The 57,671-nt window shown below is 66.8% G+C and carries 41 protein-coding genes and 4 pseudogenes; 19 read left to right on the plus strand and 26 right to left on the minus strand.

The features are described from left to right. Positions 1 to 218: 218 nt before the first annotated feature. The gene (locus OG509_RS39875) at positions 219 to 593 is read right to left on the minus strand and encodes an ankyrin repeat domain-containing protein (protein WP_331741575.1); all 375 of its coding nucleotides are present in this window, start codon (positions 591 to 593) and stop codon (positions 219 to 221) included. Positions 594 to 720: 127 nt separating this feature from the next. Here OG509_RS39875 and OG509_RS39880 point away from each other — a divergent pair, with 127 nt between their 5' ends. The 4 genes from OG509_RS39880 (at position 721) to tpg (ending at position 6,185) form a co-directional block, all read left to right on the plus strand. Beyond that, positions 721 to 1,284 (plus strand): hypothetical protein, encoded by a 564-nt coding sequence (locus OG509_RS39880; protein ID WP_331741578.1) that lies wholly within the window; start codon positions 721 to 723, stop codon positions 1,282 to 1,284. Then, positions 1,281 to 3,950, plus strand: a complete 2,670-nt coding sequence (locus OG509_RS39885) for a Helicase associated domain protein (protein WP_331741581.1) — start codon at positions 1,281 to 1,283, stop codon at positions 3,948 to 3,950. The genes OG509_RS39880 and OG509_RS39885 overlap by 4 nt, the downstream gene beginning before the upstream one ends. Positions 3,951 to 4,306: 356 nt before the next feature. Further along, entirely contained in the window at positions 4,307 to 5,497 is a 1,191-nt protein-coding gene (locus OG509_RS39890) for an ATP-binding protein (RefSeq protein WP_331741584.1), read from the plus strand. Between the two features lie 130 nt (positions 5,498 to 5,627). Beyond that, positions 5,628 to 6,185, plus strand: a complete 558-nt coding sequence (tpg, locus tag OG509_RS39895; protein WP_406179002.1) for a telomere-protecting terminal protein Tpg — start codon at positions 5,628 to 5,630, stop codon at positions 6,183 to 6,185. A gap of 590 nt (positions 6,186 to 6,775) precedes the next feature. On the opposite strand, the gene OG509_RS39900 is transcribed toward tpg, so the two are convergent. The 3 genes and pseudogenes from OG509_RS39900 to OG509_RS39910 form a co-directional block, all read right to left on the minus strand. Continuing rightward, positions 6,776 to 7,882 (minus strand): hypothetical protein, encoded by a 1,107-nt coding sequence (locus tag OG509_RS39900; protein WP_331741590.1) that lies wholly within the window; start codon positions 7,880 to 7,882, stop codon positions 6,776 to 6,778. Further along, on the minus strand, positions 7,879 to 8,628 hold the full coding sequence (locus tag OG509_RS39905; protein WP_331741595.1) for an ATP-binding protein: 750 nt from the start codon (positions 8,626 to 8,628) through the stop codon (positions 7,879 to 7,881). The genes OG509_RS39900 and OG509_RS39905 overlap by 4 nt, the downstream gene beginning before the upstream one ends. 92 nt (positions 8,629 to 8,720) lie before the next feature. Beyond that, positions 8,721 to 10,225 (minus strand): annotated as a pseudogene (locus tag OG509_RS39910) (Mu transposase C-terminal domain-containing protein); the annotation flags it as partial. Positions 10,226 to 10,581: 356 nt separating this feature from the next. Between OG509_RS39910 and OG509_RS39915 the strand changes: the two are divergent. From OG509_RS39915 to OG509_RS39930, 4 genes are all read left to right on the plus strand, one after another. Then, positions 10,582 to 10,971 carry a helicase associated domain-containing protein gene (locus OG509_RS39915; protein ID WP_331741601.1) on the plus strand — a complete coding sequence of 130 codons (390 nt, stop codon included), beginning with the start codon at positions 10,582 to 10,584 and terminating at the stop codon, positions 10,969 to 10,971. A gap of 312 nt (positions 10,972 to 11,283) precedes the next feature. Then, the gene (locus OG509_RS39920; protein ID WP_331741604.1) at positions 11,284 to 11,907 is read left to right on the plus strand and encodes a histidine phosphatase family protein; all 624 of its coding nucleotides are present in this window, start codon (positions 11,284 to 11,286) and stop codon (positions 11,905 to 11,907) included. Positions 11,908 to 12,098: 191 nt separating this feature from the next. Beyond that, complete coding sequence (locus tag OG509_RS39925) at positions 12,099 to 12,674, plus strand: YidB family protein (RefSeq protein ID WP_331741606.1); 576 nt, start codon at positions 12,099 to 12,101, stop codon at positions 12,672 to 12,674. 43 nt (positions 12,675 to 12,717) lie between these two features. Beyond that, on the plus strand, positions 12,718 to 13,485 hold the full coding sequence (locus OG509_RS39930; RefSeq protein WP_331741609.1) for a transposase: 768 nt from the start codon (positions 12,718 to 12,720) through the stop codon (positions 13,483 to 13,485). 52 nt (positions 13,486 to 13,537) lie between these two features. Here the strand turns inward: OG509_RS39930 and OG509_RS39935 are convergent, their stop codons facing one another. The 4 genes from OG509_RS39935 to OG509_RS39950 form a co-directional block, all read right to left on the minus strand. Next, positions 13,538 to 13,786 (minus strand): hypothetical protein, encoded by a 249-nt coding sequence (locus OG509_RS39935; protein WP_406187873.1) that lies wholly within the window; start codon positions 13,784 to 13,786, stop codon positions 13,538 to 13,540. Positions 13,787 to 14,229: 443 nt separating this feature from the next. Then, on the minus strand, positions 14,230 to 14,580 hold the full coding sequence (locus OG509_RS39940; RefSeq protein WP_331741615.1) for a hypothetical protein: 351 nt from the start codon (positions 14,578 to 14,580) through the stop codon (positions 14,230 to 14,232). Further along, positions 14,577 to 15,914 carry a hypothetical protein gene (locus OG509_RS39945; RefSeq protein ID WP_331741617.1) on the minus strand — a complete coding sequence of 446 codons (1,338 nt, stop codon included), beginning with the start codon at positions 15,912 to 15,914 and terminating at the stop codon, positions 14,577 to 14,579. Before OG509_RS39945 ends, OG509_RS39940 begins: the two co-directional genes overlap by 4 nt. Positions 15,915 to 15,920: 6 nt before the next feature. Further along, positions 15,921 to 16,385 carry a hypothetical protein gene (locus OG509_RS39950; protein ID WP_331741619.1) on the minus strand — a complete coding sequence of 155 codons (465 nt, stop codon included), beginning with the start codon at positions 16,383 to 16,385 and terminating at the stop codon, positions 15,921 to 15,923. A gap of 472 nt (positions 16,386 to 16,857) precedes the next feature. Between OG509_RS39950 and OG509_RS39955 the strand changes: the two genes are divergently transcribed. From OG509_RS39955 to OG509_RS39975, 5 genes and pseudogenes are all read left to right on the plus strand, one after another. Then, positions 16,858 to 17,199 carry a hypothetical protein gene (locus OG509_RS39955; protein WP_331741622.1) on the plus strand — a complete coding sequence of 114 codons (342 nt, stop codon included), beginning with the start codon at positions 16,858 to 16,860 and terminating at the stop codon, positions 17,197 to 17,199. Between the two features lie 404 nt (positions 17,200 to 17,603). Beyond that, a complete protein-coding gene (locus OG509_RS39960; RefSeq protein WP_331741625.1) occupies positions 17,604 to 18,059 on the plus strand; it encodes a hypothetical protein in 456 nt (151 codons plus the stop codon). A 169-nt stretch (positions 18,060 to 18,228) separates the two neighbouring features. Further along, positions 18,229 to 18,651 (plus strand): hypothetical protein, encoded by a 423-nt coding sequence (locus OG509_RS39965; protein ID WP_406187874.1) that lies wholly within the window; start codon positions 18,229 to 18,231, stop codon positions 18,649 to 18,651. Beyond that, a complete protein-coding gene (gene istA / locus OG509_RS39970; protein ID WP_331742741.1) occupies positions 18,597 to 20,228 on the plus strand; it encodes an IS21 family transposase in 1,632 nt (543 codons plus the stop codon). Before OG509_RS39965 ends, istA begins: the two co-directional genes overlap by 55 nt. Further along, positions 20,225 to 20,320: pseudogene (locus OG509_RS39975) on the plus strand (AAA family ATPase); the annotation flags it as partial. The gene istA and the pseudogene OG509_RS39975, both read left to right, overlap by 4 nt. 60 nt (positions 20,321 to 20,380) lie before the next feature. Here OG509_RS39975 and OG509_RS39980 read toward each other — a convergent pair. The 9 genes from OG509_RS39980 to OG509_RS40020 all read right to left on the minus strand — a co-directional run bounded on the left by OG509_RS39980 (position 20,381) and on the right by OG509_RS40020 (position 32,939). Further along, positions 20,381 to 21,094, minus strand: a complete 714-nt coding sequence (locus tag OG509_RS39980) for a hypothetical protein (protein ID WP_331741628.1) — start codon at positions 21,092 to 21,094, stop codon at positions 20,381 to 20,383. Between the two features lie 45 nt (positions 21,095 to 21,139). Next, entirely contained in the window at positions 21,140 to 21,649 is a 510-nt protein-coding gene (locus OG509_RS39985; RefSeq protein ID WP_331741631.1) for a hypothetical protein, read from the minus strand. Next, entirely contained in the window at positions 21,646 to 23,784 is a 2,139-nt protein-coding gene (locus tag OG509_RS39990; protein ID WP_331741634.1) for a hypothetical protein, read from the minus strand. Before OG509_RS39990 ends, OG509_RS39985 begins: the two co-directional genes overlap by 4 nt. Then, entirely contained in the window at positions 23,781 to 25,613 is a 1,833-nt protein-coding gene (locus OG509_RS39995) for a hypothetical protein (protein ID WP_406187875.1), read from the minus strand. Before OG509_RS39995 ends, OG509_RS39990 begins: the two co-directional genes overlap by 4 nt. Positions 25,614 to 25,702: 89 nt before the next feature. Beyond that, positions 25,703 to 27,160: a hypothetical protein gene (locus tag OG509_RS40000; protein ID WP_331741640.1), complete on the minus strand. Its 1,458-nt coding sequence runs from the start codon at positions 27,158 to 27,160 to the stop codon at positions 25,703 to 25,705. Between the two features lie 300 nt (positions 27,161 to 27,460). Next, entirely contained in the window at positions 27,461 to 27,838 is a 378-nt protein-coding gene (locus tag OG509_RS40005) for a hypothetical protein (RefSeq protein ID WP_331741643.1), read from the minus strand. After that, entirely contained in the window at positions 27,822 to 29,105 is a 1,284-nt protein-coding gene (locus OG509_RS40010; protein ID WP_331741646.1) for a CHAT domain-containing protein, read from the minus strand. Before OG509_RS40010 ends, OG509_RS40005 begins: the two co-directional genes overlap by 17 nt. Continuing rightward, positions 29,102 to 31,618 carry a hypothetical protein gene (locus OG509_RS40015; RefSeq protein ID WP_331741649.1) on the minus strand — a complete coding sequence of 839 codons (2,517 nt, stop codon included), beginning with the start codon at positions 31,616 to 31,618 and terminating at the stop codon, positions 29,102 to 29,104. The genes OG509_RS40010 and OG509_RS40015 overlap by 4 nt, the downstream gene beginning before the upstream one ends. A gap of 158 nt (positions 31,619 to 31,776) precedes the next feature. After that, a protein-coding gene (locus tag OG509_RS40020; protein ID WP_331741652.1) for an IS3 family transposase occupies positions 31,777 to 32,939 on the minus strand; the annotation gives its coding sequence in 2 pieces (ribosomal slippage) (positions 31,777 to 32,652 and positions 32,655 to 32,939; 1,161 coding nt in all). Between the two features lie 68 nt (positions 32,940 to 33,007). Between OG509_RS40020 and OG509_RS40025 the strand changes: the two are divergent. Continuing rightward, positions 33,008 to 33,292: pseudogene (locus tag OG509_RS40025) on the plus strand (transposase family protein); the annotation flags it as partial. Positions 33,293 to 33,318: 26 nt separating this feature from the next. On the opposite strand, the gene OG509_RS40030 reads toward OG509_RS40025, so the two are convergent. Beyond that, entirely contained in the window at positions 33,319 to 34,758 is a 1,440-nt protein-coding gene (locus OG509_RS40030; protein WP_331741655.1) for an NF041680 family putative transposase, read from the minus strand. A 1,349-nt stretch (positions 34,759 to 36,107) separates the two neighbouring features. On the opposite strand from OG509_RS40030, the gene OG509_RS40035 reads away from it, so the two are divergent. The 4 genes and pseudogenes from OG509_RS40035 to OG509_RS40050 form a co-directional block, all read left to right on the plus strand. Then, the gene (locus OG509_RS40035; RefSeq protein ID WP_331741658.1) at positions 36,108 to 39,680 is read left to right on the plus strand and encodes a LamG domain-containing protein; all 3,573 of its coding nucleotides are present in this window, start codon (positions 36,108 to 36,110) and stop codon (positions 39,678 to 39,680) included. Between the two features lie 184 nt (positions 39,681 to 39,864). Next, entirely contained in the window at positions 39,865 to 46,329 is a 6,465-nt protein-coding gene (locus OG509_RS40040; protein WP_331741661.1) for an RHS repeat-associated core domain-containing protein, read from the plus strand. A 13-nt stretch (positions 46,330 to 46,342) separates the two neighbouring features. Then, complete coding sequence (locus tag OG509_RS40045) at positions 46,343 to 47,002, plus strand: hypothetical protein (RefSeq protein ID WP_331741664.1); 660 nt, start codon at positions 46,343 to 46,345, stop codon at positions 47,000 to 47,002. Positions 47,003 to 47,355: 353 nt separating this feature from the next. Beyond that, positions 47,356 to 47,661: pseudogene (locus tag OG509_RS40050) on the plus strand (transposase); the annotation flags it as partial. 82 nt (positions 47,662 to 47,743) lie between these two features. Here OG509_RS40050 and OG509_RS40055 read toward each other — a convergent pair. From OG509_RS40055 to OG509_RS40080, 6 genes are all read right to left on the minus strand, one after another. Beyond that, positions 47,744 to 48,595: a sugar nucleotide-binding protein gene (locus tag OG509_RS40055; RefSeq protein WP_331741668.1), complete on the minus strand. Its 852-nt coding sequence runs from the start codon at positions 48,593 to 48,595 to the stop codon at positions 47,744 to 47,746. Between the two features lie 223 nt (positions 48,596 to 48,818). After that, on the minus strand, positions 48,819 to 49,511 hold the full coding sequence (locus OG509_RS40060) for an IS3 family transposase (RefSeq protein WP_331741671.1): 693 nt from the start codon (positions 49,509 to 49,511) through the stop codon (positions 48,819 to 48,821). Further along, entirely contained in the window at positions 49,508 to 49,816 is a 309-nt protein-coding gene (locus OG509_RS40065) for a transposase (protein WP_331741676.1), read from the minus strand. Before OG509_RS40065 ends, OG509_RS40060 begins: the two co-directional genes overlap by 4 nt. An 8-nt stretch (positions 49,817 to 49,824) precedes the next feature. Beyond that, entirely contained in the window at positions 49,825 to 50,628 is an 804-nt protein-coding gene (locus OG509_RS40070; protein ID WP_331741679.1) for a hypothetical protein, read from the minus strand. 157 nt (positions 50,629 to 50,785) lie between these two features. Continuing rightward, the gene (locus OG509_RS40075) at positions 50,786 to 51,553 is read right to left on the minus strand and encodes a transposase (RefSeq protein WP_331741681.1); all 768 of its coding nucleotides are present in this window, start codon (positions 51,551 to 51,553) and stop codon (positions 50,786 to 50,788) included. Positions 51,554 to 52,275: 722 nt separating this feature from the next. Beyond that, positions 52,276 to 53,001: a peptidylprolyl isomerase gene (locus tag OG509_RS40080; RefSeq protein ID WP_331742743.1), complete on the minus strand. Its 726-nt coding sequence runs from the start codon at positions 52,999 to 53,001 to the stop codon at positions 52,276 to 52,278. Positions 53,002 to 53,104: 103 nt separating this feature from the next. Here OG509_RS40080 and OG509_RS40085 point away from each other — a divergent pair, with 103 nt between their 5' ends. Continuing rightward, complete coding sequence (locus OG509_RS40085; protein ID WP_331741684.1) at positions 53,105 to 54,289, plus strand: IS701 family transposase; 1,185 nt, start codon at positions 53,105 to 53,107, stop codon at positions 54,287 to 54,289. Positions 54,290 to 55,007: 718 nt separating this feature from the next. On the opposite strand, the gene OG509_RS40090 is transcribed toward OG509_RS40085, so the two are convergent. Then, on the minus strand, positions 55,008 to 56,432 hold the full coding sequence (locus OG509_RS40090; RefSeq protein ID WP_406187876.1) for a PKD domain-containing protein: 1,425 nt from the start codon (positions 56,430 to 56,432) through the stop codon (positions 55,008 to 55,010). Between the two features lie 793 nt (positions 56,433 to 57,225). Continuing rightward, complete coding sequence (locus OG509_RS40095; RefSeq protein ID WP_331741690.1) at positions 57,226 to 57,615, minus strand: DUF4258 domain-containing protein; 390 nt, start codon at positions 57,613 to 57,615, stop codon at positions 57,226 to 57,228. Positions 57,616 to 57,671 lie beyond the last annotated feature (56 nt).

A 57,671-nucleotide genomic window follows, 5' to 3' on the forward strand; every position in this document is an offset into this window, starting at 1 on the left:
GCGCTGCGCGCTTGGGAAGGGAACCGCTTCGCTGCGCTCAGCGGGCCCGGCTTCGCTGGCCAGTGCCGGCCCATCGGGCCGGAGTCCTGCGCTTCGCCCGGACGGTTCGGGTCTCCGCTTCGCTCCGTCCCGAACGGCCCGCCGCGCGGGCCTAGGTGACCCCGTTTCACGGGGTCGGGGCCTTCGGCCCGTTGGGCGTCCGCTTCGCTCCCGCCTGTTCAGTCCTTCCGGCTTCGCCTCCAGGACCACAGCCCGCTTCGCGGGCGGCTGGCAGCAGCTGAGGTGATCCGGTCTATCAGGCGGTGGGCGATGTCGTGACCGTAGAAGTCGGCCAGGTCCACCGCGCTCATCCGCCCCGGGGGTTGCGGTCTCGGATCGGCCCCGTAGGCCAGCAGTATCGCCGTGAGCCGACTATCGATGGGGGTCCCCGACTGGAGTGCCGAGTCACCCTCCAGGTCAATGGCATGCTCCAGCAGGGTCATCCCCCAGCACACCTCGTTGACGTCCGCGCCTTCATCGAGGAGGCGGGTCAGCTCGGCATAGTCGCTGGACTCGACCGCCTGATGGGCGGGCGTCCAAGGATTCTCGACCACTGACGTCCTCCTTCGCTTCCCGCTGCTCGTCAGTCATGTGCTCGGACGCCGGCCATAGCATGATGCAGCATGTACCATTGGAGAAATAGCACCACACTCTCCAGGTGCATCGAGTGAGGTTTCGCGGATGCCTGTCTACGAATACTATCCGGATGAATTGGCGCGGATCTCTGTGGTCAGACAGGCCCACGGACTCGTCCTGGGCGAGGTGAAGGAACAGTGGCAGGCTGCCTGCGACCGCGAGGAACGCGCACTCGCCGGACCCCAGGAGCCACGCAAGCCGACCGCGCTGGACATTGCCTCGTGCCAGCGCATCGAATGGGCTCGCATCGTAGAGGTCATGGCGGAGCAGCAGATGTCCGTGTACTCCCCAGACCAGGACCGGCGAGTGGCCCGCCGGGAAGAACAGCGAGTACAGCGTATGGCTACAGAGGCGGCCTGGGCCGAACAGTCCGGTGGCGGCCTGCCGGTCGAGGTGCTGCGCCACCGCGTCTACCGGATCACAGCCCGACCCACTGCCGCTTCGGCAGGTGAACAGCCTCTGGTCCGGCACGTCTTCGCCGCCTCAGGCGGTGCGGCGGTCGAATACGCCCAGGCCATGTTCAGCTGGCCCGGCAGCACATACCAGGACGCCGAATACCGGATCACTTCCATCGAACAGGTCCTTCCCACACCGGGAGAATTCCTTTGATCCAGCTCCGCGAACACCAGGTCGACCAGAAGTCGAGTTTCCGCCAGTGGGTGGGATTCCCTGCAAGGTCATCTGTGCCCCCACAGGGGGCCCGGGGCACCATCGTGTCAGCGACCGGCTCGGGCAAGACGATCACGGCCGCCGCGAGCGCGATGGAGTGCTTCCCCGGCGGCCGGATCCTCGTCACGGTCCCCACCTTGGACCTGCTCGCCCAAACCGCCCAGGCATGGCGCCTGGTCGGCCACCGGGCCCCGATGGTCTCGGTGTGCTCGCTGGAGAACGACCCGGTGCTGAACAAACTCGGGGTCCGCACCACCACCAACCCCATCCAGCTCGCCCTGTGGGCCGGGGCCGGACCGGTGGTCGTGTTCGCCACGTACGCCTCCCTGGTGGACCGCGAGGACATCGACGCACCTAAGGGACAGCGGAAAGTCCGCGGGCCGCTGGAGGCCGCCCTGGCAGGTGGAGAGAGGCTGTACGGGCAGCAGATGACGGGCTTCGACCTCGCCATCGTCGACGAGGCCCACGGAACCGCCGGCGACCTCGGACGCCCCTGGGCCGCCATCCACGACAACACCCGGATCCCTGCAGACTTCCGGCTGTACTTGACCGCGACGCCGCGCATCCTGGCCGCGGCCGCGCCTCAGAAGGGCGCGGCCGGGCAGGAGGCGGAGATCGCGAGCATGGCCGATGACCCAGACGGAACGTACGGCGCCTGGCTGGCTGAGCTGGGCCTGTCGGAGGCGATCGAGCGGGGGATCCTCGCCGGATTCGAAATCGACGTCCTGGAGATCCGCGACCCCTCCCCCGTCCTCGGCGAGTCCGAGGAGGCACGGCGGGGCCGGCGCCTGGCGCTCCTGCAGGCCGCACTCCTGGAGCACGCCGCGGCCTACAACCTGCGCACCGTCATGACGTTCCACCAGAAGGTGGAGGAGGCGGCCGCGTTCGCGGACAAGCTGCCGCAGACGGCAGCCGAGCTGTACGTCACCGACGCCTCCGACACCGACCTGGCGGCCGCGGAGCAGCTGCCGAAGTCATCGATCGACGCGGAGTTCTACGAGCTGGACGCAGGCCGCCACGTACCGCCGGACCGGGTCTGGTCGGCGTGGCTGTGCGGCGACCACCTCGTCACCGAGCGCCGCGAGGTCCTGCGGCAGTTCGCCAACGGCATCGACGCGAACAACCGGCGCGTACACCGCGCGTTCCTCGCATCCGTCCGTGTCCTGGGGGAGGGCGTCGACATCACCGGCGAGCGCGGCGTCGAAGCGATCTGCTTCGCCGACACCCGCGGCTCGCAAGTCGAGATCGTCCAGAACATCGGCCGGGCCCTGCGGCTCAATAAGGACGGCTCCACCAAGGTCGCGCGGATCATCGTGCCCGTCTTCCTGGAGCCGAACGAGGACCCGACCGACATGGTGGCCTCCGCGAGCTTCCGCCCTCTTGTAGCGGTCCTCCAGGGCCTGCGCTGTCATGACGACCGCCTCGTCGAGCAGCTCGCCTCCAGCGCCCTCACGAGCGGGAAGCGCAAGCTGCACGTCCGGCGCGACGAGGACGGGCGGGGCATCGGGGCCGGCGGCGAAGGTGACGGCGAGGACCAGGAGGACGGCACCGACGCGGCGGCCGAGTCGGCGCTGCTGCACTTCTCCTCGCCCCGGGACGCCGCCACGATCGCCGCGTTCCTGCGCACCCGCGTCTACCGGCCCGAGTCGCTGGTGTGGCTGGAGGGCTACCAGGCACTGATCCGATGGCGGGCCGAGAACGAGATCGTCGGCCTGCACGCCGTCCCGTACGACGTCGAGGTCGAGGTCGGCGTCACCAAGGCGTTCCCGCTGGGGCGGTGGGTGCACCAGCAGCGCAAGGCCCTGCGCACCGGGGAACTCGAAGACCGGCGCAAGAAGCTGCTGGACGCGCCGGAGGCGGGGATGGTCTGGGAGCCCGGTGAGGAGGCCTGGGAGGCCAAGCTCGCCGTGCTCCGGTCCTACCGGCGAGCCACAGGGCACCTGGCGCCTCGGCAGGACGCGGTGTGGGGCGAGGACGACGAGATGGTTCCCATCGGCCAGTACATGGCCAACCTCCGGCGCAAGGGAGTCAAGAGCGGGCTCGGGAAGGACGAGGACACCGCGGCGACCCGGGGCGCGCAGCTCGCCGCGGTCGACAAGGACTGGAACTGCCCCTGGCCACTGGACTGGCAGCGCCACCACCGCGTCCTGGCCGACTTGGTCGACGCCGACGGACAGCTGCCCGACATCGCGCCCGGCGTGCTCATGGACGGCGACGACATCGGCCGGTGGCTTCAGCAGCAGAAGCAGCCGGCCACCTGGGCGCGGCTCCTGCCCGAGCAGCAGGAGCGGCTGATCGCACTGGGCGTAGAACCCGCCCAGGCGCCGCCTCCGGCCCCGGCGGCCAGCCGCACGTCGAAGGGGCCGAGCAAGGCGCAGCAGGCGTTCCAACGGGGCCTGGCAGCCCTCGCGCAGTGGATCGAGCGGGAAGGCGCCCACCGGCCGGTGCCCCGTGCCCACGGCGAGGAGATCGCCGTCCAGGGCGAGGCGGAACCGGTGACCGTGAAGCTCGGCGTATGGATCACCAACACCAAAACCCGACGCGACAAACTCACCGCCGACCAACTCGCCGCCCTCGCGCAGCTGGGCCTGGACTGGGCGCGGTAGCGGTTGTGGCAGAGCTCCAGGGGCCGACCTCTCGACGTGGTCTCTCCAGGGCAGGCGAGTCACACGCTGCCGGGAATTCGCGAGGAAAGACCCCCCGGCTCCAGCCTAGAACGCCCCCTGCACGCCTGTGGCGGGGTCTTCGTGTTGCCCTGCTCCCGGTGGCGGCACTCCAGAACGATGCTGTCGGCAAAGTCGTGGACGCAGCCACCTGCGACCTCAGCACATGCGCTCTGACCTGCACGTTTTCCTCCGGATACCTAGGATAGACGTGCACGGGCGACAGCGTAAAAGCGGTGTTGTCCGCGCTTTGGTGACCTGCGCTCACCATGCTCAGGACGTCCCAGGGAGGGTGCTTCATGACCGAATCCGGCAACCCCAGTCAGCCCGTAAACGTGAACGAGTACGACGCCAGTCACATCCAGGTACTCGAGGGCCTCGAGGCGGTACGCAGGCGGCCCGGCATGTACATCGGCTCGACCGGCGAGCGCGGCCTGCACCAGATGGTCTACGAGGTCGTCTCGTACGCCGTCGACGAGCACCTGGCCGACCACGCCGACGCCATCGACGTCACGATCACCGCAGACGGCGGCATTCGCGTCACGGACAACGGGCGCGGCCTGCCCGTCGAGGTACGGGAGTCCACCGGCAAGTCCGCCGTCGAACGCCAGCTGACGGAGCTGTCCTTCGTTCCCAAGCCCCGCACCGGCTACTGGGTGTCCGGCGGCATCAACGGCCTGGGCCTGTGCGTGGTCAACGCACTGTCGAGCCGTCTCACGGTCGAGGTCCACCGGGACGGCCACCGTTGGACCCAGGAGTACGAGAAGGGCATCCCGATCAGTGCCTTGACGAGGCACGAAGAGAGCAGCGGACACGGCACCGCGATTGTGTTCCTGCCAGACGCCGACATCTTCGAGACCACCTTGTGGTCGTTCGCCACGCTGTCGCAGCGCCTCCAGGAACTGGCCTTCCTCAACGGGGGCCTGGCCATATCACTCACCGACGAGCGTCCGGAGCGACCGGTCCGCCACCACCACCTTGACGGCCTTCGCGCCTACGTCGCCCACCTCAACCCCTACCCCTCGAGTCTCGTCCACTCCCCCGCCATCGGCTTCACGTCGGAGAACGAGGAGCAGACGATCTTCGTCCAGGTCGCCATGCAGTGGAACACCTGGTCCCCGGGAGAGTTCCGCTCCTTCGCGAACAGCACCCGCACTCATGAAGGCGGCGCCCACGAAGTGGGCTTCCGTACCGCGCTCACGTCTGTCGTCAACGAGCACGCGCGCCGTCAACGGCAGATATCCGCAGAGGACGAGGACCTCACGGCCGAGGCCGTCCACGAGGGCCTGACCGCGGTCGTGTCCGTAAAGCTCGCCCATCCCGTCTTCGAGGGATCCACCAGAACCAGGCTCAGCAATCCCGAAGCGGACACCTACGTCCAAGAGGTCATCCGCCAACACCTCGCCGACTGGCTGGACCGCAACCCGAACGAAGCCGCAGCCATCATCCGCCACATCGTCAATGCCTCTACCGGACGCGGGAAGTGGTGACGGAGGCTCTTTAGCGCAAGGGAGAGCCCGGCGTCAGTGCTATGCCGGATACAAGCCCGCCGCCACCCGATCGGGGGAATGGTGGACCCGCTGGGACTCGGGATGCTGTGCCGAAGGGGCTGGTGGGGTCGTGCGGGCGATAGGTGATGGGCTGGAGCGGCTCCTGTACACGCGGCCGGTACCGGTGACGACGGCGGATCAGCTGAAGGCGTTGCTGCGGTGGGAGCGGGGCTCCACCCGGCAGGTCGCCGCTGTCCCGGGCGTGTCCCAGCGGACCGTCCAGCGCTGGGTGACCCCCAAGCCGGTAAGCCAAGGACGCCCGAACCCCGGCCACGAGCAGAAGACCGCGGAACTCGTGCGGGCCCGCTGGCAGCCGCTGATCCGTGCGCGCCGGCGGGCCGCGGCGGAGGCCGGTGGTGTAGTCGTCCATACCCGGGCCCGGTTCGGGTTCAAAGCCGGTGGCGGCAGCTCGGACGATCCGCAGTTGCGGCGTGTCACCGGGCGTCTGAACGGGGCGGTGACACAGCAGATCTTCGCCGCCTTGGACGCAGGTGTCAGCGAGGAGCAGCACAAGCTGATCCTCGGCCGTGCGCTGGGACACCTCTACTTCCGCGAGGCCGGTCACCGTGCCCACGGTCTCCACGTAACCCTCGATGACATCGACTTCATCGAGTTCGCCCTTCAGTGACGTGTAGAGGCCGGGTCTGCGGCAGGTCGTCAGTGAGCCGAAGCACGAGAGTTGACACTAAGGCCGGTGTGTTGTCACTCGGGGACGTCTGCTGGCGATGGCAGCGGGTTGGGCCGGCGCCCGCCTGCGCAGGCCAGGACTTCTGTCACCGACGAGTTCAGAAAGATCGTGAACACGGACGACCTGTCCGCAGAGTCAATGACACCGGTACGGACAAGCTCTTCCCCAGCCTGCCGCAGGATGTCGACCGAGGCGGCAAGACCCTCGATCGTGTGGCCGCGCCGAGCAGCTGAGCGGATTCGAAGCCCGAACACCCCCGCGTGCCGGATGGCAGGGACCAGACCGTCCCATACGACGAAGGCACCCCCGGCCATCAAGGCATCACGGGCAGGTCCGCATGCCGCGGTCTGTTCCCGAAGCATGGCGCTGAGGTCCTCGCGAGTCACGCTGTGCGCCGGTGCCCGTACGACCCAGTTATCGCCCACGTGTGACAACTGCATCGCCTCTCTGGTGACAGTCAGACTGCTTCGACCTGCTTCCTTCGCAGGCTATCTGGTGCCGACGGTGACGGCTATCGAGCCTCGGCACAGTCAGCGGGTGGCCGTGAGCGGGTAGTAGCCGTGGGCTTCTTGTGCTTCGCGCCAGTCCCACACCACGGCGTCCTTCCGGGCCGCACGTTCGGCGCCGGGTGGCTGAGGCGGGCGCAGCCCGGCAGCCTCGGCCAGACGCAGGACGGCCGGGCGCTCCCCGGGGCCGGCCAGCAGGTAAGTGGCCTGGGTCAGGTGTGCGTAGCGGGTGGCGGCGCGCAGGAAGACGATGGCCCAGGGCGGGACGGGGTGAGTGGCGCAGCCGTCGGTGAAACGGGCCTGGTCGTGGAGTGCGAGCAGGGCTGGTGCGTCGTGGAAGTCGTCGCTTCGGGCGGTGGCCAGCTGCTGGAAGGAGGCTCCGGTGAACAGGGTGGCGGCCAGGGCTGCAGCCAGCTGTGGGTGGGCGGTCACGGTGTGGATCCGGCGGGCGGCTTCCTCGGCTTGGGCGGGGGTGAGGGGGGTGGGGGCGAGCCGGTGTTTCCAGTCGATCAGGTCGGGACTGCAGGGGCCCGTGCACGGGCTGGGGCTGTCGTAGGAGACGAGCCGGTCCAGGGGAGACAGCGTGAGCCAGCGTCCCGGCTCCACGCCGGGCCTGACGGCGTCCGCGGCAACAGGCCGGGCGTCGGTTGGGGGTGCGGGGTCGTTGCCGTAGAGGGCGCGGGCTTCGGCCAGGGTGGTGGTGCGGGTATGGGGCAGCTCGGCGAGAGCGCGGTCCAGGACGGCGGTCAGGCGGCGACGGTGGACGACGAGGGCGAGGTGGATTGCGGTCTGCCGCCACAGGGTGAGGATGCGCTGGAGACGGCGTGCGTCGAGGAGGTGGGCGCGCAGGACGGTCAGGCGGGTCACGGCCAGTGCGGTCGTCCACGCGGCGGCCGCCTCCCACAGCGGTGGGCGGCCATGGGGGAACCGGCCCGGGATGTGTACGGGTTTGCCCAGGGCCAGGAGCAGGTCGTGGGCCAGGGCGGTATCGCTCGTCGTGCCGGGGCCGGGGTGGAGGGTGATCCGCCCGGCCGCGGGGTGGTGGGCGGCGAGGGCGCTGTGCGTGAAGGCGGCGTCGTCCCCACAGTCGAGGACGATCGCCAGACCCGGCGCGGTGGTGGGTGGGTTCATGCGAGGCGGCTGAAGGCCCAGCGAAGCAGGTCGCGGTCCGGGCGCGGGCGGTCCATGCGCTCCATAGCGGTCCGCACGTGGGCGGTCAGCTGCGCCCAGGCGCGGAAGTTGCCATGGGCGGCCTGTTCGTCGGCGAAGGTGATGTCGGCCAGGTCTGCGTCCTCCCAGACGGGGTGGAAGAGCGGGACGACGTCGAGGACCTCTTCGGGGGTGAGGCGGGTGAACTGCTGCCAGATGAAGATCCGGGAGGAGAGCATCGGCTCGCGGCGCAGGACCGTGTGCGCGCCGGCGCCGCCGACGAAGACGATCGCGATCTGGGTGACGGGCTCGTCCCACAAGTAGCGGAAATACTCGAACGCCTCCCCGTTGAGCCACTGTGCCTCGTCCACGAGGAACGTGCGCGGCCTCTCGGACAGGGCGGTCTTCAGCAGGCGGTCGAACTCGCTGGGGTGGCGGGGAGGCTCACCGGGCAGGCGGAGCGTCTCGAACAGTTCGTAGCGGACCGCGCGGGCGGTGGGACGGGCCCGGAAGGTGACCCGGCAGACCTCCTCGCCCCGGGTGTCCTCCAGCTCGTGCAGGCACGTGTTGACCGCCAGCGTCTTCCCGAAGCCGGCGTTGCCGTGGATGCACATCATCGCCCGCGCGGCGACCGTGTCCGCGATGTTCTCCCGCGCAGTCAACAGCGCCCTTGTGGTCACGATGGAAGCCTCGGGCAGATTCACGTACTGGTAGGTGGGCGCGGTCACCGCACACCACCGCCCGCAGCACCATCCCCGCCACCGGTGACACCCGCCTCCGGTCCGCCGCCGGGCCCGTCGTCATCCGGCGCGGGTGACGTCTGCGGCCGGGTACGGGCCGCGAGGGAAGCCGGGGTACGCCAGTCAGACGGAGGCGCGGCCGGCGGGATCAGGTCCGGCAGCGCCAGCCTCGACAGATCCCCCCGGTCAGCCACCGCCAACTCGGCAGCAGCTTCGACCGCGCCCACGGCGTCCAGCCGCTCAGGCTTCCCCGGCCGGGTCGCGGCGGCGTAGCGCTCGCGCTGGGCCGCGGCGAGGTCCTTGCGCAGCCGCCGGCCACGCGCGGCCCGCGCGGTGCGGACCTGGGTGATCTGCTCCGGGCTCGCCTCGTCCGCGACGGTCGCAGGTCCCAGGTAGCGACCGGTCGCGGCGTCGAAGACCTCGATCCGGTGATCGTGGTGCGGCATGAACCGCACCCTCACCCCCGTACCAGCCAGGCCCGTCATCCACGGCCCCACATAGTCCCGCCGACGGAACCGGACACCACGGGTGGAGACCACCCGGATCCGTCCGTCATCCTCCAGCGTGAACGTCCACAACTCCTCCGGACTGAACTCCCGTACCGGAATCGGATCCGCCTCCCAGGCCTGGAGCGGGGTCTTCCCGCCCAGCGGGCCCGGCTGGGCGGCACGGTGTTCCACCACTCCACCCAGCGCAGCAGCCGGGCGGTGAAGTCCTCGAACCCGAGCAGCAGCTCGTCCTTGGGCCGGGCCCGCCGCCGGCCCGGGCGCGGTTGGCGCACGTAGCCGGGCAACGCGGCCAGGAACATCACCTCCACAGCTCGGTTCAGGCCCTCGACCGTGCCCTTCAGGTGCGGGGTGTAGGCGGGCAGGTCCTCCACCTCGACCACCAGCGCCCCGAACGCCGCCGCGACCGTCCTCGACAAGAAGTCCCTGCCCCGGTCCACCCGGACCTTCTCCGGAAGTCCGCCCTGCGGCCCGAACGGCTCCTCGCGCAACACCGCAGCGCGGAGCGCGGCCAGCACCGACTCCCGCGACGGACACCCGGGCGTCACCGCCACCCCCATCACCGTGTTCGTCGCGCAGTCCACGAACCACGTCACCCACGGACGACGGACCGTGCCCTCGACCTCGACCAGGACCGGGGCCTGGACGTGATCGGCCTCCCACACCTGATTCCGCCACCCACGCGGCCGCGTCAGAAACACATCATGCTTCCTGGCCTCACGCTCACCACCAGCAAGCCCCGCCCGCTCCCCCGCGGACAGATCCCGCCGGATCGCACGATGCAACGTCTGAACCGACGGCGGCGGATCCCCCTCGCCCCGGTCCGCGCGAGCCGTCAGCTCACGATGGACAGCGGCGACGTTCCCCCTCCACAGACCGAGCAGAGCCCGGACCTCCGGGGTAACCATGAACCTGCCGTAGTACCGGGCCTGCTCCCCCAGCACCACAGAGTCGTCTTCCTCCACTGCGGCCAACCACCGCCACACCGCCCGCTCCCGCACCCCGAACGTCTCACCCACCGTCCGCACATGCTGGGTGGTCAGCTTCCCCTCCCGGCGCAAAGCCAACAGCTGGCGCACCGCCGGCCCCCGCAACGCCCGAACCGACACCGCAGGCAACGCTCCACCCGAACCCCCGGCGACCGGGAGCTGTACTTCCTCGTCCACCCGCCCCACACAACCGGCCCCCGGCCAGCCGATAGATCAGAACTCACGAAACTGAGACAGCGTCACCCCTGGGACGATAAAGCCCAAGGACAGCGATCCCCCACCGATCTCTCACATCAAAGACAGTGACACCCGATCTCAGAGCAAGCCTTGACCAGCACCAACACCCCAAGAGGCCACTGTCTCTCACACCACTGTCCCTAAACCGAGAGATCGCACTGAAAGCCCTCCTGGACGGCGGCGCGCGCCTCACGGCCGTGGTCGCGGGGGTGACATGGCACGGGGAGGACATCGGCCGCTGGCTCGCCACCCAGCGCCGCGACTTCCGCCGGCTGAACGAGGAGCAGCAGCGCCGCCTGACCGAGCTCGGCGTGAAGCCAGCACGGGCCGTACGGGCCCGTACGGCGGCCGCGACGGCGGGTGCGACGTCCATGTCCGGGCGGGGCGCCGAGGCGTTCCAGAAAGGCATCCAGGCCCTCACGCAGTACCAGGAACGTGAAGGTGGCGACCTGCCCGGCCGAACACACACCGAACTGCTGCCCGACGGGTCGGAACATCGGACCGGGGTATGGATCGCCAACCAGAAACAACGCCGCGACCGACTCGACACCGACCAGCTCACCGCCCTCGCCGCCCTCGGAGTCCCGTGGGCGCAGTAGCCCTGGCCTTGGGCGCCCCTGCGGTCCGAACGTTCCGGCCCGCCTTCGGCGAGCGGTCGCTGTGACGGCTCACCGAAGGCGGACGTGATGGTCATGGCTTTGTTCACGAGGACGGGCAGCACTTCGACATCGGTTCGGGAGTCGCAGCCTGGCCGAAATATTCACGAGTTTCGGTTCTGGCCGTTCTTCCGTGAGACCTACGCCATCTGCGGGGCAGCGCCAGTCTGAGTCCGTCGGCTGCGGAACCACGTGGCGCATGTCAACGTCCATCCAGACGTTGGCAAGATCATGAACCTGACGGAGGACCCGCCCATGTCGGCAACAGCTGCCCGCTACCTGTACCTCGCGCGGCACGGTGAGGCCTCATCGGACGAGAGCGCGCTGACGGACAACGGCCGCCGTCAGGCCGTCCTGCTCGGGGAGCGGCTCCGCGGGGCCCCTCTCGCGGCGATCCACCATGGCCCGCTCGCGCGCGCGGAGCAGACGGCGCAGCTGGTCTGCGAGCAGCTCGACGATGTTCCCCTGCAGTGTTCCGGACTGGCCGGCGACTACATTCCCTACATGCCGCAGCGCGAGGAGCTGCCGTCAGGATCGGCCGACGCGATGCTCGGTCACCTGGCCCAGTTCCCGGCCGAGGAACGTGAACAGGGCCCCGGCCTGGCCCAGGAGGCTCTCGCGCTGTTCACAGGACCCGTCGCCGGCGATGAGCCGCTCCACGAGCTCGTCGTCACGCACAACTTCCTCATCGGCTGGCTTCTCCGGGCCGCCCTTGACGCGCCGAAGTGGCGCTGGATGGGCATCAACCACGCCAACGCCGCGCTCACCGTCATCCGCTACGCGCCCGGCCGGCCCCCGTCCGTTCTCCTCTTCAACGACACCGGCCACCTCCCCGCCGACCTGCGGTGGACCGGCTTCCCGCCCGACCTCCACATCTGAGAACAGTGATCCCCCATCGCAGGCAGTCACCAGACGAAGATCCAGTGACGACGCCTGGCTGACCCACAGGCCAGGCGCCGTCAAATCTCTCGACAGCACCCGGGCCTGCTGGGGCTGTCTCGTAGCAGTGGACCTTGCGGAGGTCAGATCCACCTTGCGTTTGATCTTGCGTGGGCGGGAAAGATCCCCGCATGACCGATCCTGTGAACGACGGCGTGGCGACGCCGACAACCGTGTCGATCTCGGTGAAGGGCCTCTCAGACGCCGGTCTGGAACCGCAGCTGCGGTCCTGGATCAGCTCCGGCCCCAACGAGCCCGTGACCGCCGAACAGATCACCCGGGCCATCGGGGAGGACCGGCTCGCCCAGGCCGCCGAATCCCTCGGCCGCGAGCCCGGCGACCTCGCCGCAAGTCTCGCCGCCGATCTCCCCGGCCTCATCGACACCGCCTCCCCCAACGGCCGCGTCGAATTGGCCCGCACCCAGGACGAAGCCGTCGCCATCCAGGCCCGAACGGCAGGCAGCATCCACGCCTACATCGAAGGAGGACCCGCCTCTCTCTACAACGGGACCGACGCCATCGCACTGGCCACCAAGTCCAATGGCGTGACGCTGACCGCAACCCCTCAAGAGGTCGTGGACGACGCGACGTCCACTCCCGGAACCCAAGCCGACATGACGATCACGCCCGCACGCCCGCTCGACACCCAAAACGGGCTCTACACGGCCGACATGACCGTGATCTTCGACGCCGTGCCCCGCCCCTAAGGCTTGTCCCGTAACTGCTGGTCACAGGTGAGATGATCTTGGTGTGGCTGGTGTGATCACGGCGTCGGAGCCGTCTTGGATAGCCCCGTTCACCGGGCTGAGCCCGCGCTGTTTCGGGAAGCTGGTGACCGTGCTGCGGCGCGAGGGTGCGGACGCGGTCCGCAAGGGCCGGCCGTGGAGCCTTCCTCTGGAGGACCGTGCTCTGCTGGTGGCGGCGTACTGGCGCACGAACTTGACGATGCGCCAGCTCGCTCCGCTGTTCGGGGTCTCGAAGTCGGCCGCCGACCGCATCATCGACCACCTCGGGCCGATGCTCGCCCTGCAGCCCCGCAAGCGGTTCGCCAAGGACACCGTGCTGATCGTGGACGGCACCCTGGTGCCCACCCGCGACCACTCCGTGGCCGAGCAGTCCAAGAACTACCGATACTCCACCAACCACCAGATCGTCATCGACGCCGACACCCGCCTGGTCGTCGTGGTCGGCCGGCCGCTCGCCGGAAACCGCAACGACTGCAAGGCCTGGGAGGAATCCGGCGCCAAAGCCGCCGTCGGCAGAACACTCACGATCGCCGACGGCGGCTACCCCGGCACCGGACTCGTCATGCCGCACCGCCGCCGCAAAGGCGAAGACCTGCCCGACTGGAAGCAGGCGCACAACAAGTCCCACAAGCAGATCCGCGCCCGTGCCGAGCACGTCTTCGCCCGCATGAAGACCTGGAAGATCCTCCGCGACTGCCGCCTCAAAGGCGACGGCGTCCACCACGCCATGCTCGGCATCGCCCGCCTGCACAACCTCGCCCTCGCCGGATAGGCCAGCGGATCACACCGCGACTGACCCCTGCCCAAGGCGACTCAAAGATCATTTACGGGACAAACCTTAGGGCGGCTCGGAGGGTGTCGGTGACGCCGTCGGGAATCTGCACCTCCCTCAGCCTGATCACGGCGGTCAGGATGGACAGGGCGTTGGTCGTGATCTTCTCCTGCGCCTGCATCTTCGTTTGGAAGCGCCGGTTACGGACCTCCAGCAGTGGCGAGATGTAGCGGCCGGTGAAGATGGTCGTCGCCATCAAGATCAGTGCGGCACTCCCCCATGCGGGGATCCAGTCGAGCATGGCGCCGATTCTGGTGACGCGCAGCGGTAGGCCGCAGGCGAACCGGCAGATCCGACAGGAGTACTGCGGTCGATCGCTTCGAGACGGGCGGCGCAGGGCGTGCCGTGGGAGCCCGGTGGCCCGGGTGCGCCACAGTGGTCGGATGCGCCGCCGGACCCCTCGACATGGTGGACACGGCCTTTGCCGCGTTGATCCAGTGGTCCGCGTGATCGGCCGCAGCGCGCTGCCCGAGCTCTCGGAGGGCCATCGGCTACGGCAATGGCCGACGGTGTACAGGCCTGCCCCGCCTGGATGCCACGCTCTCTTCTGGTTGCCCGAACTTGGCACCTGGATCGAGGTGAAGGGGCCTGGCACACCCCAGGTCGCAGTCGTGCACCGCGCGATCCTGATCAGCCGTGGCGATCTGCCGGGGTGACCACGACCGTGGCCCCCCGGGCCCACGGTCATAGCTGAGGCGTGAGGACCGTCAGGCGCAGCAGGGCGGCCAGGGCCAGGCCGGCAGGGATGGCGTACCACCAGCGGCGCAGCCATTCGGCCTTCACGAAGACCCATGTGAGCAAGGCCGCCGCGATGGAGAAGGCGAGTCCGAGGCCGGCCGCGAACTCGGTGTTGCTGACGGCCTGGCTGTCCCAGGGGCCGTCTGGCTCGACCATGTACGCGGTGAGCAGGACATAGCCCGTCACCACATGCCCGACGACAAGGACGACGGCGCACACGGCCGTACCGACCCGGCTCGCCGTCCGCAGCGGGCGCCCGCGATGCACGTCGGCCGCCGGTTCCGCGCTCCCGCTCACCTCAAGGCCTCCTTCGCCTGGTCCACTTTCCGGTCGAAGCCACGACCATACGCCTGGGCGGCGTCGCTCTCGTAGTACGGGCCGCCGTTGTAGCGGGCGGCGATCTCCTGCATCTGGGCACGCGTCATCTGCTCCGGCGGCACGTCCGCGAAGCCGCTCTCGGCCTTGAGCTGCGCCAGGTACTCGGAGGCGATGAAGATGTTCTTCGCAGGGTCCTTGATCGCGGACACCACCTGGTCCCGCTGAAGGTCGGTGAGGTTGTGCGGGTCGTACCCGAGCACCTCGGCAGCGCGCCGGACCTGGATGGCCATGGGCCCCATCGAGGTCTGATCGGGGTCCTCGCTGCCCGGCAGGATCTTGCGGCCCTCGTAGGCTGCTTCGTCGAGCCAGCCGGGGTCGCCCTCCACCTCCTGCCAGGCAATGCCTGCGACCATCTCGGGCGGAAGTCCCGAGTCGCTTGCAGCTGCCTTGATCAGATCCCTGTTCGCCGAGATGTACTCGCGGCGGCCGTCGTCGGAGCTGGACCACAGCCAGTAGTTGTTGCCCTGCCCCTCCGGGAGTCCGTCGACCCGGCTCGCGATGCGCATCAGCGCTTCGGAGACCACGACATCCGAACGCAGCGTAGGTATCGAGTCAACCTTGGGGCCTGCGCCCGGCAACTGGACGTTCGGGTTGGCCTGTGCCTCCCGCGCTTCGCTCTGAAGCGGTCCGAGATTCCTGAGGAACTGTTCCGGGTCGGGAATCGTCCCCTTGAACTCCGGGATCTGCCTGTACGCCGCCCTGATGTCGGCGGTGCAGGTCTCACGGGCCTCGGACTCGACGCGGAGGGCATCGCCGAAGTGGTTTTTGGTCTGGCTGTAGTAGCGCTCCGCCTCCTCCCGGATCGCGTCCACATCGACCGTCAGTTCGGCGAAGAAATCCAGCACGCCAGTGGTGCCGCGCAGATCCTCCCACTGCCGCAAGGGTTCCGCTGCTCGCGCTGTCGAAGTGATCGCTTGGGCTTCCCGGGACATGACCGAGGAGAGCAGTCCCTCCGTGGTCTTGCCGTTCTTGTAGTGCGCCTTGGCCGTCGTGACTGCGTCGCTGTAACGGGCGAGGGCCGACGCCGCCGTGCGGAAGGCTCCCGAGAGGGCTTCGGCGAGGCTCTTGCTCTCCGCGAGCCGCTTGACGTAGAGATCGCGGGCCTCGCTCTCCCACTCGACCTTGGTTGCCTTGCGGAAGGCGTCACCGGTCGACTCAATCAGCACGTGGAGGCGCCTGAACTCGGCGGCATTGCGGTCGATGAGGGCCGGGTTGGCGTCCTCGAGGAACGCAACCTCTGCGCGGTAGGCCATGGTCGCTCACCTGTTCTCGGGAGCGATGAAGCTCCCGCAGTCGAGCATCGAGTTCATCTGCTGTTGGACACCATGATCGACATGGGTGTAGGCACTGCTCGAGGACTTCAGCTTGGTGGACAGCGCGGCAAGGAGGACGACCATGTCGTTGTACTGGTCCTTGGCGAACCGGGCGAAGGTGTCGACGCCGGACGCCACGTCCGCATGTGCGCGCGGAGCGCGGCACATCGTCGCGTTCTCGCCGTCCATCCGGCCCTCGTGGAGGAGGCCGGCGATCTCCATCAGGAGGTGGGCGTTCCCGTTGATGGAGGCGGCGTTCACCGAGTACCCGTCGCCGCGGGCGCCCGGTGCGCCGGGATGGCCACCGTCACCTGCAGGAGCATGGTTCAGCCTCATCTGTGCGGAGTCGGGGTCCTGGCTGCGAGCGAGCGCGGCCGCCTTGAGGCCGGCCCACTCTTCGGCGAATGACACTGCTTCAGACCCCCTGTACCGCCAACTACGAACACGCATAGTCGTTCGATTCCATCTTCACACAGCCCGGCCGGCGATGATCGCGTTTTATGGGGAATTCGGAGGTAACTGCAGCACATGGCGCGGTTCCCGCTCCCCGGATCTGCCCGGAGGCAGGCAGCCGTGAGGTAGTCGATGCCCGCGAGTTGGGCCCGCTGCAACGCCTGCCCGACCGCGGGCCCAAAGTAGGCGTGAAGGTCCCATCAGTGGCCCCACTCCCAGGTGACAGGGGCGACGCGGGTCACACACGCACTTTAGAACCCCGCGAAGTGTCGCGGAGCGGGAAATTCGAGGTCTGGCTCAATGGGGCATCAGGTGGAAGAGCCCGGCTTTCGGGGCGTCTTCGAGTCATACGTACGCGACCGTCCTCCCACTCGGGTGGTGGAGCGTACGTGCCCGGGCAGCCGGCGGAGAGGAAAGAGAACGCACCGACATGCTGAACGATGTGATCACGGGCTCGATCGCGGAGCTCACGGGGAGTCTCGCCGTGGTGGGAGTTCTCGGCCTCGCCGCCCGGGCCCGCAGGCGCCGCGGTGGCCAGCGCGGCACTCGGCCGGGCACAGATGCCTCGGCAACCAGGGCTGCCCGCATATACACCTTGATCGGTACACGGGCACCGGACGGCAACGCAGTCCAGACCGCCAGCAGCCGCCCTGCCGGAACCATCCTCACCCGGAAAGGACCAGCGGGCGAGCGCCACCGGCGGTTCGAGCTGACCGACGCGATCCTCGCCGACGGCACGTACGCGGCGGAACCGCTCGACGAGTACCGATGAAGGGAGCCGCGAACACGGCCGCAATGTACGGCACTCATTGGGGTGGACCTACCGGGCACGCGACACCAGTCGGCCGCCGCACGGGTTCCCGGGGTATGAGCCAGGAGAACATGATCACCATCGAAACCGTGGCCACGAGAAGGCCACCGTCCAAGCCGCCCAGCGGGTCTCGGACCTATTCCTGTCGAGCGGCCCTTGCCGGCTGCGGCGTACGCCCGGCGAGGACGAGGTCCAGTTCTTCGTGTACGCGGACGTCAGCAGGGGTCCGGGCGAGGGTGGGTGCCTCGACCCTGAGGAGGCTGACGGAGCAGGCGCGTTTCTTCGGTGAATCCCGCCATCCAGACGGGTGAGTTGGCTGCGACGGGCCGGGTGGCGCTCGCGGCAGACCCGTTACAGCGGCGTTCGTGATCAAGAACCTCGTGCTGCGCGGCCTGCCCTCCCTCACCCTCACCGTCCTGCCCCTCTTCTCCGCGGCCCCCGCCTCGCACTCCGCCCCCGCACCGACCCACGTCGCCAAGGCGGCCGGGCCGGCCGGAGGCCGCGCTCCCCTGCCCCTGTTCGATGCAATCGACCAGCTGCCAGTCGCCGCCGAGCACCGCGAGGGTTACACACGGGACCCGTACAAGCACTGGAACAGGGGCCTCAACTCCGGGGACGACTGTGACACCCGTAAGGAAGTCATCCTCACCGAAGCCGTGACGCCGCCGCAGGTCGCGGCAGGCTGCAAGCTGACCGGCGGCAACTGGCGCTCCGCGCACGACGTCGTCGTCACCGACGCCGCACGCCTGCACGCCTGCACGCCTGCACGCCTGCACGCCGACCACTTCGTCCCGCTGGCCGAGGTCTACGACTCTAAGTAGGCGGAGTTGGGCTGGACGCATCGTTCCGCCGCTTTCGCAGGCGGCGCGGTGCGGCCCGAGAACGGGGGTGTCACTCGTCCAGGTGAGGGTGTGGGGTTCTGGACCTGGGGTGGAGTATCCGACGCCACGATGTTGCATTCGGTGCAACCGTCGGAGGTGTGGGGTGGGTGTGGCAGACGTGCCGGGTGCGATCCGGCTGGTCCGCGCAGGCAACGTCCGTGCTCTGGACCCGGAGCCCGCCATGTTCGACGCCATGCTGCGCGGGTGGCAGGACCAACAGCGGAGCCGACTTCTAACGACGAAGACGATCGTGGACCGGCTGAGCCTGGTACGTCGCTTCACCGAGTTCACAGGCACGTATCCGTGGGACTGGACGCCCGAGGACGTCGAGGCGTACTTCTCGGTGCGGCTCTCCCGCGGTGAACTCGCCTGGTCCACGGTGCGAGGACAACAGGGCTCTCTGGAGATGTTCTGCGCGTTCATCACCGACGGGCGATATCGAGATGCTCCTGGTGAAAGGGCCTGGTCATGCCGCAGATGTCGAAGGTCGAGCTGTACGCGGCGATCCGACGCGACCACCGCAGTGGCATGAAGATCCGGGAGATCGAGCGCAAGTACAACGTGTCGTGGCGGACAGTTCGCAAGGCCGTCGACTCGGTCTGGCCCGAGCCGAGGAAGCAGTTGCCGCCCCGGCCGACCGCCCTGGATCCGTACAAGTCCGTGATCGACGGGATGCTCCAGGCGGATCTGGACGCGCCGCGCAAACAGCGGCACACGATCACGCGGATCTTCCACCGCCTGGTCGAGGAACACGACGCGGACGTCTCCTACCAGATGGTCCGGCGCTACGTCTCCGACCGGAAACCGCAGATCCTCGTGGAGTCGGGGAAGGCTCCGGTCGAGGCGTTCGTGCCGCAGACCCACCAGCCCGGAATGGAAGCCGAGGTGGACTTCGGCGACGTCACGATCCGGCTCGCCGGCGAGCTTGTGACCTGCTATTTGTTCTCGTTCCGCCTGTCCTACTCGGGCAAGGCGGTCCACCGTGTCTTCGCGTCCTGCGGCCAGGAGGCCATCTTCGAAGGGCACGTCCACGCGCTGCGGACGCTGGGCGGCGTCCCGCGGAGCAAGGTCCGTTACGACAACCTGAAGGCCGCCGTCGCACGGGTGCTGGGGCTCAGCCGGGCCAGGGTGGAGGCCGACCGGTGGATCGCCTTCAGGTCGCACTTCGGGATCGAGAGCTTCTACTGCCGACCCGGCATCGAAGGCGCCCACGAGAAGGGCGGAGTGGAGGGGCAGATCGGCTACTTCCGCCGCAACCACTTCACCCCGGTGCCCGAGGTCGACTCGCTGGCCGAGCTGAACGAACTCGTCGACCAGTGGGACCTGCACGACGGGCGGCGCCGGATCGGTTCGCGGCCGCGGACCATCGACGAGTACTTCGAGAACGAGCGGTCACTGCTGATGCCGCTTCCGGAGGAGCCTTTCGAGACGGGCCGGCTGTTCACTCCGCGGGTCGACCGTTACAGCCAGATCGCGGTCCGCACGAACCGCTACTCGGTGCCGGTCCGACTGATCGGCAAGCGGGTCCGAGTCGTGCTCCACGCCTCTCACCTGGTGGTTTACGACAGGAACGCGGAAGTGGCCCGGCACGAGCGGCTGATCGCGAAAGGCGGCTGCCGCCTGGATCTGGACCACTACCTCGAGGCCTTGATCCGCAAGCCGGGTGCTTTCCCCGGCGCCACCGCGCTCGAACAGGCTCGCTCCGCCGGCAAGTTCACCCCGGTCCATGACGCCTGGTGGGCCGCCGCGGTCAGGGCCCACGGCGACACCGCCGGCACCAGGGCCCTGACCGAGGTCCTGCTGCTGGCCCGCCACGTCTCCCACGAGCACCTTGTCGCCGGTCTCGCGATGGCTCTGCGGGCCGGAGCCCTGACCGCCGACGCGGTCGCCCTCGAGGCCCGCAAAGTCGCCCAGGCCGAGGACGAACCAGCCGGCCCCCGTCCGACTGTCAGCACCGCTGGCGAGGCGACCGTGACGTTTCTGCACGAGTGGCGGCTCACCCATCTTCCCCCGGACACCAGACCGCTGCCCTCGGTGACCCACTACGACCAACTGCTCCGACGCCGTCGCGCCAGCGGCGGTGAACACCGCGAGGGAGAAGCACAGTGACCCTGCCCCGCCAGCGAGGACTGACCGAGCAGGCCGCCAACACGGCCATCGACACCGCCTGCCGCCTGCTGCGGCTCCCCTCGATCAGAAACGTTCTCTAGCCGGTCTGCACGTGTTGCTGCTGCCTCTCTGAGCGGGTCAGGTCAGGCAAGTTAGCCTAGGTGGGAAACGTGCAGACCGAGAGCGAGCGGGGGGACTTCATCCCAGGCCGGGGAAGGTCGCCCGAGATGGAGTGCCGCGGCATCAGCCGTAAGACGGACGATCGACCGGAAGAACGCGACGCAGTCGATCGCATCGGTTAGCCGCAGCGTCGGGGCCTTCTTCGCCTTGTCTGACGAGTTCGGATCGCGGACGGCCGTCAGGACAGCCAGCGAGTGAATGGTCGTGTGCCCGTGGGCGACGTCGTTGCGGACTCGCAGCCACTGAGTGATCACCTTGGCGACGTGCTTGGGCTCAACAACGACGGACGTGTTCCCGCGGCCGCCGTTCTGAGTCCAGGTCCAACTGGGACAAGGGTCGAAGCCCATCCGCAGGAGCAGGCTCTGCGTCTGTCCATGGCCTGGAGTGGAGAACTTCTCCAAGGCCGCTTTGAAGTCGGTGTTCCAGTGGGCCATAGCCAGGCTCGTAAGACGTGCTTGCGGTAAGCCTGCCAGTTCGGCCATGGCCTCGTCGCGAAGCGCCATGGCCGTGTCCTGGATGAACGCCTGCCAAGCGGCAACAGCCAGGACGATCGTTCCTCGGTTAACCGAGGTCACGGTAGTTCTGCGGCCTCGGCCTCCACCGCCGGCAGCGCGGTGGACAGATATGAGGTTGTCGCAGTGGATCATCGCAGCGGCGAAGTTGTCGACAGCCTCTTGCATGTCCATTCGGCAGGGCTCTTCTCGCTCGCTCCGTCTTGTCCTGCTGGATTGTCACTCAGACGGTCCGGGCCAAGGATCGTATTTCCTCATCGTCTTGCTCGCGTTTCTGTCCCTTGTGTCCCTGGGCTGCGTGGGCAGGGCCGTAACGCCGAACGCGGCATCACGGTCGGCGATCGCTTCATCTCGTTCCGTCAGCGCCTGGGACCGCTCGGTGGCGAGTTGTTCGATCATGATGGCGTAGGTCTGGACGAGGTCGGTCAGCTTGCGTTTCTCCTCTCTCACTTTGGCCAAGGCTTCACGGAGCTTGTCGATCTCACGCCTCTCCGCGGTCTCCTTCTCCGGTTCGCGCTGGGCGGCCTTGAACTCCGCCTGGTACTTCGCCATCAGCCGGATGGGATATTTGTGGGTGAGGATCCAGCGCTTGACCTGGGCTTCTCTGGCGAGGTCGAGGATGGTCAGCTTGCCCTGCGAGTGCAGCGGGGTGCCGGCGAGAAGCCGGTCTGCGGCTGCCCGCAGCCTCACCTGCAGGTCCTCGGGCGGCTCCGGTTCGGCGCCGTTCATGCGGAGGGCCTGGTGTGGTCGTCGATGATCTTCTCGAGGTGAGTGAGACGTTGGCGTTCGCGCCGGAGGCGGATCGGCGGGCTGGCCTCGTCGTCGACGGTCACCCTGAGCCGGTCCGCTTCAGCCCGGAGCTCGTCGATGTTCTCCTCGGTGCGGACGATGTTGAGGCAGCCCGGTCGGCAGTCATCGACGTCGGGTGTGTAGCGGGCGTCGTCGAGCCCGGGGCTGAGCTCGCATAGTGCCGTCGCGGCGGCGAAGACGCAGGTCATGCCCTTGCCTGGATAGATCTGGAGGGACGGGTTCGCCATGACGTGGCGAGCTTCCTTCCCGGTCCGCAGGATTCGGCCGGCGAACTTCTGGCAGCCGCCGGTGACGCGGGAGCGGTAGGCGTCGGCGGCCGGCCCGCTGACCTTCTCGTCGTTCTTGAGCCGCCGGTCGGCTTCTTCGAGCTCGTCGAGGCGGGCCAGCCACCGTTCGAAGGCCATGTCGTCGGGGAAGCCGGATGCGTAGGTCCCTGCGTAACCCTGGGTGATCTGGACCTGCAGGTGCCCGTACTGAATCGCCGCGGCGACCAGCCCCCGCGGCCGGCGGCAGATGAACCATGCGAGGGTGCGGCGGAACCTTCGGGCCGTGATGCGGTGGCTGTCGATGGGAATGGCGTCGTTGCGGCCGTTCTCCTTGCAGTAGGTGTTCACCCAGGCCACGAAGTCGTTGAGGTCGTCGTTGACCGGGGAGAAGCTGCGGGACTTGCCCTTGCGCTGGTTCGGGATCAGCAGCGAGGGCGGGAAGAGCATGTCGGCGTCGTGGAGCCGTTCCTGAACGCTGACGGCCAGGGCGACGACTTCCGCGGCGATCCAGGGATCGTCTCGGTGCTGGCCTTCGGGGATCTTGGCGCCGTTCTCATCGACGGCGCCCTTCCACTTCAGGCCTTTGATTTCCCAGAGCTGGGTCGCTTTGCTGCGGCTGGCGCAACCGCGCCGGAGGTTGAGAGCCTCACCGGGCCGCATGCCGGTCAGGTAGCAGATGACGATGAAGCAGGCGGTGCTGAGCATCCTGGTCAGGGTGCGGGCCTCCCGGTTGCGGAATCGCTCCATCCACGGTTTCCCGTCGAGCTGCCCGGTGGGCTGGACTGCGAGGAAGTCACCGAGGGCGATGGGGAGGCCGGAGGCTCGGAATCGCTGGTCGTGGCCTCCATGGTTCTTGAGGCCGTTGCTGGTGCAGTCCAGCAGCTTGCCGAGGTAGGGCCAGTCCAGCTCGAGAGCGCCGTCGGCTCCGATCCGGCCGGGCAGCGGGCGTCCCGCGCGACGGAACTCTGCGATGAGTGCGTCGACGTGAGGAGCCAGACTGCCCCGGCCTCCTGTGCGGAGGTCCCGCAGGGCGGTGCGGCCGCGCTGGCTGAAGCGGCCGGGATGCAGTCCGGCCAGCGGTCTGGCCTCGTCCATGACGGCCACCAGGTCGTCGCCGAAGTCCTGGACGAATCGCAGGGCCCAGAACAGCGTCATCGCCATCGTGGCCTCGGGGATCCGCGGCGTGCGGTTCTCGGCGCGACGGTCGGACTTGCCCAGCAGGATGCGGGAGTCCTTGCCTCCCCATGGAGGCATCTCTGGCAGACGCCCATCAGGCGGCAGCATGTCGCGGAAGGCCCAGATCCGGCGGACGGCCTGCAAGACGTTGCAGCGGTGGTCGTGGGTCATCTCGGCGTCCTGTACCGATTCCAGAAAATGGCCGAGGTCTTCAGGGGTGACGGCGGAGACGGTCGGGAAGCCGCGTTCGTCGAGCCAGGTCAGGAACGTCCGTGCGATCCGCAGCTGGGAGACCATCGTGTAGACGGCCAAGAGGCCCTCGATGCTGGCCCGACGCAGGATGACCTGGCCCTCGTCGCAGTTCAGCTCGAGCCAGATGTAGACCTTGGCGAAGTGGCGGAACCGCTCGGGCACCAGCTGGAAGTTGAGACTGACCGCGTTGAGGTGGTTCTCGAAGATCGCCGGGGACAGATTCCACCGGTCGTCGCCGAAGATCGACATCTCCGCCCGGCTGGTGCCCGGCCTGATGTCCCGGTTCAGCAGAACGGGAGAATCGGCGTCGGGCAGCATGCCCGGTTTGACGGCGACCCGTACGAAGGCTTGCGATGTCATCGTTGGTCCAGCTCTCCTTCCAGCAGCCGGCGGACCAGGTCCCGGTCCGCGTCGGTGATCTTCGTCCGGGCTCTGGCAACCGCCGCGTTGCCCGCCTTGTCCAGAAGGTCCTCGAGCTGGTGAAAGGGAAACGCGAAGCGCTCGGCCCAGCGAAGGGCCGTCATCTGCGTTCGCCGTTCGGCGATCATGTCGCGGGCCGCGATCTGGACGGGCAGGTGATGCGGCATCGCTCGAGCGCATCCGCAGTCGAGGCACTTCAGGAATGAGGCTCTGCAGGGCTCGCCAGGCGGGCTGTGACCGCTGGCGAGGTTGTCGGTGCAGGCGGCAAGGACGGTGTCGGCGTCCCTGGCGATCAGCAGCCGCATCATCGCCGGCGTCACTCCGAACCGCTTGGCGGTCTTCTCCAGGTCCTTGGCCGCGTCGGCGAGGTCGGCCTCCGAGAGACGGCGGATTCCGCCCACGGTCTGGGCCTTGATGACTTCCATCTCCAGAACGTCCGCGACGAGCTTCTGGTACTCACGCGTGCTGGACTTGTCGCGCCGCAGGTAGGTGTCGGCGAGGGTCTGCTTGGTGTGGGCGACAGGCTTCTGTTCCCTGGCGCGGTGGGTGACCCGCATCCGGCCGACTCCGACGATCAACGGGACGGGAACTGGCTTGCCCTCCTCGTCCTTGCCCATCTCTTCAGCGAACAGTCCGAAGCCAGCTCCCCACTCGCCGACGGCCGCGTCCGGAAGTCGGTCGCGGAATCCGCGGCCGGGCTTATGGCGGAGTTTGCGGGTGGTTTCCTTGGCGACCCCAGTCCCGCCGGCCTTGGGAACCCAGTAGGCCAGGAGGCGGTCGCTGCCCATGATGCGACGGGCCGAGAAGGCGAGGTCCCAGGCCAGCATGTAGAGGCCGAAGGGTGTGTGGAGCTCGTCGCGGGCCGACAGTTCGCCTTCCTCGCCCGGGGCGGAGGCCCAGGTCGGTAGGTTGCTGAGGGCGGCTGTCATGTAGCGGAGGCGGCCGCGGCGGGGCTTGCTCAGGTCGACTTGGGCCGTGGCCACCGGCCCGGCGCCGCCGTCGGTGCGGTGATGTGCCGCCGGAGCCATGATGACCGTTGACCCGTTCTCGCCCGTCAGCCTCACCAGCAGCAGCGTGATCGCGCAGACCTCCGCCCGGGTCAGATGGACGGCGCTGGTCAGAGAGACCACGGTGCCGTGCCTCACCGCCCAGGGCGCCAGCCCGTTTCCCTTCTCGTTCCGGGGCAGTTCCCCGGTCCGCTCGGCCATGTCCAGCAGCGTGGCGTACTCATAGCCGTCCGGATCTTCCGTCTCGGAGATGTGTCCCGTCCGCCATCGGTCCAGGACTTCCCTGCCGGCTCGGATCCGCTTCGCGGCCGTGCGGACCGTGTCGCGGGCGACGTCGAGGATCGCCTTCTCCTCGGCAGCGCTGTAGCTGCCGCGGGAGACGAGCCGTTCGCGGCGCGAGGGCACCCAGCCGGTGCACTTCGCGGCGAACTCCGGCGTCAGGCCGTCCATGTTCACCATCAACGACCGCAGCAAGCCGATCACCATGCCCGCGGTGGCCAGGTCGGCCTTCTTCAGGGCGAAGGCGTCGACGTGCCTCGGCCGTAGTTCGGCCGGCGTCGTCGGCGGGTTCGGTTCGGCGGTCAGCACGTCGATGAAGTAGCCCACCTGCCGGTAGCAGTTTCCGGCGGCCCCCAAGGATTTGATCTGTCCTGCCGGGCCAGTGTGCGCGTCGAAGGCCCGGGCGAAGGACTCCCGCAGGGGCCTGGCCAGCCCGAACTTCATGAAGTCGAAGTCCCGGGACTCGCCGTCCTGCTCGGCCACGAACCGGACGACGCAGTGATCCTCCTCGAGGAAGAGTCTCTGTGGCGGCTCGTAGCCAGCCTCCGGCATCGACGCCTGGCGGCCCGGGCTCACCGGCCCACCGCCAGCGGGTCACCCTGAACACGCCGGTCCCCCGCGAACACCGCCGACATCAGGTCCGGAATCGCCCCGACGTCCGCGTGCATCAAAAGCATCTCCACCTCCAGGGCCTCGAACGGCTCCAGGTACGTTTCCTTGGTCGTGCGCTGGTCCGCGTGACCCAACAGCATCTGCACCAGGTCCCAGGCGCTGCCGAACTCGTGCCGGAAGTCCCTCGTCTCTTCCGGCGTCAGATGGGCCAGGGTCCGGTCGTAGAGAAGCCGACCGACGGAGAACCAGCGCAGGGCAAAGCTGTGACGGAGCATGTGCGGGGCTCCCGCGAAGCCCATCAGCCCAAGCCGCGCCAGGCGGGCGTTGGCCTCCTTGAAGGTGTGTTCCCAGCCGTGCGGGTCCCTGGGCAGGCCGTCCTCGTTCAGCCAGAGGACCAGCGGCTCGAGCCCCTCCGGTGTCTCCCTCAGAATGCGCCGCCGGGCGGCGGGCCGGAGCGCGTCCAGCGAGACCTCCGTCAGCGATCCGTCCGCCTCCCGGAGCACAACCCGTCGGCGGGCCAGCACCCGGGTCAGCACCCTCGCGCCCGCCATCCGCTCGTAACGGCCCTCGGCCTGGGCCCGGCGGACCGCACTCGCCCGCTCGCCCTCGCAGTAGTTCAGAGCAGGCAGCAGAGCCCGCCTGGGCATCCAGTACCGGCGTGAACTCTTGCCCTTCGCCGTCTGCTCGGCCAGATGGCAGGTGTAGAAGCTCCGGCCCGGATCATCCGGCGGCAGCTCGATGAGCAGGACCGATCCCCACTCCTCCAGCCGCAATCCCGACCCATAGAGCCCGTCAGCGAAGGCCCCGTTGCGCTGGCCATTGCGTCCCCGCCAGCTCAGATCCTCGTCCCCGTCGAGGGTGAACCCCATCAGCCCGCAGTCCCGGTAGCGCTCATAGCCGGCCGGATCGAACCACTTCACATCGCGGTCCCGCGTGGCCTTCGGCGCCGTTACCGCCTTCTCGGCCTGACTGCCGTCCCACCTCTTGCCACGGGTGCGACGGAACCGGATCGGGTTGCGGACGCCGTACTCGTTGCCGGCCCAGTGGTAGAACAGCTTCACATTGGTGAGGTTGTCCCCGTAGGTCCCCGGCGCCACAAGCTGATCGTTGCGCTCGTCGAGCATCCGCCAGACCTTGAACGCCTTTTCTGCCTCATGATCGGCGTTGTCCCAGGACTGACCGTAGGCCCACAGGAAGCTCAGCCAGACCGCCAGGCTGTACGCGTACTTCCGCCACGTCGCCGGTTCCAGCCCACCGACCTCATCACTCTCGAACCAGCGATTCACTCGCAAATCCGGAGCCCCCAGCGGGTCCAGCAGGAACGGCCGCCCCTGCCTCCCTGTCCGTGTGGCAGCACGCTCCAGGACGTCCGCGTGCCGCGACACAACCGGATCGCCGTACCCGCGGGTCAGATCCACCCGCCCGCCGTGAAAGAAGACCCTCCATCTCACAGCCCTGATCCTGCGGACACTCAGGCCCACGTCGCCTTGCTATCAGTCTCATTCACCCAGACGAACTACGGGCTACCGCGCGCTAGCAGCAGCACGACTCTGACGCCCTGGTCGTCGGCACCCCTGCAGATGTGCTGCCGGGGCGCTGCCAGGGTCGCCGGAATGGAGCCGATTGGTCTGATGCAACTCCAGACGCCCGTTCCAGGCCAGCGATTCCAGTGTTCCTGCGAGGCACCGCAACGGGCGCTCTCAGCCTTGACCATACGGTCACCCGGATGAGGATCCGACTTCCGGATCCCTGCGCGTGAAAGTAAAAGTCAGACTCGATTTACCGGCCAGCTCTCCACCCGAGCCGAGCAGTGATATTTGCCCCTTCGCACTAACCTCCGCGCTTACCACAACCTGGTTCAGCTCATACCTGCCACAGGAATACGGCAATTCTGTTATCACCTTGCGCATAGAGTCAAGAAATCCGGTGACCCGCTGCTGGAACAAATCTACCGGAATCTCCGTCCGGCCGACTCGCCACTCCTGTGGCTTCTTGAACAGTGAACGGTCATCAGGGTCCTCCAGCGCCAGCACTCGGACGACACCCTCCACATGTTCCCCCGATGCCTCGTGACCCAATTCAGTCTGCTGCGCCATGGCTTTCCTCCTCAATAAAAGGGCGGACATGCAATTGCGGATCGGCATACGACGAGTAAACAATCCCAAGCGGATTACCGAACCTGTTAAGAAGGTGATCCCGAGCACCAAGCAAAGATCTCCCGAGCGGTAGTCGATACAGCAGGAATCGCTCATAGAGCGCCTTAGAGAAGGCTGCAGCCACGTCGTCCGGCACCTCTATATCACTTCCAACGAAGCCACGATTTCCATTCTGTAGGAAGAGGTCAGGAAATGACAGGGCGCTGGCGGACTGCATCCTGGCGGAGCCGCACGCATTCATCACAACGAGCGGTAGCTCAAAATTGCGCTTCGCGCGTGCACCCAGAGCGACGAGGTCTTCGCTGATCGTCCCGAGAGTCAACTGGAGTTCATGCCCGCCTCCGCTCAATTGGATCTCATTATCGAGTGGACTCGTCATTGCCGTGTAGCAATGGCAGGCAAAGTGCTGGATCTGATCCGGGAGGTTTCGATGATTACCGGTCAACAACAGGGTCGGATCGAAGATCTGCAGCGACAGGCTGGGAACGCCGCCCGCCGAATTTGGGTAGGGCCCCTCGATCTGGACACGGTGGGCTGCTGCAGAGGAAAGCCATTTCAGCTCTTCCTGCGCTCCCTTCAAGTGCTCGAAGTATAGATATCGCATGGGCAACAGATCATCCGATGTGGATTGAAGCTCTATTCCACCTCGCTGAGGAGCTGGCAGCATCGCCCGCCGGACCATACATGAGAAACCGACCAGAGATCGGCACGCTTTAACGAAATCATCCCGGCACGTAATGACAGAAGGAGGGGTCATGCTGAAGAGCGGAAGGTACTCGAGTGGAAGAAAAGCATCTTTATCACCAATGCACTCGACAAGGGGTGGTGGCAACCTCGGATTGCGCCCGAACGGCAGCGCGTCATTCCAAAAATCCTCCAAGCCGTTAATTACATCTTCCTGACTGCCGAACAAGATAAAGAAGAGTCGGCAGCCAAGGCGGTACAGTGCATCGAAAGCGCGATTGAGACGATCCGACTCCGAGTCGGGACCAACCACCTTCGAGTCGGAATCAACCAATGGTGGGAGGATTTCCTTGAGCCGAAGCAATCCCACATCCAGCGCCTCTCGCACCTCGTCTAGCGCGCGCTGCCTGGTCAACGTTGCCCTAAATGGCTGGGTGCCATTGCGTGCTTTAAATTCCACCCTCTTGCACTCAGCCGTGTGATGCACCCACACCGTGACGTCTGCAGGCAAATTTCCAGTCATCCTGCACCCTCTGCCGGGTCAATGCTGGCTACGATAGTGACGGCGACTACCTGAATGAGCCGACCACTCTGGTACAACTGGAACCACACCTCGTGACGGCTCTCTTGCTGCGGCAGCCGAAATCCGAAAGACTTCTGGGCTCCCTTCAAAACCCGCAGGTTGTACCGTTGAGGAAGCGGCGTAAGAGTGACACTGTCGACCATGGCATCGAATTCAACGATCGCGACGTCGTCCCGGCCGCCGTCGATATTGATCGGCTCAAATGCGAAGAAGGGTTGATTCGGGTCAGACTCGACTGCGGAGGCTACATTGCGCGCTCGATCGTCACGTACTACGGACATGTTGAGATTAAGTCGGCAACCCGCGCGGGCCACTATCGTTCCGTCGACGGTTCGTGCGGACGCATCATCGCCCTCGCTCGCGCCGAGCTCAATCATGAGATACCCGGTGAAGTTCGCCAATGGCGGCCCGAGAACGGACTCCTTGATGCTCGCTTGGATGACGTGGTGCAACTCTTTGTTCAACTGTCCATGCAAGTCGGCCATATGCTGCTTGAGGTCCGCACTTATCGGATCCGAGGTGAACTCGGCTATCTCCTCAGCAAGGCGGCGTAGCTGCCGAGGGTCGAGCTCAACGGCTGGCAACGAAAGACGCAATTCCTCATACTGGTGCCGCAGTAGGGCTCGAATATCCTCCGCTACTCGCCGTGATACATCGACAGCTAGGCCCCTCCTGTACTCGCTCGTATGGGTAGGGTCTGCCGGTTGCGCCGAGTGAGACCAGGCGATAGGAAAATCGTAGGCCGGTTCCTCTCCACTCAGAACTCCACCGAGCGCGATTAGCTGCGCATTGTTGCTGGGCTGTGGGAGATGCATCGCCTTGGCCAGGTCGAAGCGGTAGAGTTCGACCGCTTCAGCTCGGCGCAGGTAAGCATCCGTGACTCGCCGGCGTGCCCGCAACAACGCTGCCAGAGCAATCGAGAGTGGTCCGAGCAAGAGCAACGCCAACTCGACGCTGTTCGGTCGCGAATATGACAGCAGCACTGCTGTCGAAATCCAGACAAGTGCAGTGCAGATTGCGCTGGAGGCAGTGACTCGCAGCATGGCAACGATCTTGTCTGACCGGTTCACCTCGCGCCCTACCTCAGGCGGAACAACGAGTTTGATACGAGGCCACACTGCATCCGGAATAAGGCCCGTCGCCGTTATCGCTTCTAGGTTGACACGGACAGCTGCGGGCGGATCGAGGGGCCGAGCAAGGAGTTTAAACACACTAAAATAAGGCGACGGGATAGACAGGGAACCACGCCTCCGCCTAGGTCCATCTTCCTCCCACGGGCCATGGTCAGGTGGTCCGCTTCCTAGCCGACCACCGCCTCGGCCGCCGACAGGGTCTTCGGTCCGCCAGTGCCCCCCGTCAGGAGAAAGTTCGGCCTCTGCAGAATGCCGAGTTATCTCAACTGCTTTTTCCATCAGCCTTGGCTGGGGGCCAGGCCGTAGCCAGACCAGTCCCAAACCCTGGACAAGCAGCATCGCTACGGCCGCAATGCCGAGTTCAGCGGCCCCTACGAGTACATCGATGACGAGCACCCCAGAGCGGCTCTGGGCCTTGTTCTCGATCGCCCAGACGAGCGTGGCCAGCGGTATGGCCAGACCAAGAGCGCGCGCCAGAAGCGAGACCGCGCCGCCTGGTGGCACCTGAAGCGGCGTTGTTCTCCAAGTCCTGCCCCGGCGTCGCAGCCAGCCCATATCTGGCAGGCGCTCAAATGCCCACAGCTGAAGGACCAGCACGGCCAGGGCTAGTCCACCCACCAATCCGGCAAATATCGGATGACCGTCGGTGGCGAGCCTGGCAACAACCGCGCTCAAGATCGCCACTGGAGCCACCACGAAGCCACCCTCGGCCAGCGACTCCTGCCAACTGTTTGTGAACTGCACACCACCACACCAGCCGGCGAAGACAAGAAAGAGGATCGCTAGCCCGCCCATCAGCCAAGCCAACCCCGAACGACCATCCACAGCGAACGTGACCGCAAGCCACCCCAGACCGAGCTCTGCAAGGACAACCACTCCGGCCTCTACTAGCGTCGGCGCATCTGGCGCGGTCCAAGCCTCCTCGACGAGCCGAATAAACCAAAGCCCAAAGATCAGGAGCGCTAGCCCGCCCATCAGCCAAGCCAACCCCGAACGACCATCCACAGCGAACGTGACCGCAAGCCACCCCAGACCGAGGCCTGAAAGCCCGGCTAGCGCGCTGATGAGGATCTTCATCCGGCGCTCCGCAATCTCGGAGCTGGACGGCTCACCGCGCAGCTCCATCCAGGCCAGCCACCCGACTGCACCCGCCGCTACCACTCCCACGGCGGTAACTGCCAGGCCAGCAGCAAGAAGGCCGAGATTGCCACTCTCAAGACTCTGGCCCAGCAGGTCGGCTCCAACCCAGCAGCTAACCACGGACAGCGCGGTAGCAACGCAGGCAGAGACGATGCGGAGTGGCCTCAGTTCTGAGGTCATCAGATCACCCGTCAAACGCTCCTCGCCGCAAGCGACTGGAAACGCACTCCACGGCGTCCAAAGAACGGTCGAACCGGGGCAAGGGCTAAGCATCCCTACAGGCTCAGAAGCAAGGCCATATAGGTCGGGTCTGGTGCAGGTTCGGGTGACAGGTTCGGTCACGCGGCCTGGAGGGCCGGTGTGGTCATGACGGTCTCGAATTCGACGGGGGTCAGCCGGCCGAGTGCGGCTTGTCTGCGGCGTCGGTGGTAGGTCCGCTCGATCCAGGTGACGATCGCGATCCGCAGTTCCTCGCGTGTGGTCCAGCTGCGGCGGTCGAGCACGTTTTTCTGCAGCAGGCTGAAGAAGGACTCCATGGCCGCGTTGTCGCCGGCTGCCCCGACTCTCCCTATCGATCCGGCCATCCGGTGGCGGTCGAGCGCCCGGACGAATTTCCGGGACCGGAACTGCGATCCGCGATCGCTGTGCAGGATGCATCCGTCGACGTGTCCACGCCGGGCCACGGCGTTGTCCAGGGCGGTCACGGCCAGGCGGGACTTCATCCGTACGTCGATGGAGTAGCCCACGATCCTGTTGCTGAAGACATCCTTGATCGCGCAGAGGTACAGCTTGCCGTCGCCGGTGGCATGTTCGGTGATGTCGGCGAGCCACAACCGGTTCGGGCCACTCGCGGTGAAGTTGCGGCTCACGAGATCGTCGTGCACCGGCGGGCCGGCCTTCTTGCCCCGGCCGCGTTTCTTGCCGAACACGCTCCACCAGCGGTTCTCCCGGCAGATCCGCCACGCGGTCCGGTCCGCCATCCGGGCCCCGGCATCGCGTGCTTCGTCGGCCAGGAACCGGTAGCCGAACTCCGGGTCCTCGCGGTGAGCGTCGAAGAGCGCGTTCGCGCGATACGCCTCAGCGAGGACGGCGTCGGCCACCGGCTTGTCGAGCCAGCGGTAGTACGGCTGTCTGGCGAGCTTGAGCACCCGGCACGTCACCGAGACGGGCGTTCCGTCCGCGGCCAGCTCTTTCACGAGCGGGTAGATCCTTTTCCCGGCAGATGCGCCTGCGACAGATAGGCCGCGGCCCGGCGCAGGACCTCGTTCTCCTGCTCCAGCAGCTTGATCCGCCGACGTGCGTCCCGCAGTTCCGCGTTCTCCTGGCTGGTGGTCCCGGCCTTGGTCCCGTCATCGATGTCCGCCCGGCGCATCCATTTCCACAACGTCATCGGGTGGACCCCGAAGTCGGTGGCGACCTGCTCGACCGTCACACCCGGGCCACGGTTCCGCGCGACCCGCACGACGTCCTGGCGGAACTCTTCCGGATAGGGCTTGGGCACAGCGACATCCTTCCCACCTGCCCTACAGGGCAAGCCACTTCAGATGTCACCCGATCGTGCGGCAGACCCAACGTATCCGGGCTCGCGGAGCCGGCGCCAAGGACAAGCTGACCACCGCCGACCGAGTCCTGGCCATCGTTCTCTACCTGCGCAAACTCGGCCCCCGAGACCTGATCGCCCAGCTCTTCGGCGTCAACGGCAGCACCATCACCAGGGCCGTTCAGCAAGTCCAGCCCCTCCTCGCTGAGCACGGCTACACCGTCCCGCCCTCGACAGCCAGGTTCCGCACACCCGCCGACGTCACCGCGTTCCTCGCGAACAACATACCCACAGAGATCAAGTCAGCATGTTGATTCTCTGCGAGCCCTTAGCTTGACGTTTATGCAGGTGTGCTGCTTGTGATGGCTGTTGCGATGCTCGGTTTGGCTTGTTTCCCGACGGGGTGCTCGCGTGCACGCTGCTTGTTCTTCATGCCGGTTGGTCGGCTGGGGCCTGCGGTGGTGGGTTTCGGTGCACTGGCCGGCTGAGGGGTTTTCCCGTGGATGCGGCGAAATCCTCGACGGACGCGTGCGGGTGTCAGGCGGCCTTGGCGTGCAGGCCGTTCCCAGGGTTTGCGGAGGTCTTCTGCGAGGGGCCGGGCAAGTCGGAGCTGGGCGTGTGCGGCGAGGACGAGCCAGGTCCAGCGGTCAGCGGCGGCCGGCTCGCGGAGTTTGGGAGCGGTCCACCCCAACGTCTGCTTGAGCATCCTGAAGGTGTGCTCGAGGTCGAATCTGCGCAGGAATGCCTGCCAGAGCCTGTCCACATCCCCAGCAGTGGCGGCGGTGGACGACCACCACAACCAGATGGGCCTGGGGCTGCGGTCTCCACGGAGGTGGTCGACCTGTAGACGGATGACGGTGCCTTCGATGACCGGCAGCTCTCCTTCGGGGTGGTCGGCCCAGGCCGAGCGTCGGACCAGCAACGGGTGCAGGCGGTCCCAGGCAGCGGCGACGGCCTTCCCGTAGTGCGTGGTGTCGGACACCGTGGTGATGGACGGGACCGGCTGAGTGGCCGCAATCTCGAACGCGAACTCCGCCCCGCGCTTGGGCTTGCGCCCGCGCTTTCCCGCCGGCTGCAGCGGGGGCGGGAAGTGCAGGACGCGGTCCGAACGCATCCGGCCCAGCAGCTCCACGGGCAGGTCCGCAAGTAGGAAGGCCAAACGGGTCACGTCATATCCGGCATCGACGACGACCAGGACGGGCGGGTCACCGATCCGCCACTGGCCCGCGACATACAGTCGCTGGAACACTTCCCTGACGTGGGATTCGGTCACGGCGATCGCGTCGTCCCACGGGCACAGCCGGACCACGTCCAGCATGGCAGTCCACGACGTCCGCCCCGGCTCCAGAGCGGCAACGAAGGAGTAGGGCCACCCGGGGATCATCTGGGCCGAGCCCCTGCCCCGGCCATACGTGTGACAGAACAGCCGGTCCGGGCTGGTATTCGCATCAGGCCGCAGCCAGTTGCTGACATCGACAGCAAGGACCAGCCGCCCTTCCGCCGTGCGTGGAAGGGGCATTCCTGCCAGCGCCCTGCGCAGCCGTGCCACATCCAGATGCCCGCGGTTCAACCCGCCGTACAACGCACCATGCCCACGCTGATGCTCAGGCGCCAGGGACAGCTCGACCAACGTCTTCACCGGGCCGTCCGCACACAACAGAGCGTCACTCAACTCGAACAAGGCATCAGCCCTCTGAGTCAAGCAGGCATAGAACTCCGTCCGGAAGCATGACAATTCGGCAAATGTATCCCGCGGGACATCCCGCTGCAGCAGACTCATCGCTACGGCCTTCGTACTGATCAAGTGCCTCTGTGACGGAGCACAGGATCAGACGAGGGCCGCCCTTACGTCAGGCACTCAGCCGAAAACGTCAGCAAGTTCGAGGCCATGTTCGACCGCAGACGATAAACGCCAAGCTTAGCCAACCTGGCTTGCCCCTGAGGCGCCCCGGTACGGCGGAAGGGCCCGGATGTCCATTTGAGGATTCGGGCCCTTCCGGTGTAGTGGCGGGGACAGGATTTGAACCGAGCTGCTCCACCCCGCGTCGGTAAACCGAGGTCGGAGGCCGCGGACTCCTTTGGGGCGAGGTCAATGCCCCGGGCGGTCGGTGCCCCCGGGGCGGTACCCGCTTTCGAGCATTTGCCTCTTGATGGCTGTGGGCTTGGGCAGGCTGGCTCAGGGCCGCGGTGCGGTCATCCGTCGAGTGCGTGCCATTACACGCTTCAACGTGGGTGAGGGGTTGCCGCCGCAGTCGATCTACCCGTGGGCCGCTCAACGATTCCGCATGGACCGATGTTGGCAGTGCGGCAGGAAGAATTCTGGCCATTGAGCGTTATCGCGATGAGCTGCCTCAAAGCCAGCCGCATGTAGGTCCGGAACTGGCGGCTTGCCCATCGCGTTGTGCGGTAGAGCTTGGCCAGCAGGCCCGTCCCTCAGGTCCGCCCCCGTGCTTACAGGTTCATCATCAGACATGTCACAGATACCGGGCTATTACGGTATTAACTTCCCCAAAATCCCTTACGGAGGGGGGTGCTCCCTTAATTCGTATCGTTTATATTGCGAAATTTTCCATAGAGCTGAAATGTACCGAGTTGCAACGTGAGTCGCTGCTGGCGTGAGTGTCGCGAAATGTGTGTGACATGGCTTCTGGGGCTTTCGCGGTGGAGATTGCTTGCGCTTGAGGCGGGGGCGAAGATGCGCCAAAATTCCGTTCGCCTCTGCGAACGTGTGCTCTAATCTCGCCCTGTGGTCAACGGCATGTAGGTGCTCATTGAGCCGGAGTCGGCTACGTCCAGTGTGTTGGCCGTCGCACCCAGCCGTTCGGCGGCGTGGGTCCGTTGACCATGCTTGAGATCGGGGAAGGGTGTCTGCTCCCCAGCTGCGCTTGGCGGTATGTGCCGGGTGCGGCGGTTGATGTGCACATTTGCATTCAACTGTGGCGGCGAGTTGACAGCTTGGCTTGGCGTGGGGACTGGGGAGTTACTCGCGTCGAATGAATATGGGGGATTATGTTTGTGATCAAGGGTGGACGGCTTCGGCGTCGCCGTGCTGTGGCGACCGCGCTCGGCATGGCGATGGTCGCGGGTGTGGTATCGGCGTATACGCCGATAGACGCTGCGGCCGCCGCGGTGCCTGGGACCGAGAGTGAGCAGGCGCTCGCTGCGGCGAAGAAGTCTGGTAAGCCGGTTGAGGTGGTGGGCGAGCGGACTGATTCGTCGACCACCTTCGCGAACTCGGACGGGAAGTCCTTCCGCCTGGATACTTCGGCCGTTCCGGTCCGGGTCAAGGCCAAGAGCGGGTCCGGCTGGGTCACCCCGGACGCGACGCTGGAGTTCCGTCCCGACGGATCGGTGGGGCCGAAGGCCGCTGTCGCCGGCGTCAGCTTTTCCGGTGGTGATGGCCAGAGCAGTCTGGTCACCATCGACCGCGCTGGGCGTTCCATGTCGTGGGGCTGGCAGGGCGGGGTCCTGCCCAAGCCGGTGCTGGATGGGGACAGCGCCGTGTACCCGGAGGTGCTGCCCGGCGTGGACCTGCGGATGACGGCCACGCTCAAGGGCTTCCGCGAGGTACTCGTGGTGAAGACCCCCGAGGCCGCGAAGAACCCGAAGCTCCAGCGCGTCGAGTTCGGCCTCAAGGCGAAGGACGTCCAGCTCAACACCGGCAACGACGGTGGCCTGGCCGCCACCGATGCCAATGGCAACCGGGTCTTCAAGGCGCCCCCGGCCCTGATGTGGGATTCGAAGGGCGTGCCCGCCCCGCTCGCCCTGTCCCCGAAGGAGAAGGTCGCCGCTGCCAAGTCCGAGGGCGGCACGCTGCCGAAGCCGCCCGTCGGCGCCGAGCCGTCGGGACACCCCGCGGACGGACCGGCCCTCGGCTCGAAGGTCGCGAAGATGGCCGTCCACGTCGATGCCGACTCGCTGGCCGTCGTACCGGACACCGCGATCCTCAAGCAGAGCGATCCGGCGGTCTTCCCGCTCTACATCGACCCCTCCGTCGCCCTTGATGACGGTACGGAGCACACTGCCCTGCGCGATGACGGCGTGTCCTTCTGGAACTGGGACAACGGGGACGACGGCCTGGGCAAGGGCATGGGCAAGTGTGGCTCCTGGAACGGCTACTACTGCGGGCCCGGGTACGTGCAGCGTCTGTACTTCGAGTTCTCGCCGAGCAAGCTCGTCGGCAAGGAGGTCCTGAACGCCCGCTTCCGGGTCACCGAACCCTGGGCCTTCCAGTGCGACGCGCGCAACGTTTTGCTGGTTCGCATGGACGGGGAGATCTCTCCGTCGACGAACTGGTGGAACAAGCCCAATTACGCCGACCTCATGGGGGACCGGTGGATCTCGGCTGGTCGCGGCTCGGCCTGTGACTCGAACTCACCCGCTGCTCCGATCGAATTTTCAGACAATCTTCCCGACGAGCCGGATGAGAACCTCACCCCGACCGTCCGTGACTTCGCCGCCGGCCGGTACAACCGGCTGAACCTGGAACTGCGCGCGGAGGACGAGTCGGACGCCACCGCCTGGAAGCGGTTCCGCAACGACGCGGTCCTGTCCGTCGACTACATCGGCAAGCCCAACACCCCGATCTATGTGGGCCTGGTCGCGGGCAGCGGAGAGATCTGCTCGGGCGACCCGGCCACGCCGTCGATCGTCTCGGACCCGACGCCTTCCATGACCGCGATCACGGAGACGGTGTGGGGCGGCGAGCCCGGCGCTTCCCTCCGGATCGCGATGCAGACCGAGAAGTGGGAAACGGTCATGGCCGGTGGCATCGGCAGGACCGGCTGGAAGCCGGTCAAGGCCAACGCGGGAGACTCCGACTTCATCGAGCGGCCGAGCTCGGGATACGTCGGGGACAACGTCCCGGTCACCAGCGACCCTCCCGCCACACTGACGGATGGCGCCCTGTACCGCTTCAGGACGTGGACCAAGTCCTTCGGGGAAGGACAAGTACGGGACAGTGCGCCGAGCGGGGACTGCTACTTCAAGGTGGACTCCACGGCCCCGAAGGCCCCCCAGGTCACCTTCGGTGGCCCCTACAGCGAGTGCAAGAGCACCGCATGCGCTGCGGCCGGCAAGCCCGGCACCCCGGGCCAGTTCACCTTCGGTCCAGGAACTGGTGACACCAACACGGCTTACCAGTACAAGCTGGCCACAGATACCGCTTGGACCGAGATCGCCGGTGCGAAGCCGACGGCCTCCATCACCCCTCCTCTGTCCGGGACCATGAGGCTGAGTGTGAAGGCCAAGGACGCTCTGGGCCGCTGGGGCAGCGTGCAGATGGTCGACTTCGTGGTCAAGGAAGGACCCGGGCCCGTCGCCTCTTGGAACTTCGACGAGACCTCCGGCCAGGCACTCGACACCTCGACCACTGACCCGACCCTGCAGGACAACGCAGACCTTTCGACCGGCAGCCAACGCCCCCAGAACGGCCGCCGAGGGTGGGTGCAGGCGCCCACCGCGCACGAGGACCGCTCGCTCCAGCTGGCTGGCGGCCAGTACGCGGTCACATCCAAGCCGGTCATCGATACCAGGGCGTCCTTCACGGTCGCCGGCTGGGTGCGCCTCGACCGAACCGACGGCTCCTTCTCGATGGTGAGTCAGACAGGGCAGAACATGAGCGGCATGGCCATCACCGCTCTCCCTGGTCAGCCATGGGCGCTCGAAATGGCCACGGAGGACAAGGCTGCGAGCACCGCTGTCAGCAGGATCACCGGACAGAATCCGGCGCAGGCCGGAGTCTGGACCCACGTTGCCGCCACATACAATGAGTCCACCGACAAGGCGCGGCTCTACGTCAACGGACAGCTCCAAGGTGAGATGACGGTCGCCAACCCCATCGCCTCTACTGGAGGCATGGGCATCGGCGTCGTCAAGGACCGTGGTGCTTGGGTGAACCACCTCGCGGGCCGAATCGACGAGCTCAAGGCCTGGCAGGACGAGCGCAGCGACGCCGCAGTCAAGCAGGACGCCTCACTCATTGACCCTGACACGGACCAGCCCCACGTGGACCTTTCGGCGGCCTGGGACCTTTCAACAGCCGGCCCCACCTTCGCCGACACCTCCGGGAATGGCCGAGCCCTGACGGCCACTGCCGGCACAGAGGTAAAGTCGGGCGCCCTGGTGCTCAAAGGCGCCCAGGCGGCCACCGCTACCGGGCCGGTCGTCGACGACACCGGCTCCTTCACGGTGACCGCAGAGGCGAAGCTCGACAACGCCCGTCTGATCGACAAGCCGAACGGCTACAAGGCCCAGGTCATCGGCCAGCGCACAGCCACCGGCTCTTCCTGGAGTTTGTGGTTCGAGAAGACCGGCGCCAGTGACCAGCCGACCGAGCAGGACCCTGCCCAGAAGGTGACCGTCGTCGAAGGTACTTGGCACTTCGGCAGACTCACGGCCGACGGTTCCGGGACCTCGGTGACCAGCGACAGCCTGGCCGCGCTCGACACGGGCGTTCAGGTGACCGGCGTTCACAACGCCCAGGACGGCACGATCACTCTCTACGTGGTCTCGACGCGCCAGGCACAGCCCAAGGCTTTCACGATCACCGTCGGCAGCGGCGAGCTCGCTGTGGGCAAGGGCTTCACAAATAGCGCATGGGGCAACTTCCTGCCCGGTGAGATCAAGGGCATGCGCCTGTGGTCCGGCGCGATGAAGGATGCCGAGCAGGTCAAGACGACCGTTCTCGGCACCACTGGCTGACAGCCAGAGAACATCCCCGTTTTGCCGTGGCCGCCCCGCTGAGGGCGGCCACGGCCCTCACGTACCCCTGCACCCTGAGGAGTAATCCGTGTCCGGCCGTTCACCAGGCGAAGAAATCCGCCACCGGCTGCCACTGGCAGCCGCCCTGACTCTCGCCCTTGTGGCTTCAGGGACGCTCACACCCATGGCGACCGCCGCCGACTTACCCGGCGCCCCGAAGATCGCCAAGCAAAAGGACGCCAAGGTCCACGCGGTCAACGCCGACGGCGCCAAGGCCGCCCGCGAACTGGTCGCCAAGAACCAGACCGAGAACAAGGCCCAGGCCGACAGGGCCCGCAAGGAGGCCAAAGCAGCCTGGCCGAAGGCCGCCATCCTCGTTTCCTCCGCTGCGCGGGCGGGCAACCGTCCCCTGGTCGACGTACGGTCCACCGCGCACCCCAAGAGCCCCCTGCTGCTCCCGACCGCCCCCGCCAGCCCGGTCGTGGCCGCGGACACCGGATCGGGCGGGAAGTCCACCGTCAAGGTGCTCGACCAGAAGGCCGCGGAGCGGGCCGGGGTCACCGGCGTGCTGTTCTCGGCCTCATCCGAAGCGGGCGGCCCGGCGCAGGTCAGCATCGACTACGGATCCTTCGCCTCCGCCGTCGGCGGCGGCTGGTCCAACCGCCTCGGCCTGGTCAGCTTGCCCGCGTGCGCGCTGACCACCCCCGAGAAGGCGGAGTGCCGCAAGACCACCCCGCTGCCCTCGGCCAACAGCCTCAAGAACCACACCGTGACGGCCGACGTCGCCTCTCTTCCCACCGGTTCGCCGACCACGGGTAAGGCAGCCAAGGGGGCCAAGGCTCCGGCCGCCCCGGCATCGGCCGTCTTCGCGCTGATGGCCTCGGACGCCAGCTCCCCCAAGGGCGGAGGCGACCTCAAGGCGACCCCGCTCTCAGCCTCCTCCAGCTGGGAATCCGGGTCCTCGAGCGGTGCCTTTACTTGGTCCTACCCAATGGTAGTTCCGCCCGCCGCAGCCGGGCCCACGCCGTCCCTCTCAATCTCGTACAACTCGGGCAGCACCGACGGTCGGACCGCTAACACGAACAACCAGGGTTCCCAGATCGGCGAAGGCTTCGAGCTGACGTCTTCGTATGTAGAGAGAAAATATGGATCCTGCGATGACGACGGGCAGACAGACAAGCTTGACTTGTGCTGGAAATACGAGAACGCCTCGTTGGTCCTCAACGGCAAGTCCAGCGAGCTGGTCAAAGACGACACGAGCGGCAAGTGGCGGCTGAAGGACGACGACGCCTCCCAGGTCATCTGGGCCACGGGTGCCGATAACGGCGACGGTGACGGCGAGTACTGGAAGATCGTAACCGGCGACGGCAGCACCTACACCTTCGGCTTGAACAAGCTCCCCGGTGCCAGTACTGAGCGGACAAACTCCACCTGGACCGTGCCCGTCTTCGGAGATGACTCCGGAGAGCCCGGCTATAGCAAGGGCTCCGCTTTCGCCAATCGCTCGGAATCCCAGGCCTGGCGCTGGAACCTGGACCTGGTCGAAGACGTCCACGGCAACTCCGCCAGCTACTGGTACACGTCCGAGTCCAACAACTATGCCAAGAACGGCGACAAGTCCAGTACCGTGCCCTACACCCGAGGCGGATATCTCGCGGAGATCCGCTACGGTCAGCGCTCCGACCAGCTGTTCACTGCCAACGCCTCTCACAAGGTCACCTTCGACTACAAGGAGCGCTGCTTCGCAGCAAACTGCGACTCACTGACGAAAGAGACTTCGGATAACTGGCCAGACGTTCCGTTCGACGGGCTTTGCTTGGCCAGCGCGACGGACTGCAGGGCCACGGGACCCGAATTCTTCACCCGCAAGCGTATGACGGCCATCAACACGTACGCCTGGTCCGTAGCGGCCGAACCCGACGGCTACGCACCCGTCGATACGTTTGACTTCACTCAGGAATACCTGGATGCGGGTGACCTGGGCGATACCAGCGATCAGACCTTGGTCCTGAAGTCCATCAAGCGCACCGGCCGGAATGGTGTGACCGCCCAAGTCCCGCCAGTCGAGTTCACCTATCACATGCGTCCGAACCGAGTCGACGCCGATGGCGACGACGTGGTCCCGCTCAACCGGCCGCGTGTCAACACCATCACCTCCGAGACCGGCGCCATCACCACGGTCACCCTCTCCGACCCGCAGTGCATGCGCGGAACCAAGATGCCGGCAGCCGAGGACGACAACTCTCTGTCCTGCTATCCCGTCTACTGGCCGATCAACGGCGGTGACCCCAAGCTCGACTGGTTCCACAAGTACAACGTCAGCGCCGTTACCGTCGCCGACCCGGCTGGCCAGAACGACCTCGTCGAGAACTCGTACGAGTACGAGAACCCGGGCTGGCACCACAACGACGACCCGCTCACCCCAGAGAAGGAGCGAACCTGGTCTGACTGGCGGGGCTACGGCAAGGTCACGACCTACACGGGAGCTGTCGGCAAGACCCGCTCCAAGACGCTGAAGGTTTTCATGCAGGGCATGCACGGGGACAAGCGGAAGGGCACCAGCACCACCCGTACGACCGTCGTCCCGGCGGCCCCCGTGCAGGGCCTGACGATCCCCGACATCAACGACGACAACCAGTACCAAGGCTTCCAGCGACAGCAGATCACTTACGACGGCGCTGCCCCGCTCTCCGTCTCTGTCACCGACCCCTGGAGCAAGGAGACCGCGATCCAGCAGAAGTCGTACGCCAACACCAAGGCTTACTACGTCCGCTCGGCGACCAGCTATAGCCACACCTTTCTCACTGCCTCCAACACCTGGCGCACCACCCGCACCGACAACAGCTACGACGACTACGGCATGCAGACGCAGACCTCGTCGAGCGGTGACACAGCCAACGAAGGCGACGAGACTTGCACCCGCACCTGGTACGCCCGCAACGCTGCCAAGGGCCTCATCAGCCTGACCTCGCGCACTCGCACCGTCGGGGCCCTCTGTTCCGTCACCGATGACAAGCTCAGCCTGCCGGCCGACTCGGCCACCCGGGGCGACGTCCTCGCCGACACGGCCACGGTGTACGACGACACCTCTGCCACCGCCTGGAGCGCCAACCAGACGCCGACCCTGGGCCTGTCCACCTGGACTGGCCGCGCCCAGTCCTACCCGGCAGCGAGCGGCGCCGGTGACCGGGACCCGGCGGGCAGCGCGGGCTGGCAGACCGTCAGCAAGATTACTTACGACACGGACACCACAAAACTCGGCCGACCGTTGACCGCCACCGACGCAGCCGGGAACACGACGACGACCAGCTATACGCCCGCTGCGGCTGGCCCGCTGCAAGCCACCGTGACCTCCGCTCCGAAGCTCACCTCCAACGGCCAGCAGCACAAGTCGTACGCCTACGTGGACCTGCGCGGGTCTGTCGTGCGCTCCATCGACGCCAACATGGCCTCGACCTACAACACCTACGACGCACTCGGCCGCGCAAAGGAGACCTGGCTCCCCAACCGGGCCCAGTCCCAGTCTCCGAACGTCAAGTACGACTACCTCATCGCCCGCGGCAAGCAGCCGTGGACCTCGGTCGGCACCCTCGCTGCCGACGGAACGTACAAGACGGTCTACACGATCGCCGACGCCCTGCTGCGCTCCCTCCAGACGCAGTCCCCGTCACCGAACGGCGGCCGGATCCTGACCGATACCCGCTACGACTCGCGCGGCCTGGCCTACGAGACGTACGCCGACATCTGGGACAAGGACAAGGCGCCCGAAGGTACCTACGTCCGAGCCGAGTACGGCAGCACCCCGCTGCAGAGCCAGACCGTCTTCGACGGTCTCGGCCGCGCGACAAGCAACACCCAGCTGGTCTACGGAGTACAGAAGTGGTCGACCAGCACCAGCTACACCGGTGACTCAACCGCCACCACTGCTGTCCAAGGCGGCACCGCGACACGTACGATCACCGATGCCCTCGGCCGGACCATGGAGACCCGCACCTATGGCGGGACGACGCCGGTCGACCCCGCGTACGGGGGCGCCGCGCCAGGTACGCCGTACACCAGCGTGATGCACACGTACACCCGTGACGGAAAGCCAGCGACGGCCACAGGCCCCGACAGCTCGAAGTGGACGTACGGTTACGACCTCTTCGGCCGGCCCGTCACCAGCACCGACCCAGACAAGGGTAAGGCCACCGCGACGTACACGGCCCTGGACCAGATCGCGACCACGAAGGACGCGCGCAGTACGGTACTCGAGTACGGCTACGACGAACTCGGCCGCAAGACTGGGCTGTGGAAGTCTCCGAAGTCCGATGCGAACAAGCTGGCGGCGTGGACATACGACAGCGTCCGCAAGGGTTCCGTGACCGACGCCATCCGCTACGAAGGTGGTCTGAGCGGCAAGGCGTACACGAAGTCCGTCACCGCATACGACACCCTGGGCCGTCCCGCAACGACCCGCCTCACCCTCCCGTCCGACGACCCGCTTGTCACCTCGGGAGCCATCGCCGCAACCACCGACCAGACGGCGAGCTACCGACTGGACGGGACCCCGAACACGATGGGTGCGCCAGCAGCCGGCGGCCTGCCGTCCGAGATCGTGCAGGTGCACTACAACGACTTCGGCCTCCCGAAGGCGCTGTCCGGCACCACCGCCTACGTTCAGAACGTGTCCTACTCTCCACTCGGCGATGTCGAGCAGCTCACCCTGGCGCGCTCAGGGGCTGAGGGAGTCCGAAAGACGTTCATCGGGAACACCTACGAGGAGGGAACCCGGCGCCTGCTGCGGTCCACGGTCAACGACCAGACCCACACCGGCATGCTCCAGGACCTGACCTACAAGTACGACCAGGCCGGCAACGTCCTGTCGATCTTCGACGCCGCCCCGCAGAGCGGCTTCACCCAGGCCGACAACCAATGCTTCTCCTACGACGGCCAGCGCCGCGTGACCGAGGCCTGGACCCCGAAGACCGCGGACTGCTCCACGGCCGGCCGCACCACCGCCAACCTGGGCGGCGCAGCCCCGTACTGGAACAGCTACACCTACACCGCATCGGGCCAGCGGGCCACGGAGAAGACCAACACCGGCACCCCGCAGACCCGCACCTACTGCTACGACCCGGCCCGCCCGCACGCCCTGGCCGCCACCACCACCGGCGCCACCTGCACCGGCGTCACCCCGCAGTACACCTACGACGCCAACGGCAACACCACCAAGCGCGCCGAAACCCCGGGCAGCGCCATTGCCCAGGCCCTCGCATGGGGAGCGGAGGGCAAGCTCGCACAGGTCACGGAAGGCGCCATCGCGACTGACTACGTATACGACGCGGAAGGGCAGCTCTTGATCCGACGCGACCCGGCCGGCGAAACGATTCTGTATACCGGCTCCACGGAGGTTCACCTGAAGGCCGCCCACAAGTGGGCGACGCGTTCCTACAGAATTTCCGGAATCAAGATCGCGGTGCTGACCAACGAATCCAGCACCGCCAAACTGTCCTACGTGGCGGGCGACGCCCACGGGACTTCGTCGCTGGCGGTGTCAGCCGACGACACTCAGACGGTATCCAAGCGGTACACCACTCCATTTGGTGCCCGGCGTGGACCGGTAGCGGCGAACTGGCCCGACGACAAGCACTTCCTGGACATGCCGGAGGATACGAGCACGGGCCTTACCCACATCAGCGCACGCGAGTATGATGCCGCGCTTGGCCAGTTCATCAGCGTTGACCCGCTCTTGAGTCTGGACCTTCACCAGTCCCTCAACGGATACAGCTACGCCAACAACAATCCTGCCACCTATTCCGACCCCACCGGCCAGCGGGAAACCTGCGGCGCCTACGGCAACTCGTGCTACGAGCAGGACTACAACAACGACGGCACTGACAACAACGATGGCGACCGGGACACCACTGGTGACGACGACGGGTCCTACGATCGCGCCAACAACTCGATGCACGGTGGTACAGAGAGAGGTGGTCAGTCCGCTCGGTGGAACGTGGGCAAGGGGCCGGACCGTGGAATCGTCATGATTCGATACTATATTCACACCTATGGTGCAATGGAGATCATCCCCGGACATCCCTCGCTACTTGGTGACAACCGTGGACCGACCCTTGACCCGAGCGCTGCGTACCGCATGGTGCTCTTCTGGGACACGGCCACAGGCGAGGTCGTCTTCAACGTGGCGCCGTCCCACACCATGCCAAGTAGTAGTGAGACCATCGTGTCCCATCAGACGGGCGCGAAGACGGTCGGTGGCCCGTCGGAGATGGTCCCAGCGAATCCGATCCTGCTCAATCACAGCGCTTTCCGCACGTTGACCGGAAATAACGTAGTCCAGACTAATGACTCCGACTCGGATGCTCTCAATGTGAGCGTGCATGGAGTTCAGCCATTGCTGTCAGTGGGAGCAGTCGACAATCGTCTGGTCGTCGAGGCCGGCGAGAAGTCCGTGCGGGTGAGCCGTTCCGACAATGCATATCCAGACATGGAAGTGGTGCAATATCGAAAGAATCATTCAGTGCGGTGGATTGCGCACGACAGCATGGCTCACACCAGTGGATACGACGCCCCTGATGGACTTGGAGGTGTCGTTTTCAAGGAGCTTGATCACCGGACCTGGGTCAACGGCGCCTGTGTGAAGAGCTGCTGAAGGAAGGGAAGAAATGAGTACGGCAAGGTGGCTGCGTATTTCCCTGCAGCGCTATGTCCTGACCGTCCTGCTTGGATGGGCAGTTGCGGTGGCGCTGCTCCCCAGGGGCGAGGACTCCTTCGGCGAGATTTTTGCTCTGGGTATGCAAATGGCGCTGATTGGGGTTCCGCTCCTTACGATCGCGACCATGTTCGTGATCACCTTGTTGGCGGGTAGGCGGTTCGAGCCGCAGACTGGCAGTGTCCAGGGGATCCGCGGCGGGTGGATGGTCGTGCTTCCGCTGATCCCGCTGCTGCCCATGGGCATGCTCATGCCGATTTCGTACCTGATCATGGTGGGTACGCAGCTCATCTATGGGTCCTGGGTGCTGCCCTGCCAGGATGCCCGTGATACAGCGGACGTCCTCCGCTCGCTCGCCGACCCGGCGGTCCGTGCTGAGGAGCGGGTCCGGATAGCCCGGGCGGTCGGCGGTGTCCACTCCAGGTTGGTTGTGGAAGTCCTGGTGGATGCGGCGACCGACGAAGCGCCGGAGGTTGCTCAAGCCTCGCTGGAGACTCTATGCACCATCTGGCAGCGTGATGGAGTCGTCGGTGAGGACTTGCTACTGAAGCTACAGCCGCAGGCCCAGGACCAGGTTCGTGCTCTGGGGGTCAGGGTTCGCAGCCCCTGGTGACGACCCTAGCGCGCGGCTCTAGGGCACCCCAGCCTGCCCTTCCGAGTCTCGGAAGGGCAGGCTGGGCCGGTTCCGTGTGGGTCCTCACGTCCGCTCGGAAAATGGGCCGGCAAAGACCCGTACCGACGGGGGATAGCGGAGTTGCATCTCCGAGCCCGGCGGGCGTCGCCGGTCGGTGTTGATGTCGAGCCGGTACTCGCGCCCGTCGGCCACACGGAAGCTTCAGCTTGCCATTTATGGTCTGGCGTCGAACGGGTGTTGAACTTGTTCGGTGTTTTCCCAGTTCACCAGCGGTGTGAGGCGCCGCAGGCCGATCCTGTGCTGAGCGACAGCGCAGTACGGAGGCCGGGATCGTGGGACTGGTCGAGCACGAGGTTCAACGAGACGCGTTGACGGTGGTGGCGGAGTTCTGTTCGGAGTTGTACGCGTGCCTGACCGCCCGGAGCGACGCCCTGTTCGAGTTGTGCGACGCGCTGCTGTGCACCGACGGGCCGGTCCGAACCCTCGTGGACCTGGCACTCGCTCCCGAGCATCGGCGCGGGCACGGGGCCTTGTACTCCGGGATCAACCACGGTCGGATCGACCTCGCCCGGCTGCGGCGAGCGCTGACCAGCGTCCCGCTTCCCCGAGCCGGCGACGGTCGGCTGGTGCTGGCGGTGGCCTGGTACGCCGCAGGTTTGAATCCTGCCGTGCCTGAGTGAACAGGAGGCGGCCAGGTCTGCATTGGACCTGGCCGCTCGCTCATGGGCCTACAAGCTCGGCTGTTGCGCCGGCGCGATGCAGGAACTGCCGAGCGCCGCGCAGCGCGGTGCGCAAATTCCGCTGGGTCGCCCGGGCGTCGAGACGCACGTCGAGGGCACCGGGAAGGGTGGTGTGGGCCCGCAGCCCCATGGGCAGGCGGGAGACGTCGAGGCCGTCGCGCCTGGCGATGAGTATGCCGAGCTCGTAGCGGCTCAGAGCGTCGGACCCGGCGAGATGGTGGATTCCGGCCGCCTCGCCCGCTGCCAGCTCCAGAAGTGCGCCCGCCAGGTCGCCAACGTGCACGGGGCAGCGGACGTCGTCGGTGAACAGGGCGCCGTCGCGGGAGCCGGCGGCGAGTTCATGCACGATGCGTTCATGAACGGAGCGCCCGTGGCCGATGATCAGCGACGTGCGAGCGACAACGGCCTGTGGGTGTACGACGAGGACGCCGGTCTCCGCTGCCGCCTTCGCTGCTCCGTACGGGGTGGTGGGGTCGGGGAGGCATGTCTCGTCGTAGCGGGCGCGGGTACCGGAGAACACGGCGTCGCTGGACACGTGGACCAGGCGGCTGCCGTACTTGGCCGCGGCCATCGCGAGCCGGACGGGGCCCTGTGCTGTGACCGCCCAGTCGGCTTTGCCGCTCGATGCGTTGACGACGAGATGCGGGCTGACGTGGGCCATGACGGCGTTCAGCTGTCCCCCGTCCTGCAGGTCAAGGGGGTGCCACTCGGCCTGGGAGGTATCGCCGGGCCTGGTCGCGTACGTCGCGGCGGGTGCGTGCCCGGCCGCTCTCGCCTGCCGGATCAGTTCGGTCCCCAGGAAGCCGCTGCCGCCGATGATCAGAACTGTCATGTGCGACACGGTAGACCGGTTCCGGCAGGCATCCGGCGGCAGCCCGCTTCTCCTCCTCGGGCCGAGCGAGCCGGGCGGACAGCGAAGGCGGTCACACCCGAACTCGGGGGTGACCGCCTTCGCCGTCTGCGTGCCGGCCTGGCCTCGGTCGCCGCTTCCGATCGCTTGGGCCCGGAAGGGCGTCTGGATGCCTGCCGCCAGGGGTGGTGCTCCTGACGAGGTGCTACGTGCGGGGCTGCCAAACGTAGCGGACGTCCGGTTCGCGTTCATCGTTGAACTGCCCTGCCAGAACGGCGAGTTCGCGGCTCGTGTATTGACATCCGCGGTCGGAATGGAAGATCACCGAGCTGGCCGGGCGGCGGGTTCGGCAGGCGGCCGTGAGGGCATCGGCGACGAGTTCGGTTCGCAGATGGTCAGCGGTGGCCGAGCCGACCACGCGGCGGGAGGCGATGTCGATGACGGTCGCCAGGTAGAGCCAGCCCTCTTCGGTGGCGACGTAGGTGATGTCGCCGCACCAGCGGGTGTCGAGGGCGGCGGGGTCGGGTTGAAAATTGCGAAGGACCAGGTCAGGACGGGTGCTTGCATGCGGATCCGGGACCGTGGTGCGGTGTCGTCGCTTCCGGGTTCGGCCGGCGAGTCCGGCCTGCCGCATCAGACGTGCGATCCGACGGCGTCCGCAACCGGTGCCCTCGCGCTTCAGGACGGCATGGACGCGCGGGGCACCGTAGGTGCCGCGAGAGCGCTGGTGCACGATGGTGATCTTTTCGGTCAGCTCGGCGTCCCGCACCTGGCGGGGACCGGGGACGCCGTTGCGGCGGGCGTAATAGGCGGTCCGGGAGACCTGGAGCAGTTCACACGCCCGCTTGACGTTGTGACCTGCGGTTTTCTCCGCCTCGATGAACGGGTGCACCGTCACCGGGTCTCCTTCGCGAAGAAAGCCGTCGCACGCTTGAGGACCTCCACGTCCTCCCGCAGCCTGCGATTCTCCCGCCGCAGCACGGCCAGCTCCTCACGTTCGCTGCTGGTCAGACCATCCCGCTCACCCCCGTCGACCTCGGCCTGCTTGACCCAGCCCCGGACCGCGGTCTCGGTCAGGTCGAAGTCCTTGGCGACCTGACCGACCGAGCGGTCACCGCGCCGGCACAGCTCAACGATCTCGGCCTTGAACTCCGACGTGAACGAGCGCCGAGGACGCGCCTTCTTCTTCCCCATGCTCTCCATGATGAACATCATCCTTCCGAGGCCAAAGCCCCTGATCTCCGATGTCCGTCAAAGCGAATCAAGCCCACCCTGGCGACCACGACCACAGACTTCACCTTGCGCGCATCAGCCAGACGACGCAGCAGCCCAACCGCCCGCACCGAAGCGTTCGGCTCCTTCCTGCTCTTGGCCACCGTCCAGGAGGGAGTGGGGCGTGCGCGCCGGGAGCTGATGATCTGCTTCACCGCCGGCGTCGACAGGCCGCGCTCGGTCATCTCGCACTCTTCCAGCGCGAACCACTCCACGCCCCGCGCGAACGCTTCCGTGCCGATCCGGACCCGGCGGTGCGTACCTTCGCTGTCCAGACGGATACGGTGCACGTACCAGCGCCGAACCAGGGTCGCGTCGTCCACCGGCACCGATACGCCCAGCACCGGCTCAACGCCGCCCTCGTCCCACACGGGCTCGACTTCCCGGTCCAGGTGCACACGCAGCCCACGGCTCTGGAACCGGATGTCGAGGACGGAGCCGATCGCGGCTCCATGTGGCCGGGTGAATTGGAAGTCGGCCTGCTCCCCGCAGTCGCGCAGCCAGGATGCGGTCGCGGACTTCACGTACAGGTGGTCAGCGCTGGTCACGCCCCGCGCGCGCCGGCCGCACTCGTGGCCCGCTGCCTCCGAGCCCGGGTGGTGGGCGAAGTGGCAGACCCGGTCGGTGTACAGCTTTGTCGTCAGCTGGACACCGCAGCCGCCGAGGAGCAGCCCGCACCAGAACGTGTCGTGCTCGTGCCTCTGGCGGAAGGCGTCCAGCTCGATCGCCTCCAGCGGCAGCACCAGCGGCTCCTCCGAATCCGCGCCGCCTAGAACCGCCGTCTGTATCTGCCGCCTGTCGCTCCGCACAAACCCCACCCTTCGTCCCAACTAAGGTTTGTCCCGTAAATGATCTTTGAGTCGCCTTGGGCAGGGGTCAGTCGCGGTGTGATCCGCTGGCCTATCCGGCGAGGGCGAGGTTGTGCAGGCGGGCGATGCCGAGCATGGCGTGGTGGACGCCGTCGCCTTTGAGGCGGCAGTCGCGGAGGATCTTCCAGGTCTTCATGCGGGCGAAGACGTGCTCGATGCGGGCGCGGATCTGCTTGTGGGACTTGTTGTGCGCCTGCTTCCAGTCGGGCAGGTCTTCGCCTTTGCGGCGGCGGTGCGGCATGACGAGTCCGGTGCCGGGGTAGCCGCCGTCGGCGATCGTGAGTGTTCTGCCGACGGCGGCTTTGGCGCCGGATTCCTCCCAGGCCTTACAGTCGTTGCGGTTTCCGGCGAGCGGCCGGCCGACCACGACGACCAGGCGGGTGTCGGCGTCGATGACGATCTGGTGGTTGGTGGAGTATCGGTAGTTCTTGGACTGCTCGGCCACGGAGTGGTCGCGGGTGGGCACCAGGGTGCCGTCCACGATCAGCACGGTGTCCTTGGCGAACCGCTTGCGGGGCTGCAGGGCGAGCATCGGCCCGAGGTGGTCGATGATGCGGTCGGCGGCCGACTTCGAGACCCCGAACAGCGGAGCGAGCTGGCGCATCGTCAAGTTCGTGCGCCAGTACGCCGCCACCAGCAGAGCACGGTCCTCCAGAGGAAGGCTCCACTGCCGGCCCTTGCGGACCGCGTCCGCACCCTCGCGCCGCAGCACGGTCACCAGCTTCCCGAAACAGCGCGGGCTCAGCCCAGTGAACGGGGCTATCCAAGACGGCTCCGACGCCGTGATCACACCAGCCACACCAAGATCATCTCACCTGTGACCAGCAGTTACGGGACAAGCCTTAATCGTGCCATCAGGAAAGTTGGTGTCGCAGTTCATCGCGTGATCAAACCGGCGTTCGGAGCTGCGGCAGCCTGAGGAGCAGGACTGCGTTCCGCGCTCTCAGAACGGACCACCCCCGCGTCGGCGGGGAGCACCACGTCGACCGTTCGGAACCAGGACCACGTTCCACCTCGATCCCTCGTACTTCGGTCCGGAGGAGGCCATCGGCTGGGCATTGAGAGCAGAGGAACTACACGGAGAAGGATGCGAGGCACATCCCTCACCCGCGACGTTTCCGATTCACGATATCCGCTCAGGAGCCGACCGCTCAGCTGGCGAGTAGGACCCGCGTCTCCCTGTCCAGCTCAACTCATCCCGGTGACACCACCTACACCGCCCCAGACCGTCCCCGCGAGCCGCCCCTCGCTCGCCTGACCAGCCCAAAACCGAACACCGCCCGGAAGGACACCGGCTGCGGCTTGCTGGACAACCACCCACGATGTCGCAATGGGTGCGATGTCCATGGGCAGCATCGTACGGAGTCCACTGGTTGCGCTTGGACGCTTCGCGTAGTCCTGGCACAAGGTCCGGAGCCCTCCGCTTCCGCACCCGGACGCTTCACCCGGCCGGCGTAGTCCGCCTGGGGCGGCCACAGGCGCCAGGCACGCTCATCGAGGACGCGGCCACGCCACGGTGCGTCAATGCCGGCAGGACGGCCGGACGCGGAGCAGCTCGGTCCGCAGCACGGGTGTGCCGTCGACCGGTGCCGGGTCCTCCGCGGTCGGTTCGATGCCTCCGGCGGCGACTTTGTCGAGTGTCGTCAGGCCGTCGGCGCCGACCGTGCCGAACACCGTGTAGTTCGGTCGCAGCGCGGAGTTGCCGTAAACGACGAAGAACTGTGAGCCGTTCGTGTCCGGACCGGCGTTGGCCATCGCCAGCAGGCCGCGCTCATAGAGGCGGCGCGCGCCGGTCGGATCGGTCGGTGCCGGCGGCAGGTCCACCGGCAGCTCGTCCTTGTACTTGTACCCGGGCCCGCCCTCACCGGTACCGGTCGGGTCGCCGCACTGCAGGACCTTCAGCGTCGGGTACGCCGTCAGACGGTGGCACACCGTACGGTCGTAGAACCCATGCCGTGCCAGGTGCAGGAAACTCTGGACCGTGCACGGCGCCTTGGCCCGGTCCAAGTGCAGCGGGAGCGTGCCCTGGCTGGTCGGAACAGCCATATCAACCGTGCCACGACTGGGGGTGCGCCGCGGGTCAGGCGGCAGCGGAACAGAGCGCGCCGGCGGCTCGTCCGGGGTCTGCGTGTACTGGCAAGGGCCGTGCGTCGTGCGCGGCGGAGCACCGTCGGAAGCGGTGGCGACACTCCCCCCGGACACGACTAACGCCACGGCCGCGAATGCGCTGATCAGTACCCGTTTCATCTCGCACGCCCTCCCGATGATCGCCAAGTCCTGGAGCGGTCGCAGTCTAGTACTGCAACGGTGTTTGCCGTGACGGTTGGGCAGGTCGGTCGTTGGTCAGTTCATGGGTGGGGAACTTGCTGAGGCCCGGTTGTGGGCTGGTGAACTGAAGGCTTTGCATGAGCGTTTCGTGCATCGTTTCTCGAGGTTGGAGCCGCGGGAGTCGGCTCTTGCCTATATGCGGGGGCTGATAGCTCCGCTGGAGCGGAAGAACGGCTGGACGCTTGCGGAGGAGGCCGGGCATGCGGGTCCGGACCGGATCCACCGGCTGCTGAACCGGATCGACTGGAACGCGGACGAGGTCCTGGACGACGTGCGGGCTTACGTCGTCGAGCATCTCGGCGACCCGGATGCGGTGCTGATCGTGGACGACACCGGTTTCCTGAAGAAGGGTGTCCGCTCGGCCGGGGTCCAGCGCCAGTACTCCGGAACCGCCGGTCGGACGGAGAACTCCCAGATCGGGGTGTTCCTCGCCTATGCCGGCGGCCGTGGCCGCACTCTGATCGACCGGCGCCTCTATCTGCCCACGTCATGGACGGATGACCGGGACCGGTGCCGGGCCGCCGGCATCGACGACTCGGTCGCCTTCGAGACGAAGGTGGTGATGGCCAAGGCCATGGTCCACCGGGCGATCGCCGAGAAGATCCCGTTCCGGTGGGTGACCGCCGACGCCGCCTACGGCTTCTCCAAAGGCTGGCGCACGGAGCTGGAGCGGGCGGATGTCTTCCACGTCATGGCCACCACCCGCCACGACACCGTCGTCACCCGCTGGGCCATCGACCACCCCGTCCACGACCTGTTCCCCGCGCTGCCCCGGCAGAAGTGGAAACGCCGTTCCTGCGGGAACGGAGCCCACGGCCCGCGGGTCTACGACTGGGCCAGGGTCGAGGTCCGCCCCTGGCACCGTGAGGACCGACGCCATTGGGTGATCGCCCGGCGAAGTGTCCGCCTGCCGGAGGAGATCTCCTACTACATCGCCTACTGCCCGGCCGAGACCACACTCGACGAGCTCATCCGCATCGCCGGCGCCCGGTGGGCGGTCGAGGAATGCTTCCAGACCGCAAAGCAGGAATGCGGCCTGGACGACTACCAGGTCCGCCGCTACGACGGCTGGCACCGCCACATGACCCTGGCCATGGCCGCCCACGCCTGCCTCACCGTCCTGCGGGCCCGCGAACTCGACACCGGGAAAGCAGAAACGGATCCCCCCAGCTCATACCCCTCACCCTGCCCGAAATCCGACGCCTGATCCACCGTCTCACCCGGCCCCGCCCGGACGTCGACCATGTCCTGCACTGGTCACACTGGCGACGCAGACGCCAGTTCCAGGCACGCGTCAGCCACTACAAACAACGCGGCCACACACCACCAGAAACCAACAAACCGTCACGGCAAACACCGTTGCAGTACTAGGGCGTGGGTTGGTCCGCGGGAATAGCCAACGGCAGGAGGCCGGCCCGGCCGACCCCGAGGTCCTCGCCCTCCAGCTGACGTCCCTGCTCGACGGAGACACTGGCGCTGTGGCGTCGGCCGCACCACAGGCTCCAGACGGCCCTCACGCGGCTCCGCCAGCCACTTCCACACCGTCCGAACCGTCACACCGGCAGCCACCGCCATCACCCGCACATGCAACGACGACACCGACCCCGGCCCCTGATCCACCGCCAACAACCGACGCACCACCACACCCCGCGCCAACCGGCCGTCCTCACCCATACCCACCAGCACAGCCCGGCCCTGGCCGGCCGCACACAGGAACGGCATCCCCATGACAGCCACCCGCCCTGCTGTTATGCAGCCTGTGGCAGCAGCCTGGTCACCCCATGACAGCCAAGATCACAACTCGCACCAGAGAGACCAGGCACGACCCACCCGATCCCTGCTGACGACCAACCAGTGCCACCAACTCACCCATTCACAAAAAGCATGGCGACTGCTCAGTTTCACTGACCGGCGACACCAGCGGATCAGTCAGTGTTGTAGGAGCCGTAGTAGTCGACGATCAGGTCGATATTTTCCCAGCCCTGGTTCCAGTAGGAGATGGCCTTGCCCGGGCGCACCTGAGCGAAGTTTGCGACCGTCTTACCTGCCGTCCAATTCAGAACGGAGGAGATAGGACGAGCCGGCGGGATCGGTGAGCCGTTCCCGGCCTGCTCAGGCTTGCCGGAGTCGGAGGTCACCGAGAGGAAGCCTGCACCGGTCGTGTTGGTGACCGTGGTGTTCAGGACAAAGGCCTCGACGTGTTGGAGGTCCACATCGAAGGACTGCCGGTAGATGTCCCGCGCCGCGAGGGGGTGACCGCTCTCACGGGTGTCGAACAGTCGGCTCGCTTGGTACTGCGGCGGCATGTAGGCGGCACTGCTGTCGGGGGCGTAGTAGCCGTTGACGTCAATGACGACGTCGGTGGGCTGCCAGGATCCGTTGCGGACAACGATCTTGCCGTCGGGGCCCACCGGCACGATGACCGAGTTGGCGACGGTCTGACCGGGGGTGAAGTTCAGGTTCGATGCGGTCGGCGTCTGCTGTCCGCTGGGGTGGACGGTCAGGTGGCCCGCCTCCCGCGGGTTGGTGACCGTGACGTTCAGCGATACGGCGGTGGCACCCTTCGGAACACCGCCTACTCCGCCAATCTGCGTGCTGAAGGAGCCCTGCCCGGCGACCTGACGCTTGGCCGCGCCCTGACCCTCGCGGGTGTCGACGACCCTGGTGGGAGAGAGCGAAACGTAGCCGCTGGACGCCGACTTGGTGAAGTAGCCGGTTATGTCGGCGATCAGGTCGACCGACTCCCAGCCCTCGTTCCACACGTACACGTTCCCGTCCGAGCTGACCGGCAGGATCATCAGGTTCGGCACGGTCTCTCCGGGGCCGTAGTTGATGCTCGACGTGCCCGTGTCCGGCGCACCGCTGCCGACGCCGGTGATGTGGCCGCTGGTGGTGGTGTTGGTGACCGTGACGTTGAGGACCACGGCGGTGACTCCGTCGGGCATCGTGCTGTTGCCCCTGACCCTCACCACGGCCGGCTGCTTCGGAAGGATCTTGCTCTTGTCCGTGCCCGTGCCGTTGCGGGTGTCCAGGAGGCGCAAGGGAGCATGCGGGTTGAAGTCCGAGCCCCACGTCTCTACATCGACCTTGTTGACGGCCTGGGTGCCGCTCGCCGGGTTCGTCACGGTCACTGTAATCGTGTACTTGCCGACCTCGGCATACTTGTGCACCTCACCCACGTAGGTGGAGCCGTCGGATGCGACCGTCTGCTCGCTGCCATCACCCCAGGCGATCGTGACGTTGAGTGGTGCACCCCCGTCTTGGAAGTCGGCACGCAGCACAACCCCGTGCGCGCTGGGAGACCAACTGGTCAGCCGGATCTCAGGGGCCGCTTCTGCGGACGGTGCCACACTGCGGCTCTTGTCCGTGGACGAGACACTGCGGACCGTACGGTTCCCAGGGCCGGTGAACACCTCCCCCGACGTCTTGGCCGAAACCACATCGGCGTCGGGCACCGCGATCCCACCGCGGACGCCAGGTGCAAGCGGATCGGCCGCCTGAGCAAGGCCCGGTATGAGGCCAACGCTGGCCGCGATGGCAGCCATGGAAACCACGAGTCGGCGACGAGACACCGGCCCCCCTTGAGTACTACTTGAACAGGTCAGAAAGCCTGCTCAGAGTACAGACAGGCCACAACACGTCGACCGGTGAAACTGCGCAGCACCCCATCAACCTGCGCAACCGCAGCCCGACCGAAAAACGGCGCAGGCCAGACGGCTGACATGCCCAAACACTGCGCAGATTCAGTGAGCCGCCGCAGCACCAACCCGCTCAACCAACCTGCACAACCCCAGGTCAACAGCCCCACCACTGCTCACCCTCACTGGTCCACGACACCTCGACCTGTGTCGGCTTCTCGACGGCACCCCAGGCGCCCCGGCGATCCCGTCGCAGCGCAAGGCCTGCCGCGAGTACGAGAACCGCGTCAACACCCTCGGTGCCACTATCCGTCAGTGAACCCGCCAGACGCTCAAGATCATCTCGTGGCGGGTTTCTGGCGTATCTGGGTCATGCCCCTTCACCGCCGTTCTCGTACTCGCCGTGCCACGGGGGTTGGCCGCCGCAGAGATCGTGCGGCCGGCCGCGACCGTGCCTCCGGCGGCGTGCCGGTGGAGGCACGGACGATCGCCGAGCCGACTGCTGCTACTCGCCCTTCCAGAAGACGGTGACGACGTTCCAGCCGCCGTCGCCGAGACCGACGAGGACCACCAGCTCGCCGCCGCTGGAAAGCCCGAGCGTGTAGCGCCAGTTCCCGTTCTGCTGGCACGCGGCGTTCTTGGCACCGACCCTGACAACCTTCTGGATGTCGTCCTCGGTCACCCCGCGCTCGTCCATACGGTCGCGGGCGTGCTTGGTGATGCGGTCGTAGGCGCTCGGCGCGACATCCGAGTAGCAGCGGTTGGTCACTTCGTGCCCGCCGCGGATGGGCGGGCCCGCGGTCGTCGTGGCGGCCATCGCGGGGCCGGAGATCCCCATCACGGCAGAGGTGACAAAGCCGAGGGCCAGGAGCCGAAGGCGCTTCGAGGTGTTCACGGTGATTCCCTCTTCCGGGTGCTGTGTGCGCGGCCGGCCGGCCGCTGCGGAAAAGG

Source organism: Streptomyces sp. NBC_01006 (assembly GCF_045162725.1).
Lineage (GTDB): Bacteria > Actinomycetota > Actinomycetes > Streptomycetales > Streptomycetaceae > Streptomyces.

What these genes read in the sequence shown, in the direction of transcription:
- OG509_RS39880 (WP_331741578.1), top strand. Translation starts at nt 721, where the DNA reads ATGCCTGTCTACGAATACTATCCGGATGAATTGGCGCGGATCTCTGTG.
- OG509_RS39890 (WP_331741584.1), top strand. Translation starts at nt 4,307, where the DNA reads ATGACCGAATCCGGCAACCCCAGTCAGCCCGTAAACGTGAACGAGTAC.
- OG509_RS39900 (WP_331741590.1), bottom strand. Translation starts at nt 7,882, where the DNA reads ATGAACCCACCCACCACCGCGCCGGGTCTGGCGATCGTCCTCGACTGT.
- OG509_RS39920 (WP_331741604.1), top strand. Translation starts at nt 11,284, where the DNA reads ATGTCGGCAACAGCTGCCCGCTACCTGTACCTCGCGCGGCACGGTGAG.
- OG509_RS39925 (WP_331741606.1), top strand. Translation starts at nt 12,099, where the DNA reads ATGACCGATCCTGTGAACGACGGCGTGGCGACGCCGACAACCGTGTCG.
- OG509_RS39935 (WP_406187873.1), bottom strand. Translation starts at nt 13,786, where the DNA reads ATGCTCGACTGGATCCCCGCATGGGGGAGTGCCGCACTGATCTTGATG.
- OG509_RS39945 (WP_331741617.1), bottom strand. Translation starts at nt 15,914, where the DNA reads ATGGCCTACCGCGCAGAGGTTGCGTTCCTCGAGGACGCCAACCCGGCC.
- OG509_RS39955 (WP_331741622.1), top strand. Translation starts at nt 16,858, where the DNA reads ATGCTGAACGATGTGATCACGGGCTCGATCGCGGAGCTCACGGGGAGT.
- istA (WP_331742741.1), top strand. Translation starts at nt 18,597, where the DNA reads ATGTCGAAGGTCGAGCTGTACGCGGCGATCCGACGCGACCACCGCAGT.
- OG509_RS39980 (WP_331741628.1), bottom strand. Translation starts at nt 21,094, where the DNA reads ATGGACATGCAAGAGGCTGTCGACAACTTCGCCGCTGCGATGATCCAC.
- OG509_RS39985 (WP_331741631.1), bottom strand. Translation starts at nt 21,649, where the DNA reads ATGAACGGCGCCGAACCGGAGCCGCCCGAGGACCTGCAGGTGAGGCTG.
- OG509_RS39990 (WP_331741634.1), bottom strand. Translation starts at nt 23,784, where the DNA reads ATGACATCGCAAGCCTTCGTACGGGTCGCCGTCAAACCGGGCATGCTG.
- OG509_RS40005 (WP_331741643.1), bottom strand. Translation starts at nt 27,838, where the DNA reads ATGGCGCAGCAGACTGAATTGGGTCACGAGGCATCGGGGGAACATGTG.
- OG509_RS40010 (WP_331741646.1), bottom strand. Translation starts at nt 29,105, where the DNA reads ATGACTGGAAATTTGCCTGCAGACGTCACGGTGTGGGTGCATCACACG.
- OG509_RS40015 (WP_331741649.1), bottom strand. Translation starts at nt 31,618, where the DNA reads ATGACCTCAGAACTGAGGCCACTCCGCATCGTCTCTGCCTGCGTTGCT.
- OG509_RS40030 (WP_331741655.1), bottom strand. Translation starts at nt 34,758, where the DNA reads ATGAGTCTGCTGCAGCGGGATGTCCCGCGGGATACATTTGCCGAATTG.
- OG509_RS40040 (WP_331741661.1), top strand. Translation starts at nt 39,865, where the DNA reads ATGGCGACCGCCGCCGACTTACCCGGCGCCCCGAAGATCGCCAAGCAA.
- OG509_RS40045 (WP_331741664.1), top strand. Translation starts at nt 46,343, where the DNA reads ATGAGTACGGCAAGGTGGCTGCGTATTTCCCTGCAGCGCTATGTCCTG.
- OG509_RS40055 (WP_331741668.1), bottom strand. Translation starts at nt 48,595, where the DNA reads ATGACAGTTCTGATCATCGGCGGCAGCGGCTTCCTGGGGACCGAACTG.
- OG509_RS40065 (WP_331741676.1), bottom strand. Translation starts at nt 49,816, where the DNA reads ATGGAGAGCATGGGGAAGAAGAAGGCGCGTCCTCGGCGCTCGTTCACG.
- OG509_RS40080 (WP_331742743.1), bottom strand. Translation starts at nt 53,001, where the DNA reads ATGAAACGGGTACTGATCAGCGCATTCGCGGCCGTGGCGTTAGTCGTG.
- OG509_RS40085 (WP_331741684.1), top strand. Translation starts at nt 53,105, where the DNA reads ATGGGTGGGGAACTTGCTGAGGCCCGGTTGTGGGCTGGTGAACTGAAG.